General features: G+C 61.5%; 53 protein-coding genes and 1 pseudogene (1 of these 54 cut by a window edge). 16 read left to right on the top strand and 38 right to left on the bottom strand.

Going from position 1 to position 56950, the window contains the following annotated elements; genetic code table 11:
- A protein-coding gene (locus tag F8N96_RS27575) for a methyl-accepting chemotaxis protein (RefSeq protein ID WP_150800478.1) crosses the window boundary here: on the top strand, nt 1–798 show its final stretch. It extends 1368 nt beyond the left edge of the window; only the last 798 of its 2166 coding nucleotides appear in the window; its start codon lies beyond the left edge, outside the window; it ends in the stop codon at nt 796–798.
- Between the two features lie 239 nt (nt 799–1037).
- Here the strand turns inward: F8N96_RS27575 and F8N96_RS27570 are convergent, their stop codons facing one another.
- From F8N96_RS27570 to F8N96_RS27560, 3 genes are all read right to left on the bottom strand, one after another.
- The gene (locus tag F8N96_RS27570) at nt 1038–1964 is read right to left on the bottom strand and encodes a sugar ABC transporter substrate-binding protein (RefSeq protein ID WP_150800477.1); all 927 of its coding nucleotides are present in this window, start codon (nt 1962–1964) and stop codon (nt 1038–1040) included.
- A gap of 101 nt (nt 1965–2065) precedes the next feature.
- Nucleotides 2066–2854 carry a TIM barrel protein gene (locus F8N96_RS27565; protein ID WP_150800476.1) on the bottom strand — a complete coding sequence of 263 codons (789 nt, stop codon included), beginning with the start codon at nt 2852–2854 and terminating at the stop codon, nt 2066–2068.
- Nucleotides 2851–3873 carry a Gfo/Idh/MocA family oxidoreductase gene (locus tag F8N96_RS27560; protein ID WP_150800475.1) on the bottom strand — a complete coding sequence of 341 codons (1023 nt, stop codon included), beginning with the start codon at nt 3871–3873 and terminating at the stop codon, nt 2851–2853. The genes F8N96_RS27565 and F8N96_RS27560 overlap by 4 nt, the downstream gene beginning before the upstream one ends.
- A 195-nt stretch (nt 3874–4068) precedes the next feature.
- On the opposite strand from F8N96_RS27560, the gene F8N96_RS27555 reads away from it, so the two are divergent.
- Nucleotides 4069–6090 carry a sigma-54 interaction domain-containing protein gene (locus tag F8N96_RS27555; protein ID WP_150800474.1) on the top strand — a complete coding sequence of 674 codons (2022 nt, stop codon included), beginning with the start codon at nt 4069–4071 and terminating at the stop codon, nt 6088–6090.
- 10 nt (nt 6091–6100) lie between these two features.
- Here the strand turns inward: F8N96_RS27555 and F8N96_RS27550 are convergent, their stop codons facing one another.
- A complete protein-coding gene (locus F8N96_RS27550; RefSeq protein WP_150800473.1) occupies nt 6101–7150 on the bottom strand; it encodes a substrate-binding domain-containing protein in 1050 nt (349 codons plus the stop codon).
- Between the two features lie 182 nt (nt 7151–7332).
- Between F8N96_RS27550 and F8N96_RS27540 the strand changes: the two genes are divergently transcribed.
- From F8N96_RS27540 to F8N96_RS27525, 4 genes are read left to right on the top strand one after another with little or no spacing between them, the layout of a single operon-like run.
- Entirely contained in the window at nt 7333–8445 is a 1113-nt protein-coding gene (locus F8N96_RS27540; protein WP_150800471.1) for a fatty acid desaturase family protein, read from the top strand.
- Between the two features lie 36 nt (nt 8446–8481).
- Nucleotides 8482–8802: a MocE family 2Fe-2S type ferredoxin gene (locus F8N96_RS27535; protein WP_150800470.1), complete on the top strand. Its 321-nt coding sequence runs from the start codon at nt 8482–8484 to the stop codon at nt 8800–8802.
- Between the two features lie 18 nt (nt 8803–8820).
- Complete coding sequence (locus F8N96_RS27530) at nt 8821–10062, top strand: NAD(P)/FAD-dependent oxidoreductase (RefSeq protein ID WP_150800469.1); 1242 nt, start codon at nt 8821–8823, stop codon at nt 10060–10062.
- A 1-nt stretch (nt 10063) separates the two neighbouring features.
- Nucleotides 10064–10915 (top strand): sugar phosphate isomerase/epimerase family protein, encoded by an 852-nt coding sequence (locus F8N96_RS27525; protein WP_150800468.1) that lies wholly within the window; start codon nt 10064–10066, stop codon nt 10913–10915.
- Between the two features lie 161 nt (nt 10916–11076).
- On the opposite strand, the gene F8N96_RS27520 is transcribed toward F8N96_RS27525, so the two are convergent.
- The gene (locus F8N96_RS27520; protein ID WP_150800467.1) at nt 11077–12792 is read right to left on the bottom strand and encodes an amidase; all 1716 of its coding nucleotides are present in this window, start codon (nt 12790–12792) and stop codon (nt 11077–11079) included.
- A 435-nt stretch (nt 12793–13227) separates the two neighbouring features.
- Here F8N96_RS27520 and F8N96_RS27515 point away from each other — a divergent pair, with 435 nt between their 5' ends.
- Nucleotides 13228–14904 (top strand): MFS transporter, encoded by a 1677-nt coding sequence (locus tag F8N96_RS27515; RefSeq protein WP_150800466.1) that lies wholly within the window; start codon nt 13228–13230, stop codon nt 14902–14904.
- A gap of 43 nt (nt 14905–14947) precedes the next feature.
- Here F8N96_RS27515 and F8N96_RS27510 read toward each other — a convergent pair whose 3' ends face one another.
- The 17 genes from F8N96_RS27510 to F8N96_RS27430 all read right to left on the bottom strand — a co-directional run bounded on the left by F8N96_RS27510 (nt 14948) and on the right by F8N96_RS27430 (nt 30958).
- Nucleotides 14948–16177 carry a hypothetical protein gene (locus tag F8N96_RS27510; protein ID WP_064678607.1) on the bottom strand — a complete coding sequence of 410 codons (1230 nt, stop codon included), beginning with the start codon at nt 16175–16177 and terminating at the stop codon, nt 14948–14950.
- Between the two features lie 819 nt (nt 16178–16996).
- A complete protein-coding gene (locus tag F8N96_RS27505) occupies nt 16997–17956 on the bottom strand; it encodes a PDR/VanB family oxidoreductase (RefSeq protein ID WP_150800465.1) in 960 nt (319 codons plus the stop codon).
- 3 nt (nt 17957–17959) lie between these two features.
- Nucleotides 17960–18112 carry a hypothetical protein gene (locus F8N96_RS27500; protein WP_224789443.1) on the bottom strand — a complete coding sequence of 51 codons (153 nt, stop codon included), beginning with the start codon at nt 18110–18112 and terminating at the stop codon, nt 17960–17962.
- Complete coding sequence (locus tag F8N96_RS27495; protein WP_150800464.1) at nt 18109–19143, bottom strand: aromatic ring-hydroxylating oxygenase subunit alpha; 1035 nt, start codon at nt 19141–19143, stop codon at nt 18109–18111. The genes F8N96_RS27500 and F8N96_RS27495 overlap by 4 nt, the downstream gene beginning before the upstream one ends.
- Before the next feature lie 21 nt (nt 19144–19164).
- Nucleotides 19165–19392: a recombinase-like helix-turn-helix domain-containing protein gene (locus tag F8N96_RS27490; protein ID WP_150800463.1), complete on the bottom strand. Its 228-nt coding sequence runs from the start codon at nt 19390–19392 to the stop codon at nt 19165–19167.
- Nucleotides 19393–19464: 72 nt separating this feature from the next.
- Nucleotides 19465–20430: a VOC family protein gene (locus F8N96_RS27485; RefSeq protein WP_150800462.1), complete on the bottom strand. Its 966-nt coding sequence runs from the start codon at nt 20428–20430 to the stop codon at nt 19465–19467.
- Nucleotides 20427–21923 carry an aldehyde dehydrogenase gene (locus tag F8N96_RS27480; protein WP_150800461.1) on the bottom strand — a complete coding sequence of 499 codons (1497 nt, stop codon included), beginning with the start codon at nt 21921–21923 and terminating at the stop codon, nt 20427–20429. The genes F8N96_RS27485 and F8N96_RS27480 overlap by 4 nt, the downstream gene beginning before the upstream one ends.
- 10 nt (nt 21924–21933) lie before the next feature.
- Nucleotides 21934–22737 carry an aspartate dehydrogenase gene (locus tag F8N96_RS27475; RefSeq protein WP_150764043.1) on the bottom strand — a complete coding sequence of 268 codons (804 nt, stop codon included), beginning with the start codon at nt 22735–22737 and terminating at the stop codon, nt 21934–21936.
- Nucleotides 22738–22747: 10 nt separating this feature from the next.
- Entirely contained in the window at nt 22748–24430 is a 1683-nt protein-coding gene (locus F8N96_RS27470; RefSeq protein ID WP_150800460.1) for a thiamine pyrophosphate-binding protein, read from the bottom strand.
- Nucleotides 24423–25220 carry an SDR family oxidoreductase gene (locus F8N96_RS27465; RefSeq protein ID WP_150800459.1) on the bottom strand — a complete coding sequence of 266 codons (798 nt, stop codon included), beginning with the start codon at nt 25218–25220 and terminating at the stop codon, nt 24423–24425. Before F8N96_RS27465 ends, F8N96_RS27470 begins: the two co-directional genes overlap by 8 nt.
- A gap of 1 nt (nt 25221) precedes the next feature.
- On the bottom strand, nt 25222–26058 hold the full coding sequence (locus F8N96_RS27460; protein WP_082930373.1) for an IclR family transcriptional regulator: 837 nt from the start codon (nt 26056–26058) through the stop codon (nt 25222–25224).
- Entirely contained in the window at nt 26055–26939 is an 885-nt protein-coding gene (locus F8N96_RS27455) for an alpha/beta fold hydrolase (protein WP_150800458.1), read from the bottom strand. The genes F8N96_RS27460 and F8N96_RS27455 overlap by 4 nt, the downstream gene beginning before the upstream one ends.
- A 4-nt stretch (nt 26940–26943) precedes the next feature.
- The gene (locus tag F8N96_RS27450) at nt 26944–27483 is read right to left on the bottom strand and encodes a cupin domain-containing protein (RefSeq protein WP_150800457.1); all 540 of its coding nucleotides are present in this window, start codon (nt 27481–27483) and stop codon (nt 26944–26946) included.
- A gap of 13 nt (nt 27484–27496) precedes the next feature.
- Nucleotides 27497–28264 carry an SDR family oxidoreductase gene (locus F8N96_RS27445; protein ID WP_191630680.1) on the bottom strand — a complete coding sequence of 256 codons (768 nt, stop codon included), beginning with the start codon at nt 28262–28264 and terminating at the stop codon, nt 27497–27499.
- The gene (locus F8N96_RS27440; protein WP_150800456.1) at nt 28261–29037 is read right to left on the bottom strand and encodes an ABC transporter permease; all 777 of its coding nucleotides are present in this window, start codon (nt 29035–29037) and stop codon (nt 28261–28263) included. Before F8N96_RS27440 ends, F8N96_RS27445 begins: the two co-directional genes overlap by 4 nt.
- A 28-nt stretch (nt 29038–29065) precedes the next feature.
- Nucleotides 29066–30067: an ABC transporter substrate-binding protein gene (locus F8N96_RS27435; protein ID WP_150800455.1), complete on the bottom strand. Its 1002-nt coding sequence runs from the start codon at nt 30065–30067 to the stop codon at nt 29066–29068.
- 39 nt (nt 30068–30106) lie between these two features.
- Complete coding sequence (locus tag F8N96_RS27430; protein WP_150764050.1) at nt 30107–30958, bottom strand: ABC transporter ATP-binding protein; 852 nt, start codon at nt 30956–30958, stop codon at nt 30107–30109.
- A 522-nt stretch (nt 30959–31480) separates the two neighbouring features.
- Between F8N96_RS27430 and F8N96_RS27425 the strand changes: the two genes are divergently transcribed.
- The 4 genes from F8N96_RS27425 (at nt 31481) to F8N96_RS27410 (ending at nt 34715) form a co-directional block, all read left to right on the top strand.
- A complete protein-coding gene (locus tag F8N96_RS27425; protein ID WP_150800454.1) occupies nt 31481–32611 on the top strand; it encodes an alkene reductase in 1131 nt (376 codons plus the stop codon).
- Nucleotides 32612–32613: 2 nt separating this feature from the next.
- Entirely contained in the window at nt 32614–33564 is a 951-nt protein-coding gene (locus tag F8N96_RS27420) for a LysR family transcriptional regulator (protein WP_224794129.1), read from the top strand.
- Nucleotides 33565–33618: 54 nt separating this feature from the next.
- Nucleotides 33619–34173 (top strand): YdeI/OmpD-associated family protein, encoded by a 555-nt coding sequence (locus F8N96_RS27415; protein ID WP_150800453.1) that lies wholly within the window; start codon nt 33619–33621, stop codon nt 34171–34173.
- Nucleotides 34174–34310: 137 nt separating this feature from the next.
- On the top strand, nt 34311–34715 hold the full coding sequence (locus tag F8N96_RS27410; protein ID WP_150800452.1) for a DUF6632 domain-containing protein: 405 nt from the start codon (nt 34311–34313) through the stop codon (nt 34713–34715).
- A gap of 163 nt (nt 34716–34878) precedes the next feature.
- Here the strand turns inward: F8N96_RS27410 and F8N96_RS27405 are convergent, their stop codons facing one another.
- The 16 genes from F8N96_RS27405 to F8N96_RS27330 all read right to left on the bottom strand — a co-directional run bounded on the left by F8N96_RS27405 (nt 34879) and on the right by F8N96_RS27330 (nt 52303).
- Entirely contained in the window at nt 34879–36210 is a 1332-nt protein-coding gene (locus F8N96_RS27405) for a serine hydrolase domain-containing protein (protein WP_224794128.1), read from the bottom strand.
- A 606-nt stretch (nt 36211–36816) separates the two neighbouring features.
- A complete protein-coding gene (locus F8N96_RS27400; RefSeq protein ID WP_150800451.1) occupies nt 36817–37503 on the bottom strand; it encodes a nitroreductase in 687 nt (228 codons plus the stop codon).
- Nucleotides 37504–37552: 49 nt separating this feature from the next.
- Nucleotides 37553–38794: an OprD family porin gene (locus tag F8N96_RS27395; protein ID WP_150800450.1), complete on the bottom strand. Its 1242-nt coding sequence runs from the start codon at nt 38792–38794 to the stop codon at nt 37553–37555.
- A gap of 137 nt (nt 38795–38931) precedes the next feature.
- Nucleotides 38932–39705, bottom strand: a complete 774-nt coding sequence (locus F8N96_RS27390; RefSeq protein ID WP_150800449.1) for a MaoC family dehydratase N-terminal domain-containing protein — start codon at nt 39703–39705, stop codon at nt 38932–38934.
- On the bottom strand, nt 39705–40463 hold the full coding sequence (locus tag F8N96_RS27385; protein WP_150800448.1) for a 3-hydroxybutyrate dehydrogenase: 759 nt from the start codon (nt 40461–40463) through the stop codon (nt 39705–39707). The genes F8N96_RS27390 and F8N96_RS27385 overlap by 1 nt, the downstream gene beginning before the upstream one ends.
- A gap of 14 nt (nt 40464–40477) precedes the next feature.
- Entirely contained in the window at nt 40478–42430 is a 1953-nt protein-coding gene (locus F8N96_RS27380) for an AMP-binding protein (RefSeq protein ID WP_150800447.1), read from the bottom strand.
- A gap of 31 nt (nt 42431–42461) precedes the next feature.
- Nucleotides 42462–43445: a branched-chain amino acid ABC transporter permease gene (locus tag F8N96_RS27375; RefSeq protein ID WP_150800446.1), complete on the bottom strand. Its 984-nt coding sequence runs from the start codon at nt 43443–43445 to the stop codon at nt 42462–42464.
- Between the two features lie 3 nt (nt 43446–43448).
- Nucleotides 43449–44336 carry a branched-chain amino acid ABC transporter permease gene (locus tag F8N96_RS27370; RefSeq protein WP_150800445.1) on the bottom strand — a complete coding sequence of 296 codons (888 nt, stop codon included), beginning with the start codon at nt 44334–44336 and terminating at the stop codon, nt 43449–43451.
- Nucleotides 44337–44388: 52 nt separating this feature from the next.
- Nucleotides 44389–45600 (bottom strand): ABC transporter substrate-binding protein, encoded by a 1212-nt coding sequence (locus F8N96_RS27365; protein WP_150800549.1) that lies wholly within the window; start codon nt 45598–45600, stop codon nt 44389–44391.
- An 81-nt stretch (nt 45601–45681) separates the two neighbouring features.
- Entirely contained in the window at nt 45682–46392 is a 711-nt protein-coding gene (locus F8N96_RS27360) for an ABC transporter ATP-binding protein (protein ID WP_064678576.1), read from the bottom strand.
- The gene (locus F8N96_RS27355; RefSeq protein WP_150800444.1) at nt 46389–47153 is read right to left on the bottom strand and encodes an ABC transporter ATP-binding protein; all 765 of its coding nucleotides are present in this window, start codon (nt 47151–47153) and stop codon (nt 46389–46391) included. The genes F8N96_RS27360 and F8N96_RS27355 overlap by 4 nt, the downstream gene beginning before the upstream one ends.
- Nucleotides 47154–47271: 118 nt before the next feature.
- Entirely contained in the window at nt 47272–47751 is a 480-nt protein-coding gene (locus F8N96_RS27350) for a MarR family winged helix-turn-helix transcriptional regulator (RefSeq protein WP_150800443.1), read from the bottom strand.
- A 71-nt stretch (nt 47752–47822) separates the two neighbouring features.
- Complete coding sequence (gene aliB, locus F8N96_RS27345; protein WP_150800442.1) at nt 47823–48962, bottom strand: cyclohexanecarboxyl-CoA dehydrogenase; 1140 nt, start codon at nt 48960–48962, stop codon at nt 47823–47825.
- A 57-nt stretch (nt 48963–49019) separates the two neighbouring features.
- On the bottom strand, nt 49020–49802 hold the full coding sequence (gene badI, locus F8N96_RS27340) for a 2-ketocyclohexanecarboxyl-CoA hydrolase (protein ID WP_150800441.1): 783 nt from the start codon (nt 49800–49802) through the stop codon (nt 49020–49022).
- A gap of 14 nt (nt 49803–49816) precedes the next feature.
- Nucleotides 49817–50590, bottom strand: coding sequence for an SDR family NAD(P)-dependent oxidoreductase (locus F8N96_RS27335; protein ID WP_150800440.1), 774 nt, complete (start codon nt 50588–50590; stop codon nt 49817–49819).
- Between the two features lie 45 nt (nt 50591–50635).
- Nucleotides 50636–52303, bottom strand: a complete 1668-nt coding sequence (locus tag F8N96_RS27330; protein ID WP_150800439.1) for an AMP-binding protein — start codon at nt 52301–52303, stop codon at nt 50636–50638.
- A gap of 211 nt (nt 52304–52514) precedes the next feature.
- Between F8N96_RS27330 and F8N96_RS27325 the strand changes: the two genes are divergently transcribed.
- From F8N96_RS27325 to F8N96_RS27305, 5 genes and pseudogenes are all read left to right on the top strand, one after another.
- Nucleotides 52515–53291: an enoyl-CoA hydratase gene (locus F8N96_RS27325; protein WP_150800438.1), complete on the top strand. Its 777-nt coding sequence runs from the start codon at nt 52515–52517 to the stop codon at nt 53289–53291.
- 63 nt (nt 53292–53354) lie between these two features.
- Nucleotides 53355–54308: an enoyl-CoA hydratase/isomerase family protein gene (locus tag F8N96_RS27320; protein WP_150800437.1), complete on the top strand. Its 954-nt coding sequence runs from the start codon at nt 53355–53357 to the stop codon at nt 54306–54308.
- Between the two features lie 58 nt (nt 54309–54366).
- Nucleotides 54367–55563, top strand: a complete 1197-nt coding sequence (locus F8N96_RS27315) for an acyl-CoA dehydrogenase family protein (protein WP_150800436.1) — start codon at nt 54367–54369, stop codon at nt 55561–55563.
- 12 nt (nt 55564–55575) lie between these two features.
- A complete protein-coding gene (locus tag F8N96_RS27310) occupies nt 55576–56718 on the top strand; it encodes an acyl-CoA dehydrogenase family protein (protein WP_150800435.1) in 1143 nt (380 codons plus the stop codon).
- Between the two features lie 51 nt (nt 56719–56769).
- A pseudogene (locus F8N96_RS27305) lies at nt 56770–56950 on the top strand (electron transfer flavoprotein subunit beta/FixA family protein); the annotation flags it as partial.

Genomic DNA, 56950 nt, shown 5'->3' with positions numbered 1-56950 from the left:
AATCAGATGATGCTGGGCCGCAGCCAGGAAGCCGGCATCACCTCGGCCGAAGTGTCCGAAGCGGTGCACCGCATGATGATCATCGTGGAAGACCAGTTGGGCGAGATCCAGCAAGCCTCGGCCGGCGCCGAGCAGATGAAGCAGGTGATGGACGAAGTCGTCACCCGTGCCCGTGAACAGTTTCTCGCGGTGCAGGCCGGCACCCAGTCGATTCGGGATGTGGTCGAGCGCTCGTCTTCCAGCGTGCAACTGCTCGACAGCCGGATGACGCAAATCGGCAAGATCACCAGCCTGATCAGCGACATCACCAACCAGACCAATCTGCTGGCGCTCAATGCCGCCATCGAGGCGGCGCGCGCGGGCGAGCATGGGCGCGGCTTTGCGGTGGTCGCCGATGAGGTACGCAGTCTCGCCGCGCGCACGTCACGGGCGGCCGACGACATCCGGCAGATGGTCGAAGGCCTGCAGGGTGAAACGCAAAAAGCCGTGAGCTTCATGGAGGCGGGGGTCAAGGACGTCGATAACAGCCTGCGCCTGGCCGAAGATGCCTCCTCGGAAAACGTGCAGTTGCACCAGGCCGTGGAAAGCATGTTTGCGATCATTCAGCAGCTCAACAAGCACAGCCTCGATTATGGCAAGACGATCCGGCAGGTCGACCAGTCTTCCACCGAGATGCGCCAGACGGTGGTGGTGCTGCAGAGCAGTGCCGAAACCGTGAGGCTCAATGCCAACAAGCTGCAAAAACTGGTGGGGCAGTTTGAAGTGACCAACAACAATGAACGGGTGGCGGCCGCTTGAAGAGGGGCGAGGTGGACAGAAGATCGAGTACGGTCCGAATGGATCGGCTGGCTGTCAGAACGCCTTCGCGGGCAAGCCCGCTCCCACAGGTTTTGTGTCGGGCACAATATGCGTGCACGGCATCGATTCCTGTGGGAGCTGGCTTGCCTGCGAAGGCGCACTGACAGCCGGCATCGATGTCGACTGACACGGCCTGTTCGTCGGCAGGCCGGTCTCGCTCCACAAGCAATCTCCTGGACCTATTTATACCGCTGTTCGAACATCGCCACCTGCTCGGGCGTGATCAGCTGAAAGGGCACCCAGACATCCGTCTCGACCGGCTCACCCTTGATCATGCTGATGGCGGCCTGCAGGGCACGGGTCGCCTGGGCCTTGGGGTCCTGGAAGACCGAGGCGACCAGCATCCCGCGCTTGACGGCCGCCAGGCCGTCGGGCAGGCCGTCGATGCCGACGATCGCAATCTCGCCCTTGGCTTTGCCGGCTTGCTGCAGGGCCATGGCCGCGCCGATGGCCATCTCGTCGTTGTTGGCGACGATGGCATCGAAGCGGGTGCCGGCGAGCAACCAGTTGCTGGTCAGGTCCATCCCCTTGTTGCGCTGCCACTCGGCACTTTGTTGTTCGACGACCTTGATCCCCGGAAAGTCCTTGAGCACCTGTTTCACGCCTTCGGTGCGGTCGTGGGTGGAGTTTTGCGCGAGGTCGCCCATGATGATCGCGACACTGCCTTTGCCGCCGAGCTTTTCCGCCAGGTAACGCATCTGCAGTTGCCCGGCCTCGATGTCATTGGACGCCACCGTGACCACGCCCTTGGGCAGCACGCGTTCGTCCGGGTGGCGGTTGACGTAGACCAGGGGGGTCTTCGCCGCGACGGCGGCGCGGGTCATGTTGGCGGTGGCGGCGGTGTCCACCGGCAGGACGATCACCGCATCGACCTTCTGGCTGAGAAAGCCTTCGATCTGATTCAGTTGGCGCACCACATCACCCTGGGCGTCCTCGAACTGGATCTGCACGTTGTCCTTTTTCGCGGCCTCTTCCAGGCCGCTGCGCACATAGGTCATGAAGTTGTCGTCGACCCGGGCGATGCTGACGCCGATGCGATAGTCGGCGGCGGCCCATTGGCTGAAGAGTAATAACAGCGTGGCAAAAAGCAGAGTGCAGCGACGCATGATGATTTTCCTTTTGTTGTTATGAGTCGATATTCATCAAGATCAAGCAGGAGGATTTTATGGCGCTCCCGGCAGCAGGTTCACCGGGAGCGCCAGGGTCCTCAATCCAGGGTAAAGGCCTGTCGAAAGCGTTCCAGCGCCACTTCGCTGTCGCCGCTGGCCCAGCCCTCGAGCCCGACGACACCGGTGTATCCGATGCCGAACAGCGCCTTGGCAATGGCCGGGTAATGGATTTCGCCGGTGCCGGGCTCCTTGCGCCCGGGCACGTCGGCAACCTGGATTTCGCCGATGGCGCCGCCGGCGCGCTGGATCAGTTCGATCAGGTTTCCTTCGCCGATCTGGGCGTGGTAAAGGTCCAGGTTCATCTTCAGGTGCGGGCTGCCCACAGCCTCGATCAACGCCAGGGTATCGTCGGCGCGGGCGAACGGGGTGCCGGGGTGGTCCACTTCGGTATTGAGGTTCTCCAGGAGGAACACCCGGCCTGCGTCTTCGCCCAGGCGGGCGATTTTTTCCAGGGTCTTGCAGGCGCTCAACCACATGCGTCCCGTGGTGAGGGCCACCGGTTTGACCGGCAGCCCCTTGTCGCCCAGGCCCGTGCCATGCAGGTTCAGGCTGGGGCAATTCAGTTGCGCGGCCACGGCCAGGGATTCCCGTGCACTGTCGAGCAGGTGCTGGATGTCCTCGGGGTCGCTCAGGTTGCCTGAGATGTAGCCGGTCATGGAGGTGAAGTCAGCGCCGGTGGCGACCAGGGCGGCGATGTCTTTGCGGGTCCAGTCCCAGATTTCAGCGCTGAAGCCCAGCGCGTGAATCCGTTTGACGCGCTCGGTGAACGGCAAGTCGAGGAACACCATTTCGGCACTGATCGCCAGTTTGAACGGAATGAAACTCATGGACGGCCTCCTTGCACGCGCACGGTTTTGCCTTGCTGGAAGGACTCGATGCAGGCGCGGGCAATGGCCAGTGCCGCCCGGGCATCTTCGCCGCTGGCCAGGGGTTTGGCGCCGGTGCGCAGGCAATCGACAAAGTGATTGAGCTCGGCCACATAGGCATCGCGCAGCAGATCGGTGTCCAGGCGCTGGGTGTCGGCCTGGATGCCGTTGGCCAGGTAGCGAACCAGGTCGCCGTCATTGACGCCGCCCATGGTCAGCATGCCGGCGCTGCCGAACACTTCACCCCGGACATCGTAGCCATAGACCGCCTGGAAGTTGGCCTCGGCGGTGGCGATGGCGCCGTTGTCGAAACGGATCGTGACCACCGCGGTGTCGAGAAATCCTTTGTTCTTGTAGTCCGGTGCGATCAGGGCATCGGCCATCACAGAAACCTCGACCGCTTCGGCGCCGGGGTTCAGGTAGCGCAGGGTATCGAAGTCATGGATCAGGGTTTCGAGGAAAATCACCCACTGCGGCGAGGCGGCCGGATTGTTCAGCGCCGGATCGCGCGTCAGCGAGCGCAGCAGTTGCGGGGTCCCGATACGGCCGGCGACCACGTCCAGGTGGGCCGTGCGGAAGCTTTTGGCAAAGCGCCGGTTGAAACCGACCTGCAGCGGCACCCGCGCATCGGCCGCGGCGGCGATGGCGCGGTCGGCCTCGTCCAGGGTAATGGCCATGGGTTTTTCACAAAACACGCCTTTGCCGGCCCGGGCCGCACTGATCACCAGTTCGGCGTGGCTGCGCGCCGGGGCCGCGATCAGGACCGCGTCGATTTCCGGGTCGTCGAGCAGCTGCTGTGGATCGGTGTAGACCTTCTGCACCCCCAGCTCGGCCGCCAGGCGCGCGGCCTGGCCTGGCGTAGGGTCGGCGATGGCGGCGAGGCAGGCGCCGGGAATGTGTCGGGCGGCGGTCAGGCCGTGAAAGCTGCCCATGCGGCCGGCACCGATGAGACCCAGGCGGATGATCTTGGACGTGCTCATGAAATGACTCCCTTTTTTGTTATTCAATGACGAGACAGCAGGAATGTCCTCGCTGGTACACAGCAGGGAGCAAGGGCTGTGCCAATATTCAAGTAATTGATAATTAAGGGGTTAATCAAGACGGCTTGAAATAAGTGTTCATTCGCGTGACATGTCTATACTGACATGTCAAAAATATGAACATGGATCCCGACGATGGCGAGCCCACAGTTGATGGCTTTCAGCGAGCAAGACCTCGATTACATCACCGCCCTCGGTCCCGCATCGTTGAGCGAAGGGCCGATCGCCGAGCTGGAGCAGGCCTGGCGGGAGTGCCTCGACGGTCGCACCGATCGACCGGCTGCCGTCCGGCAGGTGATCTGGCAGTCCTGGCTGCGCAGCGTGGGTGCCGGGCTCGATCCGGACGATGGCGCCTACCGGTTCGTCGCGCCGGCTGTGCTGTCCGCGACGCTGGCGGCCAATCGCGTGTTGATCGCCGCCGCCGCGGAGGTCATGCGCGGCTTGCTGGCCTACAACCCCAGGGGCCACATCAACCTGACCGACACCGACGGCACAACCCTGTATTTCTGCGGCCTGGACCTTACGCCGGTGGGCAGCCGGCTGCTGGAGTCGGTGCAGGGCACCAATTGCACGGGGCTGGCCCTGGCCGAAGATCGACTGGTGTATGTGCTGGCCGAGGAAAATTTCGGCAGCGGCCTGCGTCGGCGGCGCATGCATTGTGCCGCTGCGCCGATCCGGGATGCCCAGGGCACAACACTCGCCATGCTGACCCTGACGGCGGAACCGGGCTGGTTCCATTTCCACACCCTGGGCACCGTCCAGGCGGCCGCCGAAGCGGTCGCGCGGCAGATGGCGTTGCAGGCCTTGCTCGAAGAACAGCAAACCGTGCTGGAAGTGCTCAACGAGGGCCTGGTGGTGCTGGATGAGCGGGGCTGCATCAAGGCACTCAATCGCTATGCCCGCCAATTGTTCCGTGTCGGCCGCGATCTGCTGGGCAGCCCGTTCCAGCGCCTGGGCCAGAGCGAACTGACCGATGAGATCCTGCGGCACGGCAGGGAAGGGCAGCAGTATGAAGGGATAAGAGACCTGGATTGCACCTTCGAGCTGCATGATCGCAGCCAGCTGGCGTGCCTGGTGTCGGTGTGCGCCCTGGAGCAGGGTGGGCGCATTGTCTCGTTGCGCGAGAACCGGCGTATCCGTGAAATCACCCGGCGAATCATCGGCACGCAAGCCAGCTACACCTTCGAGACCATCCAGGGCAGTTCGCGGGCGATCCAGGACGCGTTGCACCTGGGGCGGATCGCCAGTCGCAGTGATTCGACCACGCTGATCCTCGGTGAAAGCGGTACCGGCAAGGAGCTGTTCGCCCAGGCCATCCATAACGCCAGCGACCGTTGCCGCGGTCCGTTCGTGGCGGTCAATTGCGGGGCCATTCCCCGGGACCTGGTGCAGAGCGAACTGTTCGGACATGTCGAGGGCGCCTTCACCGGGTCGGCCCGCGGCGGCTCTGCCGGCAAGTTCGAACTGGCCGATGGCGGCACCATCTTCCTCGACGAAATCGGTGACATGTCGTTCGATGCCCAGGTCAGCCTGCTGCGGGTTTTGCAGGAAGGCGAGGTGACACGGGTGGGCGCGAAAAAATCCCGGCAGGTGGACGTGCGCATCATCGCCGCGACCCACCGCAACCTGAGCCAGGCGGTGGCCGAGGGTGCCTTCCGCGAAGACCTTTACTACCGGCTCAACGTACTCAACCTGACAGTGCCGCCGTTGCGGATGCGCCGGGAAGATATCCCGTTGCTGGCGCGACATTTTCTCGGCCGTTGTGCCCGGTCGCTGCGCAAATCGGTGCAGGGCATCTCGCCGCAGGCCCTGGAGATTCTTGCGGCCTACGGCTGGCCGGGCAATGTTCGCGAGCTGGAAAACAGCATCGAGCGCGCGACCAATCTGGCGACGTCGGAGCTGATCCAGCCGGAGGATCTGCCGCTGGAAATCAAGCAACGGCTACGGCTGTCGGCGCCGGGAAGCGTGCCTGCACCCCAGGCTGCGCTGGACCTTGGCACCCATGAAATGAATGCGATCATCGCGGCCCTCAAGGATACCCGCGGCAACATCCGCCTGGCCGCCAGGCAGCTCAACGTTTCTCGTGGCGGGCTGTACAACAAGATGACCCGGTTCGGCCTGAGTGCCGACGCGTTCCGTGCCGGCCCCGAGCTCTGATGAAGCACGCTCAGCCTCGGGCGTTCTCCGAGGTCATGATCTGCAACGGCACATGGATTCGATGCCGTAGCGAGTCGAAGTCCGGCGTGGTCTGCAGCTCGACCAGCAAGTCGACCAGCGCTGTCGCCACCAGGCGTGGCTGGGAGTCGATGACCAGGCTGATCAAGCCCTGCGCCAGGGCTTGTCGCGACAGTTCGGTCGACTCCTGCAAGATACAGCACAGCGCAGGTCGCTTGGGCAGCTGCGCCAGGGCACTGATGATGCCGTCGCCGCCACCGCCGACCACGCACAACCCGCGCAAGTCCTGGTGGCGCGCCAGAAGCTCCAGGGTGGCCTCTTCGGTGACGTCACAGTTGTCCATGTTGATCACCGCGTCGAGCAGGCGTAATCCCGGGGCGTGCGCCGTCAGGTAGCCGCGCAGCCCCTCGAGCCGAGCCTGATGGCCGAGAAAGCGGTGGCCGCCGAGCAAGACGCCGATGCTGCCTTTGCGTGCACCGCAGGTGTGAGCCAGCAACCAGCCCATGGTGCGTCCGACCTCATGATTATCCAGGCCGACATAAGGCTCGCTCGCGGCCTCGGCGATGTCGGACAGCAGCGCGATCACCGGCACGCCGGCCTCCCTGATCTGGGCGATGGCGGCATTGATCAGCGGGTGCGCGAAGCTGACCACCGCCAGGCCATCGCACTGCACCGCCAGTTGTTCGATCTGGGCAATGATGGCGCTGGGAGTGCGGTCGAACACATAGTCGAACTGACAGCTCAGGTTGGCGCCGGCCTGGCACTGCGCCGCCTCGGTGATGGCGGCGGCAAGATTGGCATAGAACGCTTGGGCGGTGCCGAGTAGCAGGATGCCGAAACGATAGCTGGGACGACGTTCGCGGATCCGCTGGCCGATCAGCCTGGCGGCGAAATAACCGACGGCTTCGGCGGCCTGGAACACCTGTTCGGCGGTGGCCGGGCTGACCGGTGCCCTGGCGTTGAGTACCCGGTCCACGGTGGCCACGCTCAAGCGTGCGTGCTCGGCGACGGTGGCGATGGTGGGGCGTTTATTGTTGTTCATGGTGGGTCCCGAAAACGCCTTGATAGAAAACTATCAAGCCTTGCTGGGCCTGGATGATAGCTTGATAGGGAATGTATTCAAGGGCTTGAGGGTGATTTGCGCGCTCTCTATATTTTCTCCAGCGATGCCACCCCGCATCCAGGCAAGTGACTCAAACCATCAAGCTTGCGGAGAATAATAAAATGCCTGAACGAAACGCAGCCTTTGAACACCCGGGTAAACCCGGGCCTCGGGATTATCGATTGACCGGCCCCGAAGCCGCCAGGGCGGCGGAAAAAGGCCTGGTATCGGCCAGTTGGTACCAGTCGCCGATTTCCCGAAAACGCATGAAGGAACTGATGCAGCGCCGCGATGGGCCGGCCCTGAGGGATACCGCAATCTGGCTGTCGGCGATGCTGGTGACCGGCTTCGGCGGCTACTGGTTCTGGGGCTCCTGGGCCTGCGTGCCGTTCTTCTTCGTCTACGGGCTGCTCTATGGCACGGCGTCCAATGCCCGCTGGCACGAAACGGGGCACGGTACGGCGTTCAAGACCCGCTGGATGAATGATGCGATCTACCAGCTGTCGAGCTTCATGTTCATGTTCGAACCCCAGGTCTGGCGCTGGAGCCATGCGCGGCACCACACCGACACCATCATCGTCGGCCGCGATCCGGAAATCGTCGAACCCCGTCCGCCGAGCCTGATCAATATGGTGCTGAGCCTGTTCAGAATGCCTTATGCATGGCACACCATGAAGTCGGTCTGCAGGCATGCGCTGGGGCGGATGAGTGAGGAAGAGCAGACGTTCATCCCCGAATCCGAGCGGCCCAAGGTGGTGCGGGACGCACGCGTCTGGCTGGTGATTTACGGGCTGGTCGTGGGCGCTGCGCTGTACCTGCAGAGCTGGTTGCCGTTGATGTTCATCGGTCTGCCGACGCTCTATGGCGGTTGGCTGTCCTACCTGTTCGGCCTGACGCAGCATGTCGGCCTGGCCGAGGACGTGCTCGATCACCGCAGCAACTGCCGCACCATCTACATGAACCCGGTGCTGCGCTTCCTGTACCTCAACATGAATTATCACCTTGAGCATCACATGTATCCGATGGTGCCTTTTCATGCGCTGGCGCAGCTTCACGAGGAGATCCGCCAGGACTGCCCGCCGCCTTACCGCAGTCTGTTCGAGGCCTTCAAGGAAATCATCCCGACCATCTGGAAGCAACGCCAGGACCCCACATATTTCGTCCGTCGGCCTTTGCCCCAGCGCGCAGAGCCTGCCGCAACCGCCCAGGCGCAAGCTGAAGTCACACCGGCCTGACACCGTCCCGTTGTACCCCTGACAAGAGAAAACGCCATGACCGACCAATGGATCGATGTATGTGCCGTGGGCGAGATAAATGAAGAAGACGTCATTCGTTTCGACCATGGCCAGCACACCTATGCCGTGTACCGCTCCGCCGACAGCGAGTTTTTCGCCACGGCAGGGCTGTGCACCCACGAATCCATCCACCTCGCCGATGGCCTGGTGATGGAGCATGTCATCGAGTGCCCCAAGCACAACGGACGATTCGACTACCGCTCCGGCAAAGCCCTCGGCGCGCCGGTGTGCGTCAACCTCAAGACCTATCAGGTCCGAGTCGAGGCGGGTCGTGTGCTGCTCGCCATCAGCGTTTGACTGCACGGAGTCCGAGCCATGAATTCTGCCAACGCTCCACTGGTCATCGTCGGCGCAGGGCATGCGGGTGGCCGCGCGGCCCTGACCTTGCGCGACCAGGGTTATCGCGGTCGCCTGATCCTGATAGGCGACGAGCCCCACGCGCCTTACGAACGTCCGCCGCTGTCCAAAGGCCTGTTGCAGGGCACGGTCGATCTGGCGGGCTACAGTCTGTGCGATAGCGCCCGGCTCGCCGAACTGGACATCGAACACCTGGCGGATAACCCGGTGCACCGCCTCGATCCGCAGCAGCATCGTCTGCAACTGGCCGATGGCCGCTGGCTGGATTACGCCCGCCTGTTGCTGGCGACCGGGGGCAGGGCGCGGCGACTGCCCTCGGTGCCAGAGGATTTACTGAATGTGCTGTACCTGCGCACCCATGACGAGGCCCTGGCATTGCGCGCTTCGCTACGGCCCGGCACCCGATTGGTGGTGGTCGGTGGCGGCTTCATCGGCCTCGAAGTCGCCGCCACTGCCCGTGCCTTGGGCTGCACGGTGACCTTGCTCGAAGCCGGCCCGCGGCTGGCGGGTCGCGTCCTGCCGGAGCGATTGTCCGGCGTCCTGCTGGACCTGCATCGCAGCCAGGGCGTGGATGTGCGGCTGAACGTGGCCATCGAGGCGGTGCAGGGCACCCGGTGTGTTGAATCGGTGCAACTGGTCGACGGCCAGCTGCTGCCCTGCGACCTGGTGGTGGTGGGCATCGGCATGCAACCCAACATCGAGTTGGCCGCAGCCGCGGGACTCGACGTCGGCCAGGGCATCCGCGTCGACGCACACTTGCGCAGCAGTGCGCCGGACATCTTTGCGGCGGGCGATGTCTGTGAGTTCCGGTTGCATCCGCACGGAGTTTTCCAGCGTCAGGAGACCTGGCGCAACGCCGAAGCCCAGGGCCGTCACGCCGCGCTGAATCTGTTGGGCGGCGAGCTGCCCTTCGAGGTCATTCCCGGTTTCTGGTCCGATCAGTACGACTGGGGGCTGCAGACGGTGGGCGTGATTGCAAACACGCAGCCCACGGCGAGCCGGGACACCCCGGGGGGCGGTTTCCTGATGTTTTATCTCGATGCCGAGCAGCGATTGCAAGGTGCTTGCGGTTGGGGGCAGGGCAATAGCATCGCCAGGGACATCAAGCTGTGCGAGCGGCTGATAGCTCACTCCAATCCACTTTCGGTAGGCGCCTTGGCCGACGCCGATGTGCCGCTCAAACAATTGCTAAGGAGCTGACATGCGTGAATTCCTGGTATTCCAGTCGCTGTGGGCCATGCAGGATCACCGCGGCCAATGCGACCTTTCCATAGAAGCGCAGCTGGAACAGATCGCCGCCGCCGGCTTCGACGGCATCACCGATCATTTCTGGGTCGGGCCGCACGCCGCACGCCTGAGCAGTGCCGCCAAGGCGCGGGGCCTGCAGATTGAGGGACAGGTGTTTCCCCGCACCGTGGACGATCTGGCGGCGGCGATCGATGTCGCCTCGCGCCATGGCTGTCATCACCTCACGCTGCAAGCCGACGTCAGGCCGCGCACGCTGGCGCAGGCCATCGAGCTGATCGAAGGCTGGCAGCGCCTGGCCGAGCAGGTGGACTTTCCGATCCTTCTGGAAACCCACCGTTATCGCCTCACCAGCGACCTGTTGTTCACCCTCGACATCCTCGCTGAAATGCCCGATCTGAAGTTGTTGGCCGACTTGTCCCACTACGTCGTGGGCCGCGAACTGCCGGAGCCGGCGACTGCCGAGGATGACCGGCAGATCCAGACCATCCTGCGCCACAGTTGGGGGTTTCATGGCCGTGTCGCCAGCTGCGAACAGGTTCAGGTCGCCTTGGGCTTCGCCCGGCATCGACCCTGGGTGGAGCGTTTTCTTGGCTGGTGGCGCTATGGGATCGAGGATTGGCTGGCGCGACCGAACACGCCTGCCAGCCTGTCCTTCACCTGCGAACTGGGTCCGCCACCCTATGCCATCACGGGTGCCGACGGCGGCGAGATCACCGATCGCTGGGCGGAGGCGCTGATGCTCAAGGATTTGATACGCGGGCTGTGGAAGGATTGCCAGCGCGCCAGCCTTCAAACCCGAACCTGACACCGATCCCTTGTAGGAGCTGGCTTGCCAGCGAAGGCGGTGGGTCAGGCAATATTTTTTCGTCTGGAAGGACGCCTTCGCTGGCAAGCCAGCTCCTACAGGGGATCGGTGTCATGCCTCACCTGAGCTGGCCAACGCCCAGGTTGAAGCTCCGGCCGCTGCTATTTTTCACCACCCGACAATGGCGGAGTCCGAGGCGGAATCAAGCGCTTGGTCCCCGTCGATTCAAACGCCGCAGCCAAACGCAACAACGTCGAATCGTCATACGCACGACCGGCAAATGTCAGCCCGACCGGCATGCCGATGTCGGGCATGATGCCCATCGGCACCGTGACCGTGGGCACGCCCAGGTGGCGGATGGCGAGGTTGCCGTTGGCGACCCAGATGCCGTTGCTCCAGGCGATATCCGCGGACTGCGGGTCGACGTCGGCATTCGCCGGCGCGACGTCGGCTACCGTAGGGAAGATCACCGCATCGAGCCCCAGCCGGTCCATCCAGTCCTCCAGATCGATGCGACGGGTCTGTTCCAGCCCGCGCAGCCCATCCGGCACAGTGACGATCTGGTCCCAGGGGGTGATGCCGCGCTCGGCCATCCGCACATACTCGTCCATGCCCGCGACCAGGTCGCCCTCGCGGTTGGGCAGGGTCCCCGGGTCGTGGGGGAAAATCAGCGGCCCGTCGACATCGACCAGGCGATTGAGCTTCGGATCGCCGTTGGCTTGCAGAAAATCATCGAACGCCCAGGCCGTCAGATCCCACAACTCGTGATTCAGGAACTCCTTGGACACCAGGCCCCGGATAAACACCGTCGGCGCGCCCGGACGATCACCCTCGCAATTGGAGACCATAGGGAAGTCGACCTCGAGCACTTCGGCGCCTGCGGCCTCGAGTGCCTGGCGCGCGTCTTCCCAGAGCCCGATCACCGAGGCCCGGGTTTTGATCCGCTGCCCGGTAGGCCCCCCGATACCCGGCGCCTGCGCCGTGCCTGCCTCGGGATCGGCGTTGATGTACATGCGCGGCACGCCAAAGCGTTTGCCGGCGAGCGCAGCGCCATCCGCCGCGAGCGATGCATAGGAGGCCGGGCGCACCGAGGCGACACTTGGAATCTGCACCCAGGGTTGCATCCGCCACAGATCGCCGCGGGTGTCTGGATCCTCCGCGACCACCACGTCGAGTACCTCGAGCAGGTCGGCCATGGTTCGGGCGAACGGCACCACCACGTCCATGGTCGGGGTCAACGGCCAGTTGCCGCGCACCGAGATCACCCCGCGCGATGGCGTGTAGGCACACAGGCCATTGTTCGATGCAGGCCCGCGTCCGCTCGACCAGGTCTCTTCAGCCAGGCCGAAGGCCGCGAAGCTGGCGGCGGTGGCAGTCCCGGCGCCATTCGACGAGCCAGAGGCGAAGGGGGCCGTGAGGTAGTCGGCGTTGTACGGGCTCTCCGCGCGGCCGTAGACCCCGCGTTGCATGCCGCCGTTGGCCATGGGCGGCATATTGGTCTTGCCCAGGCAGATCGCACCCGCGGCGCGCAGCCGTTCGATGGTGAACGCATCGCGATAGGCGACCAGGTTGGCGAATGCCGGACTGCCCGAGGCGGCGGTCAGCCCCTTGACCAGGTAACTGTCCTTGGCCGTATAAGGGATGCCATCGAGCGGTCCCAGGGTCTCGCCCTTGGCCCTACGGGCATCGGACGCCCGGGCCTCCTCGAGGGCATCGGGGTTGCGCACCACGACCGCATTGAGGGCGGTGGCGGTGTCGGGACCGTCGTAGGCATCGACCCGGGCAAGATAGGCCTGGACCAGCTCGACCGCGGTGGTGCGGCCTGATTCGAGCGCCGCACGCAGTTCGGCAATGGAGACTTCGGTGACGTCGATCATGGGACTACCGCCAGCTGCGCAGGGGCGACGCGGTGAGTGTTTGCATCAGGCGCGGTCCAGGAGGCAAGGACAGCGCGGGTCTTGAAATGGGGGTTCATAACGGTTCTCGTGGCAGTGCATTTCGCGACAGGGCCGGGCTGACACCCTGAGCGTCCTATTTAACACCAAGCACGGGGATCGGTGAAACGCTTCGACCGTCCGTGTGGGTGTCTGGCCGCAAAGGGTCGAGGTCGCGCAAGTAACTGTCGCCGGCGAGTGGATATCTGCGCGAAGCCGATTATGCTTCAGGAAACCTTGCAGCAATGCGAGGCCGTCAACCTGTGTGCATGCTTTGCGCAATCCGTAATCCGATGACATCAGCCCCAGGGCCAGGGTGCGGCAAGAAGGTAGTGGGGTACTCCGGCCTGTAAATAACAACAAAGACGGAGAAGACTTATGCCCGCAATCGACAATGCAACGGCGCGCAGCGCGCCCCACCACGGGCTTACCAAGGAGGAGCGCAAAGTCATCTTTGCCTCGTCCCTGGGCACCGTGTTCGAGTGGTACGACTTTTACCTTTACGGCTCGCTTGCCGCGATCATCGCCAAGCATTTCTTCGCCGGGGTCAACGAGACAACCTCGTTCATCTTCGCGCTCCTCGCGTTCGCCGCGGGCTTCGCCGTACGCCCCTTTGGCGCCATCGTGTTCGGTCGCCTGGGGGACATGATCGGGCGCAAGCACACCTTCCTCATCACCATTGTGATCATGGGTATCTCCACGGCCATCGTCGGCTTCCTGCCCGGCTATGCGACCATCGGCGTCGCCGCGCCGATCATCCTGATCACCCTGCGCCTGTTGCAAGGCCTGGCCCTGGGCGGTGAATACGGCGGTGCGGCGACCTACGTGGCGGAACATGCGCCCAAGGGCAAGCGCGGCTACTTCACTTCGTGGATTCAAACCACAGCGACCCTCGGCCTGTTCCTGTCACTGCTGGTGATCCTCGCCTGTCGCACCATCCTCGGCACCGAAGCCTTCGAGGCCTGGGGCTGGCGGATTCCGTTCCTGCTGTCGATCCTGTTGCTGATCGTCTCGGTGTACATCCGTCTGCAACTCAGCGAGTCGCCGGTGTTCCTGAAAATGAAGGCTGAAGGCAAGGCTTCCAAGGCACCGCTGACCGAATCCTTCGCCCGCTGGGACAACCTCAAGATCGTGATCATGGCCCTGCTCGGCGGCACTGCCGGCCAGGCCGTGGTCTGGTACACCGGGCAGTTCTATGCGCTGTTCTTCCTGCTGCAGACGCTGAAGATCGACCCGCAGACCGCCAACCTGCTGATCGCCGGCTCGTTGCTGATCGGGACGCCGTTCTTCGTCATCTTCGGCAGCCTGTCCGACCGCATCGGCCGCAAGGGCATCATCATGGCCGGCTGCATCCTCGCGGCGCTGACCTACTTCCCGATCTTCCATGCGCTGACCCAGTACGGTAACCCCGACGTGTTCGCCGCGCAGGCGAAGAACCCGGTCACGGTGATCGCCGATCCCGACCATTGCTCGTTCCAGTTCGACCCGGTGGGCAAGGCCAAATTCACCAGTTCCTGCGACCTGGCGAAGACGGTGCTGGCCAAACGGGCCATCCCCTATGAGAACGTGAAGGCCGAACCTGGCACCGTGGCGCAGGTGCGCATCGGCGAGAAAGTCATCCAGAGCTTTGAGGGCACCGGCATGCCGGCCGCCGACTTCAAGGCCAGGAACGACGCCTTCGTCGCGACCCTGGGTTCGTCGCTCAAGGAAGCCGGCTACCCCGAGAAGGCCGACCCGACCAAGACCAACTACCCGATGGTCCTGCTGCTCCTGACCATCCTGGTGATCTACGTGACCATGGTCTACGGCCCGATCGCCGCCTGGCTGGTGGAACTGTTCCCGGCGCGCATCCGCTACACCTCGATGTCGCTGCCGTACCACATCGGCAACGGCTGGTTCGGTGGCTTCCTGCCCACGGTGGCCTTCGCCATGGTCGCGGCCACGGGTGATATCTACTACGGGCTGTGGTACCCGATCATCATCGCGGTGATGACCGCCATCCTGGGTATTTTCTTCCTGCCGGAAACCAAGGATCGGGACATTCATCACACCTGAGCCTGGCGTTTGCCCTCTCCCGCGGGGGAGAGGGCAACACCCATCAGAAGTAGTAGCCGATGTTGATGTTGGTCCGGTAGTACCACTCGTTGCTGCCGATCGAGCTTGTGTTAGTGAAGCCGGTACCGTTTTCCGCACCGCCGTAGGGGTTGGCGTTTTTCGCCCAAGTCAGGTCGACCCACGCCATGATCGGCATCGCCAGGAACTGTGCGCCGACGGTGTACATCTGCGAATCGTCCCAACCGCTCTGGTCTTTCATCATGCGGCTGTAGTCGTTGTACAGTTTGATCTTCTTCAATTGCCCCAGCTTCGGCGTCGGAATGTCATAGCCGACGTTCAGCGAAGCGATGGTTGCCTTGGAGGCGATCAGGTACGCGGGCGTCAGGCCGTTGCCGCCCATCAGCACCGAGTCGTTGCTGACGCCGGCGGGATTTTTCGGGTCGTACTCGTAGCGGATGCCCTGGGTGCTGACGGTCCACTGGCCGGCATTGATCACGGCGTGAATGCCGCCGGCCCAGTAATCACCGTCATCGCGGGTGGTGGCGTTGTACAGCTGGGCAGCGGCCACCGAAGCCCCGACCTCGGCTTTCCAGCCGTCGTTGACAAAGGTCCGCGTGACGCGGGCGTTGATCTGGTTGTGCTTCTCGTTGTCCTGGCGCGACTGGGTGAAGGGGATCGCGTTGTCCTTGAGGTCGGCGTAGCGGCCGACTTCAGGCGAGTAGCGGATGTCCGAGGGCAACATGCGCGGGAAATACCCCAGTTGCAGATCCCAGTCCTTGTCCTTGTAGCTGTATTTCAGGCCCGAACCGGCGCTGACGCCATACCCCATGAAGAACGGCAGGTGATAGCTCCAGCCGAATTGCGGGTAGGGTTCCAGGCCGAACGGCTTGAACGGCGCGCCCAGTTGCAGGTTTGAGTTGCTGTTGATGCGGTAACCGACGAAGCCGCGATCGATGGAGCGTTTGCCGTCGTCCTGGAACCAGTAACCGACGTCGCTGTACAGGTTTTTGTAAGTCGCCTGCACGTCGATGCGGAAGGTGTCGAACAGAAAGCGGCCATTGTTTTCGGTGGTGTCCCAATGCTCGTCGCGGTAGTTGGTGCGCAAGGCGCCGCCGATGTCCAGGCTGCTCTGGCCATCGTCGCTGCGCCAGGCGATGTGCGGGAAGGGCTTTTTACCGGTAGTCGAGGTCACGGGCGCGGCAGGGCCGGGTTCGCCGGCGAAACTGACGCAGCTGGTCATCATCAGCCCGAGACATATCACGTAATTCTTCATGCTCACTTCCCCTGCAATAGTGGGCGCTACAAAGTGACCGGCAACACTTTTCCGCTTGCCTTGAAAGTGGCAATGGGCGGATGACTTCGAGTGTTGCGGTATTGGAGTGCGTTGTTGTTTTTGCTGTTTCGTAGGTGATACGGCGTTTGGCCTATGAACTTGAGAGGGATAGAGCAGAAACCATGCCACTGTTGGATGGTGTTTTTTACCGAATAAAATGCATTAAAAACAATTGTTTATATGGGAAACACATTTCCTTGTATTGCCCGTGAAACGTGGGCCTCAAGGAGTAACGAAACTGCACGTTATGTGTGCGCCCTTGCCAGCGATCGTTCCCACGCTCTGCGTGGGAATGCAGCCAGGGACGCTCTGCGTCCCAAAAGCCGAACGCGGAGCGTCCGTTGAAGCATTCCCACGCGGAGCGTGGGAACGATCAACAATTGTTTATATGGGAAACACATTTCCTTGTATTGCCCGTGAAACGTGGGCCTCAAGGAGTAACGAAACTGCACGTTATGTGTGCGCCCTTGCCAGCGATCGTTCCCACGCTCTGCGTGGGAATGCAGCCAGGGACGCTCTGCGTCCCAAGAGCCGAACGCGGAGCGTTCGTTGAAGCATTCCCACGCGGAGCGTGGGAACGATCAATACCTGTAGGAGCCAGGCTTGCCGGCGAAGAACGATAACGCGGTCTAACAGATGCACCGCATCGCCTGCTTCGCGGGCAAGCCTCGCTCCTACAGGGTGGTCTCCAAGCCAGTAATGCAAAAAAAAAGGCCGACAAAAGTGTCGGCCCGTTTAATGGATGGAATAGAACAGCGGCTATAAGTCGAGTACCAACCGCCGACTCTTGCAACCCGACACACACACCATCATCGACTTGTTCGCCGCACGCTCGGCCTTGGTCAGCACACCGTCGCGATGATCGACGTCACCTTCCAGGACCCGTGTTTCGCACGAACCACACACCCCTTCGCGACAGCTGTATTCAATGTCGCAACCCGCCTCGAGCAACACATCGAGCAAACTCAGGCCCGGCTCGATCGACAGGGTCTTGCCGGTTTTTTTCAGCTCGACGCTGTAACTGCTCTGCGCATCTTCCGACGGCGGCAACTCCGCCGCCGCGAAACGCTCGATATGGGCATGGGGATAACCGAGGCCTTCGCAGGTGCTTTCGAAAGCATCGAGCATCGGTGTCGGCCCGCAGCAATAGAAGTGCGTATCAGCCGGCTGGCCCGCCAGATAGGCGCTCAAGTCCGGCGGCATGCCTTTTTCATCGTTGAAGTGATAAACCACCTTGGCACTCAGGCCGCTGAGCTCTTCCACCAACGCGGCTTCCTGCCGGGAACGGGCGCAATAGATCAGCTCGGCGGATTTCCCCAGGGCCAGCAGTTGGCGGAACATGCAGTAGATCGGCGTGATGCCGATGCCACCGGCCACCAGCACGCTGTGTCTGGCATTGAGGTCGAGCTGGAAGTTATTGCGCGGCGACGAAATCGGCAGCTGCATGCCGACCCGCAATTGGCCGTGCACATATTCCGAACCGCCACGGCTGTTGCGATCACGCAGGATGCCAACCACATAGCGGCCACGGTCGCTTGGCGAGTTAAGCAGGGAGTAGCTGCGCACCAGCCCGTTGGGCAGGTGCAGATCAATGTGCGAGCCGGCTTCGAACGGAGGGAAGACGGTGTCGCCATACGGCCGCAACTCGACGCTGATGATGCCTTCGGCTTCGTAGCGCAGGGTATGCACGAACGCGGTGAGGGGGGAGGAATTGGACATCGGTCACCTCTTTTCAACAGTTCGCAAATCGAGATCGAGGCGCGCGCCGGCCTCGATCTCCACCCGCAGTTCAGGAAACGCCAGCGCGCTCACTGCAATCAGCGTCGAGGTCGGGAACAGCGCTTGCCCGGCGAAGAAGTCACGCCGTGCGTTCATGGCAACTGCTTCGCGTCGATCAGCTCAAGCTGGGCCTTGGCCGCATTTTTCAGGTAGCGGCGCAGGCGCACCACGCCGAGGTCATGCTGGTACAAATTCTCCCGCTGATTAGCGTCCGGCTCCATGAATTCGAGCAGCACCCGATCCTGTTCCAGCACGGCCCAGTGCCGCGCTTCCAGACGATTCTTGTAGAGGAAGCGCCAGGTGTCACGCTGCCAGCCGGTCAATGGACGGCAACGCCAGTGGAACACCGCCGACAAGGCACGGCTGCTCGGCGTGTAGCTGCCGATGATGGTGAAGTTGCCGCCGGGGCCACCGGTTTTCGGGTACGGGATTTCCAGGCGCAACCAGTGGCAGGTATTGTCCATGAATTCGGTCCAGTCGAAGTTCACCCCGCGCTGGCCTTCCTTCTCGAAGAAGAAACCGTGGTCGGTGTCGCGGGTGACGAATTTGGCCGTGGCTTCGCCTTCACTCATGGAGTGCGACATCTTGTGCAGGTAGGTGCCGTGCATCGGGTCCATGACGTTGTCGATGACGTAGCGGTAATCGCCTTTCCACTCGGCGTAGCACAGGAAGCTGCTCCATTCGGGGGAGGTCAGCTGCTCCGGCAGGACCAATTCCGGCGGGCTGTCCTCGTGCGGGTCGGCGGCGTTGTAGAGGAAGATCGCGCCAGCGGCTTCACGGGTGTGGAACATCCGCGTCGGGCGGCTGCCTTCGAGTTTGCAACCCGGGCTGCCGGGGACTTTGGTCACGGTGCCATCGCAGCGCACTTCGACGCCGTGATAAGGGCATTGCAGGCGGTCACCCAGCACCGGGCCCTGGGACAAGGGTGCGCCACGATGGGGGCAGTGATCTTCCAGGGCATGCACGCTGCCGTCATTGTCGCGCCACAGGGCAATCTTGTAGCCCAGGCGACGGATCGACAGCGGCTTTTCACCCAGCTGATCGGAAGGCAGCACCGGGAACCACAGGTTCTTCAAGCCGTTGGCCAAGAGGTTTTCAACAGGATCGACGGTTGTATTCATGTTCATTTCTAATTGTCCTCCGGCGGGTCATTCGCCCAGCCGAGCCATCAGGGTTTTATAGGCATCCACAGTCCACTCGCCGGTGGTCAGCGGGCAGGGCGGCCCGGCCAGGTTCAGGTGCGCGAGCAGGTCGGGCAGCTCGGTCACGCCATTGCCGAAAGCGCGTTCGATGGAGTCGCCCAGCAACTCTTCGAACTGGGTGTTGGGCCGTTTGCGAGCCTGATGGGGCTCCAGGTAGGGTTCGGTAATGCTCATTTCATTGACCTCCATTGCGTACCCGTTCGCGGATCGTTTCGCCCACGGGAATAAGTCGTACGTCGTGTTCGCTCAAGGTTTCGGCTTGTCGGTAAGGAACTTGCCCTGGGGCGCTTCGACATGTTGCTGGCGCCGGGTATTGCCATCGATGCCGCCGGCGATCGCCCATTCGGCGAACACCGTCGGGCCGGGTTCGAAGGTGCGTGGCTCCCATTCACCGGTCAGTTGGTCTTCGTCGGCGTAGTACTCCACCAGCGCGCCGGCCGGGTTCTTGAAGTACCAGAAGAACGCGGACGACACCGGGTGCCGGCCCGGGCCGATTTCCGTGGCCCAGCCGCGGCGGGAAATGTGCATGCCGCCACCGAACACTTCGTGCACATCGCGCACGGTGAAGGCGACGTGGTTGAGGCCGGCGCGTGGGGCGGGCAGTTGCAGCATGAACAGATCGTGGTGGCCGCCTTCCTCGGCGGTGCGCAGGAACGCGCCGCGATCCGGATAGCGGTCCGAGGCCTGGAAGCCGAATCGCTCGTGATAGAAGGCTTCGCACGCGTTGACGTCCTTGACGAAGAACACCACGTGCCCGACTTCGATCGGCGTAGCGTGGTCGTAGATCGGCGCGGCCTTGTTGATCCGGCCTTTGGTTTGCCAGGTGTTGTGGCCGCTGCACTCGATCTGCAGTTCCCGCTTGCGCGTCACTTGCAGGCGGATCGCCAGGCCGTTGGGGTCGGTGCAACCGATGCGCCCGTCAGTTTCGATAAAGCCTGGATCGTTGGCGATGCGCTCGCTGTACAGCTTCAGGTCAGCTTCGCTTTCGACGCCCCAGACCACTTCGCGCACGGTCGAACCGGCTTCGATCGCCGGCGGCAGGCCAGCCTTGTCGATGTCGGCGAGCACCACGCGGCAGCCGTTGAGGGTTTCGAAGATCACCTCGTCAGGCTGCTCGCTGACCTTGCTCAAGCCCCAGTCGCTGAAAAACCGCACGCTGGTCTCGAGGTCCTCGACGCCGTAGGTGACTTCATCAATGCCTAGAACGCTCATAACCCTACCTCTCGTTGCACACCGGCCCAGGCCAGTGGCTGTTCATTCATGCCCCAATAAAGGCTTTTCTGTTCCATGTACTGCAGGATGCCGAGGCGACCTTTTTCCCGGCCCAGGCCGCTGTCGCGCCAGCCACCGAACGGGGTGGAGATCGAGAACTGTTTGTAGGTGTTGATCCACACCGTACCGGCCTGAATTTTTCGACCCAGGGCCCAGGCGCGCTTGTAATCGCGGGTCCAGATGCCGGCGGCGAGGGCGTACAGGCTGTCGTTGGCCTGCTCGAGCAATTGCGCTTCGTCATCGAAGGGCAGGGCCACCAGCACCGGGCCGAAGATCTCTTCCTGGCACACCTGCTGACTGTTGTTCAAGCCTTCGAGGATGGTCGGCGGGTAGTAGTAACCCTGGTCGTACACGCCGCCGCTCGGGCGCTCGCCACCGAGCAGCAGCCGTCCACCTTCGGCTCTCCCAAGCGCAACATAACGCTCCACCGACTCGCGGTGGCCGGCGCTGATCAACGGGCCCATCTGGGTACGTTCATCGGCCGGGTCACCGACGCGCAGTTCGGCCGCAGCGGCCACCAGGCGCGCCATGAACGGTTCGTACAACGCACGGGCGACAAACAACCGCGAGCCGGCGATGCAGGCTTCGCCCGAAGAGCTGAAGATGCCGTACAGCACGCCGGCCACTGCATGGTCGAGGTCGGCGTCGTCGAGGACGATGGTCGGCGATTTGCCGCCCAGTTCCAGCGACACCGGCATCATCTTGTCGGCGGCGACGTGGGCAATGTGCTTGCCGGTTTTGGTGCCGCCGGTGAACGACACGCGCTTGACCAGCGGGTGGCGGGTCAAGGCATCACCGAGCAGAGAACCCTTGCCCGGCAGCACGCTGAGCAAACCTTTCGGCAACCCGGCCTCTTCGCAGATCTGCGCCAGTTGCAAGGCCATCAGCGGGGTGATTTCCGCCGGTTTGATCACCACCGCGTTGCCCGCCGCCAGGGCCGGCGCGACCTTCTGCGCTTCGCTGGCAATCGGCGAGTTCCACGGGGTGATCGCGGCGATCACGCCCATCGGCTCGTAGACGCTCATGCTGACGAAGTCACCACGGGACGGGGTGATGGTTTCCTCGAGGGTCTCACAGGCCGCGGCGAAGAACTGGAAGGTGCCGGCCGCGCTGGCGACCAGGGCCCGGGTTTCGTTGATCGGTTTGCCGTTGTCCTGGCGTTGCAACTGCGCCAGTTCTTCACTGCGTGAGCGGATCAGTTCGGCGATGCGGTACAGCACGCTGGCCCGCTCGTGGGGTTTGCGCTGCGCCCAGCCGCTGTGCAGAAACGCCTGGTGCGCGCCTTGCACCGCGTCTTCCACGTCGTCGACACTGGCGGCGTTGAGCCAGGCCACGGCCTCGCCGGTGGCGGGGTAGCAGGTGGCATAGCGCTCGCCGCGCCCCAGGCGCCAGTCGCCGGCAATGCAGATCGGTAAAGTCTGTTCGAGAGTCATGGACTGTCCCTTAAATCGAAATCGCGTGGGCGTGGTTACCCAAGGCGCGGACGACGCTGTAAACGGTCAGCGCCGAGGTCTTCGGGTTGGCCACCAGCGGCTTGCCACGCAAGCTCAGTTCAAAACCGCCAAAGGCACCGCGGGCTTCGAAGTGATGCACGTTCTCCTCGCTCAGCGGGTCGGCGATCAGCGTCACATGGGTGCGATCCAGGCCGAGCCCGGCCAGCGACAGGGTCGCGGCGACGTTGGCGTTTTTCGGGTAGAGGCGGGCCGCTTCCCGGGCGCTGCCCTGGAAAATCACCGTGGCTTCGGTAAGGCTGTCCAGGTCAAAGGCCTGATCAGCCGGGGTGTTTTTCCAGGCGCGCGCCGGTTTGCGTCCGGTGTAATTCACCGAATCGAGACCGCCGACCTTGGCCGCCGACAGCGCATCGATGCCGCCAATGGCGCCGGGCAGCAATTCGATGCGGGTCTGGCCGCGTTCGGCCGCCGCTTCCAGGCGTTCGACCAGGCCGACTTCGGACAGCGCGCCGACCGAGACGATCAGGCAGGCGATGCCACGTTCCAGTGCCGGCAACACATGTTCTTCGATGGCGCGATGGCCGGCGCACTCGACCAACAGGTCGGGGCGCGCATCGGCCGGCAACGCCGTCAGCACCTGCGGCGGTTGTTTGAAACTGGCAAGCCGCTGGCGAACCAGCTCTTCCGAGCCGGCCGAGGCGATCACGTAGTCGACGCACAGCTGCGGGTCTTTCTCCAGCAGTTCGAGCACGCCGACGCCAATGGCGCCGCAGCCGATCATGGTGATGTGCAACATGACGAAGTCCTCAAGCCGTGGCTTTCTGCGCTTTGGTTTCGCTGTTGGGCGGGCCGGCGAACTGGGTGGCGAAGCTGCCGACGGCGAGCATGTCGACTTCCAGCAGGAACGGACCGGGTTGCGCCAGCGCGCCGTCGACGACCTTGCCGAAATCCTTCAGGTCGGTGACCAGGCCGTGGCGCAGGTTCAGGGATTCGGCGAGCTTGGAATAATCCGGGGTGTGCAGGTCGACGTAGCAGTGACGGCTGCCGTAGACCGCGTCCTGAATGTTGCGGATCACGCCATAGCGCTGGTCGTTCATCAGCAGGATCACCACGTTGGCGTTCTCTTGCACCAGGGTCGCCAGCTCACCGAGGTTGAGAATGAAACCGCCGTCACCGGCCAGGGCGAAGACCTTGCGTTCAGGCGCGGTTTCCGCCGCGGCCACGGCGGCACCGATGCCCATCGACAGGCCTTGGCCAATGCCGCCGCCGAGGGCATGCACGCCGGCGCGCGGGTGGTACAACGTCAGCAGGCGGTTGCCCCAGATGCTGTTGGACAGCGTGACATCGCGTACCCAGGAGAAATTGCGCCCGGTGAGGGCTTGCAACTGTTCGACCATGGCCGAGTACGGGCCGAGGTCGGCGATCAGTTGCGTGCGGGATTTTTCGCGGACGGCCTTGAGTTCGGCGAGGAACGTCGGGTCGATCTGCAAGCGACCTTCGAGACGATCCGCCAGGCCTTCAAGGGCCAGTGCCGCGTCACCGCAGATGAACAGCTCGCTGTTGTAGCTGCGCCCTTCGATGGCCGGGTTGGCGTCGATGCGCAAGGTGTTGCGCGGCAGTTTCAGCGCGTACTTGAAGGTCTCGTTGCTGCGCAGGCGGGAGCCGGCGATCAGCAGGGCGTCGCAGCTTTGCAGGAACTGCTCGACCATTTTGTTCTGCGAGAACGCGCCGAGGCAGCGTTCATCGTCTTCGTTGACCACGCCGCGACCTTGAGTCGAAGTGATCACACCGACGCCCATGTCCAGCAGGCGTTTGACTTGCGGGCCGGCATGCCGTGCGCCGCCGCCCAGCCACAACAGCGGACGGGTGGCACTGGCCAGGCGCTCGGCGACCAGGTCCAGCGCTTCGGGCGCGGGCACGGCCACCGGAATCGGCAGCGGCGACAGGTCGGTCGGCATCGGGATAAAGGTCGACTGGATGTCGATCGGGATTTCCACGCTGACCGGCCCGGTAGGCGCGGTCAGTGCGGTCTGCACGGCCAGCTTCATGGTGCTGATCGCGGTTTCGACGCTGCGCACCCGGAACGCGGCTTTCGACACGGCCTTGAGCATGGTCAGTTGATCGCGGGCTTCGTGGATGTAGGCGAACTCCTGATCCAGGTACGGCGTTTCGATCTGCCCGGTGATGTGCAGCAGCGGCGTGCCGGCGGTCAGTGCTTCGACCATTGCCCCGGCGGCGTTACCGGCCGCGGTGCCGGTGGACGTCAGGCACACGCCCAGGCCACCGGTGGTGCGGGCATAGGCATCGGCCATGTTGGTGGCGCCGGCTTCGCCCCGGGCCATGACGAAGCGGATGTTGCCGCGCACGGCGAAGGCATCGAGGATCGGCATGTTGTGGATCGAGATCACGCCGAACGCGGCCTTGACGTCGCACTGCTCGAGGAACGCGGTGATGGCAGCGCCAACGGTGACAGTATTTTCATTACGCATGGCGGGACAGGCCTCCGGATACATCGATATGGCTGCCTGTGGTGTAAGCCGACAGAGGCGAGGCCAGAAACAGGATCGCGCGGGCCGCTTCAATCGGCAGGCCCAGGCGCCCCAAGGGAATGTGTTTTTGTTGAGCCAGGCGGGCGGTCCATTGGCTCCAGTCCAGCTCCCGCTCTTCGCGGGCTTCGAAGCGTCGGCGCCATTGCCCGGACTCGACCAGGCCGATCAGGATGCCGTTGACCCGAATGCCATCGACAGCGAATTCGGTGGCCATCGAGCGCACCAGGTTCATCACCCCGGCGCGGGCGGCCGAGGTGGCGACCATGTGCGGCTCCGGCTGGCTGGCCAGCAGCGAATTGACGCAGACGATGGCCGCGTTCGGTTCACCTTGCAGCTGCGCCTTGAAGGCACGGACCGGGTTGATCACCGAGAAGAATTTCAGGTTCAGCTCTTCGGTCCAGGCGCTGTCGCTGGTGTCGGCGAAGGTCGAGACCCGACCTTGTCCGGCGTTGTTGATCAGCACGCTGGCCGGCCCCAGTGCGGCCAGGCTGGCGGCGGCAAAGGCGTTGACCGAGTCGGCATCGAGCACGTTGCACACCCGGGCCAGCAACCGCGCCTCGGGGAAGCGTTGGCGCAGTTCGGCTTCGGCGCTGCGCAGGCGATCCGCGTCGCGCCCGCAGAAGGCCACGGCGGCGCCGGCTTCGAGCAGCAACTCGACACAGGCCAGGCCAATCCCCGAGGAACCGCCGGTCACGATGGCGGTGCTGTCTTGCAGTTGATAGAGACTCATCTCAATCCCTCATCAGGGCGGTCACGCGGTGCTGGCCGTCGTGGCCGGCCGCGCTGTTGTAGTCGAGCAACCGCGACAGCTCGTCGGCGCTGCGACGTACCTGCAGGAGCAATTCGTTGAAGTTGACGTGGGCGATCTGCGTGGTCGGAATGGTCACGCCCAGGGCCGCGACGATCTGCCCGGATTGATCGCGCACCGGTGCGGCGACGGTGGAAATGGCTGACTCGAAGAAGCCTTCACCGCTGACAAACCCGCGCTGGCGGTCGGCCTGGACCATGTCGAACAGCTCCATCACGGTTTTCGGCGTGCAGGGCGAGAACTGCTCCAGGTGATCTTCCGGGTACAGCTCGCGCAGCTCGGCCAGCGACAGGTCTTCGAGCAGGATGCGCCCCAGGACCGTGGCGTGGGCGGGCAGGCGGGTGCCGACATTCACCGCGCTGGAGAACACCGACGGCGGCGAGACCTTGGCCACGTAGACGATCGAGCGGCCGTCGCGCACCACCAGGTTGCTCGGGTAGTTGAGGCGGTCGCACAGGCGGGCCAGCAGCGGCTGGCCGAGTTCGGTCAGTTCCAACGAGGCCAGGTATTCGAAGCCCAGGCGCAGCACCGACATGCCGAGGCGATATTCATTGCCGCTGCGGGTGACGAAGCCCATGGTTTCCAGGGTCGTGAGCAAGCGGAAAATCGTCGAGCGCGGCAGCGCCAGGCGCCGGGCCAGCTCCGGCGCGGTCAGCGTGCGGTTGCGCCGGCTGAACTCGCAGAGCAGCAGCAGGCCGCGCTCCAGGCCCGGCACGATGTATTTGTCCTGAGCGTCCTTCAGCAGATCTGAATCGTTCATAGCGATGCACCTGTCAGGGATTCTTTGATGGCACAGGCCAGTCGGCCCGCCACCACACAAGGTTGTTCGATGGGGCTGGCGTGCCCGGCATCGGCGATAAGGTTGAACGTGCCGCCCAGGGCCTTGGCCAGGGTCAGGCAACTTTCGGGCGCGGTGATGCCGTCGGCTTCGCCGCAATGCACTTCGCACGGCATCGACAGCGGGGCGTGGCGCAGCAGGTCATCGCCGCACAACAGTTCGATGGCCTGGCGATAACCCTCGGGATTGAGCCGGGCCATGTTCCACTGCACCCAGGCGTGCGCCTTGGGGCTGGCGCTGGGCGACAGCATGTAGGCACTGCGCTGCTCGGCCATGCCCTGGACGCCCAGTTGTTCCAGGGCACGCAGGCGTTTGTTGCGCACTTCCTGGCGCTGCAGGGCGCGCGATGGATGGCCGTAGCCCTGGGCCGGGCTGATCAAGACCAGCCGGCTGATGCGCTGCTGGTGCACGCCGCTGGCGAACGCCGTGGCGGTGATCGCGCCCAGGGAGTGACCCACCAGCACACAGCGCTGGATGTCCAGGGCGTCGAGCATCTGCAGCAGCCGTTCGGCGTAGTCCGACGCGTCCGGGGCCAACGCCCTCAAAGGCGTGGAGTCGCCATAGCCGGGAGCGTCCCAGGCGATCACCCGGGCGCTCTGGCCAAGCTCTTGCGCCACCTGCAGCCACGACGCCGAGCCCGAGCCGATCCCGTGCAGCAACACGATGACCGGCCCGGCCCCGCATTCGCGCACGGCCTGGCGGGCGCCTGCGAGCTCCAGGATGCGCTGGGGAAAGTGCAAAGCCAGCTGGGCCTGGAGGTCGGCCGTGAGCGGCGGGACGAGGGTGTCGATGGCATGCAACATGGGCTTATCCGCGCTTGATCGAGGCCAGGGGGTGTTCTGGCGGGTAGGTCGGGGTGACGGGTTTTTTCGCGCCGAGCATCACGCACATCAACGCGTCTTCATCGCCGATGTTGATCTCTTCGCGGTACACGCCGGGCGGGACGGAAATCACGTCGCGGTCGGTGAGGATGGTTTCGAAGCGTTCGCCGTCCTTTTCGATCACCACCTTGAGTTTGCCGCGCAGCACGAAGAACACTTCTTCGACGTCGGTGTGCAGGTGCGGCGGGCCTTCGTGACCGGCCGGGATCACCATGGTGGAGAAGGTGAAGTTCTCCGATGGAATGGTGTTCATGTCCGTGCTCACGCCAGTGCCGCCGGTGCCGATGTAGCGCATTTGCGCGCGGCGGAATTTCGGGTCGTAGTCGGCCTGGAACTTCAGGGCGTTCCAGTCGTACTTGCGCGTCTCGTAGCGGGCGATGCGGGTCTGCATCCAGCTTTCAAGGTCGCTGCCGGCGGGTTGTTCCCAGCTTTTGGGGGTGTTTTGCTGCGCGGATAAATCGGTCATGGCTATCTCCTGATCAAGGCATGACGAACCCGCCGTTGACCGGCAGGGTTTGTCCAGTGATGAAGCGGGCGAGGTCGGACAGCGCGAACAGCACGGCGCCGCTGACGTCTTCGGGAAGTTGTGGGCGCTGAATCGCCCGCTGGTCGTTGTACAAGCGGTGACGCGCTTCGGGCACGTAGGCGGTGGCTTCGACCAGCACCAGGCCGGGCGCGATGGCATTGACCGTGATGTTGTCGCCGCCCAGTTCGCGGGCCAGGCTGCGGGTCATCGCGATGATCGCGCCCTTGCTGGCGACATAGGCCAGCAGGTTCGGCGCGCCCCACAGCGGGGTGTCGGACGCCAGGTTGACGATGGCGCCATGGCCACTGGCGCGCAGGGCCGGCAGGCAGGCCCTGGTCATCAGCCAGGTGCCGCGCACGTTGACCTGCATCACCTGGTCCCAGGTATCGAGGCTCAGCTCTTCGCAGGTCTTGCCGCCGGAATTGGTGATCGACGCGTTGTTGACCAGGCCGTCCAGCCCCCCGAGCAAACGGGTGGTTTCAGCGACGCAGGCGTCGATCGAATCCGGTTGTGCCAGATCCACGGTCACGCCATGAACGGTCAGGCCTTCAGCGACCAGTTCGGCGGCCGATTGCTGGACGCGCTCGGCGAGAATGTCGGCGATCACTACGTGGGCACCGGCGCGGCCGATGGCCTGGGCGAAGGCGTAACCCAGGCCGCGGGCGCCCCCGGTGACCAGTACGCGACGGCCTTCGAGCAAACGATTGAGGGTCGTCATCATTGAGTACTCAGCATGGCTTTGGGCATGTAGTGCAGGATGCGTTTCTCGGCCCAGACCACCGCGCCGTAAGCGAGCACACCGATCAGCGTCAGCATGACGATGGCGACGAACACGCCCGCGGTATTGCCCTGGCCTTCGGCATCCACCAGCAGGAAGCCCAGGCCCTGGTTGCCGCCGACCAGTTCACCGACGGTGACGCCGATCACGGCCAGGGTCGAGGCGATGCGCAAGCCGGAGAACAACGCAGCCATGGCCGACGGAAATTCCACCAGGCGGAAGATCTGCCAGCGGCTGGCGTTCATGGTCCGCACGAGGTTGATCATGTCCGGGTCCACGGTGCGGATCGCCGACAGCACGTTGATCATCACCGGGAAGAACACGATCAGGATGGCGATCAGGATCTTCGGGTAAATGGTGTAGCCCAGCCACATCACGAACAGCGGGGCGAAGGCGACTTTCGGCGCGATCTGCAGCGCCAGGATGTACGGCGACAGCATGGCTTCAGCGGCGGGCGAGAGGCCCAGCGATACGCCGATCGCCACGCCGAGCAGGGCGCCCAGGCCGAAGCCGACGATGATCTCGAACGCGGTGATCAAGGTGTGCTGCAGCAGGCCGCCGGTCTGCCACATCACTACGCTTTCCTGGGCCACGCGGCTCAGTTGCGGCATGACGAATTCGGGCATGCCGAGCAGTCCCGGGCCCCACTGCCAGAGCACCAGGAACAGGATCAGCAGGGCGATGCTGCCGAGCATGGAGTTATTGAGGTTTTTCATCGTGTCGTTACCTTGTTGTCACTGACCGTCATTGCGCGGCGGTTTGGGTGTCGATGAACTGGTTGGTGTACAGGTCGTCGAGCTTCGGCTCCTGGGTGACGATGCCTTCGCTGACATAAAACTGGCGGACCGCTTCCAGTCGGGCCGGATCGATGCGGCCCAGTACGGTCTGGTTGGCATAGACATGCTCGACATAGAGCTTGAAGATTTTCTCCAGCGAATCTTCCTTGCCGGCATAGGCGGGAACAGCCTTGGCGAAAGTCACGGCGGCGGCGCGTGGGTCCGCAATGATGTCGCGCATGCCCTGCAGCGTTGCCTGGACCGTGCCGCGAACAATGTCCGGGTGATGCTTGATGGCATCGTCGGAGGCGATGATCGACTGGGCCATGCTTTCGAAAATCTGCGATTGCGGGATCAGCTTGATCTTCAACCCGGCTTCTTCGGCGTTGACCACCCAATCCGGCACACCGGCCATCGCCTCGGCTTTGTCGGCCGAGAACAATTGCCAGACACCTGCCGGGCCGGCAGCCTGGATATTCACATCGTTTTTGCTCAGGCCGGCTTTACGCAGGGAGGCAAGCAGGGCGTAGTAGGTGGTGTCCGAGTAAGACATCACCGTCATGGTCTTGCCCTTGAGGTCGGTGATCGAGTTAATGTTTGCGCCGGCATTGGTGGCAATCATGGTCACGCCGCCAGCGCCCAGCACCGCGACCGCGCGTACCGGTATTCCATTGGCCCGCACCACAATCGGCGTATCACCGAGGGCGCCACCGAGCATGGCGTTACCGGCCCCGATCTGTTTCGCCACATCCACACCGCCTTTGGCCGCGATGAACTTCATGTTCAGGTTCTGGGCGGCGTAGTAACCCTTTTGCTGGGCGATGATCCACGGAGCGAACGCCGGCAGGTTCGGCGGTGCCGGCAACAAATAGGTCACGTCGGTCGACTGCGCCTGGGCAGCGAAGGCCAGGCCCAGGCCGAGCGCAACGGCGCTGGCCTGGCTGAAACATTGAAACAGAGACTTGAGCATGCGTACTCCTGAAAAGGTTGATGGCCACAAGGGCGTTGATCAATGCAGTTCGGTGTCTTCGCCGACTTTCAGCAGTTCCATCAGGCGACCGGCCAGCGGACCGATCTCCGGCAGCTTGCGGCGCTCCAGCGGGTTGTCGCGATACGGCAGGTCGACGGTGATTTCTTCGATGATGGTGCCGGGGCGGGCGCTCATGACCAGCAAGCGGTCGGACATGGCGATGGCTTCGATCAGGTCATGGGTGATGAACAGGGCGGTTTTCTTTTCATCGAACAGCATCCGCGCCATGTCCTGCTGCAGGATCATCTTCGTCTGCGCATCCAGGGCCGAAAACGGTTCGTCGAGGAACAGCACCTGCGGGTCGATGGCCAGGGTGCGAGCCAGTGCGGCGCGCTGGCGCATGCCACCCGACAGCTGGAAGGGGTAGTGGTCGGCAAAACCTTGCAGGTGGCAGCGATCGAGCAGATCTTTGGCCACCGCCTGCCGCTTGGCGGCCGGTACACCCTGGATTTCCAGGCCCAGTTCGACGTTGCGGCGAATACTGCGCCACGGCATCAGCAGGTCTTTTTGCAGCATGAACGCGACCTGGCGGACCGGCCCGGTGACGGCTTCACCGCCGACGAAGACTTCGCCTTCGGTAGGGCGATACAGCCCGGAACCCATGTTCAGGATAGTGCTCTTGCCACAACCGGAAGGGCCGATGATCGACACCACTTCACCGCGGCGGATCTTGAAATTCACCTCGCGGATGGCAAACGGCGCTTCGGACTTTCCCTTGGCCGGAAAGCATTTGCCGACATTGCGGAATTCAATTTCGGTGGGCTCCGGATTGTCCTTGGGAGCGGGCTTATTCCATTGAGGGGCGACGGCGTACATCTCGTTCACAGCCATTGGGAAGGGTCTCTGGTCTGTTTTATAGGTGATACGCCGTTTAGTGCATGAACAATGCCAGACCTGTGAGAGTTTTGTTTTTTGTCAAAAACTCCTTTGTTATTAGATGTTTAGGAAGATTTCAGATTATTTCTGACGTTTCATATATGAAACGTGGTTTCTTATCTGGCACGAAATTGCCCATCGCTCGTGCAACGCCCGGAAAAATGCGCGCGCGCAATGCCTTTTTAGGTAACGTCGTATGTCGGGAAATAGCGGATTTGTTTCGTGTATGAAACGGCGGTGGGCAGATGACAGGGGGGCATGATGTTGCAGGGTGGTTTTGAGTATCAATCGTCCATGCGTTGCTAAAACAGCAAAAGTCATTTGCGATTTGAGTGGATTGTTGCATCACGCGTCCGAAGTTAGCATCGATCCATCGTTGCAACTCATCAGACGTTTGGCGTGAGTTCAAGACAGCCTGCAGTGTTTACCTGTCGCTCAGCTGATCGTCCTCCCACTCGATCAAATATGGAAACTCCAATGTCGAAACTCTTCGAAGAATTCCGCATGGGCAACACCACGCTCAAAAATCGTATCGTGATGGCGCCTTTAACCCGCTCTCGCGCACCCCATGATGCCGCCGATGAGCGAGTGGCGTTGTACTACGCGCAGCGCGCCACCGCAGGCTTGATCGTCAGTGAGGGCACGCCGATATCCCGTGAAGGTCAAGGCTACCTCTTCAATCCCGGCATCTTCACCCCCGAGCAAATCGCTGGATGGCGCCTCACCACCCACTCGGTTCATTCCGTGGGTGGCAAGATGTTTGCGCAAATCTGGCACGTGGGTCGTGTTTCGCATCCGTCGATCCAGGATGGCGGGAAACTGCCGGTGAGCGCCACGTCGAAGCAAGCGGTTGGCGCCACAGCTTTCGGCTACGACGCTGACGGCAAGCCGGCGCTGGTAGAGCCACCTGCGCCGCGCCAGCTCACAACGGCCGAGGTCTCGCGGATCGTCGGTGAGTTCGCGCAGGCGGCCGAAAATGCGATCGAGGCAGGTTTTGATGGCGTAGAAATTCATGGCGCCAATGGCTATCTGTTCGAGCAGTTCATGAATCCGCTGGTCAATGATCGCACCGATCAGTACTGCGCCAATCAGTTGGAAAATCGTCTGCGCTTCACCCTGGAAGTCATCGACGCCGTGGTTGCGCGGATTGGCGCGAGCCGTGTGGGCATCCGTATTTCGCCCTATGGTCAACTGTTCGATATGCCGTTGTACGAGCAGATCGATGAAACCTACACTGCGCTTGCTACAGAGATTGGCGCTCGGCAACTGGCCTATGTTCATGTCATGGATCAGTCCGGATTTCCTGCCCCGGGTACCGAGGGTGGCGGTGGCGGCCCGACAGCGACCTTTATCAATTTGCTGTCGACCATGAAATCGAAATTGCCTGACACAGCGCTCATTTTGGCTGGCGGCATGTCGCGCCAACGTGCGCAAGACCTGATCAATGACGGCATCATCGACCTCGCCGCGTTTGGCACCGCTTACATCAGCAACCCTGATCTGGTGGCGCGCCTGCAGAACGACTGGCCTCTGACCGACGCCAGGCGCGAAACCTTCTACGGCGGCGGGGCCGAAGGTTATGTCGATTACGCGCCCCATCGAGGGTAAGCATGCTGGAGACTTCCCCTATGCACCTCAAAGCGCACCGGTACTTTGCCATGGTCGCCGTGACCGGCAGCTTCTCGGCGACGGCTCGACATTTTCGCGTCCCTGCGTCCTCCGTTTCACGCTTCATCGCGGCGCTGGAGCGGGAGGTGGGCCAGCAGCTACTGTATCGCAATACTCGCGCAGTAAAGCTGACGGATGCGGGCGAGCGCTATTACGTGCAGATCCGCGAAGTGCTGGAGTTGCTGGATGCCGCAGATGAGGAAGTCACCGGCAAGGGTGGCGAGATTCGTGGCCTTGTGCGGATCAACGCGCCGGTTGCGTTCGGCAGTCTGCATATCGCGAAGCTGTTGAATGGCCTGTATGACCAGTATCCGCAATTGACGGTTGAACTGACGGTCACCGATGCCTTTATCGACCCGGTGCAGGAGGGCGCAGACATCATATTTCGGGTGGGGCACCTGGAAGATTCCGGATTGATTGGCCGGAAAATTTGCGACCAGCAATACGTGCTATGCGCTAGCGCAGAGTACCTGGCGAAGCATGGGAAACCCGCTTCGCCAGAGGACCTGCAGAACCATGCGTGTCTGGTCTACAAGGGAACAGGCGGGGCGCAGCGCTGGTATTTTCGAAAGCCCGCCAGCGCCAAGGTGAAAATCATCAAGGTGCATGGGCCGCTCAGAAGCAACAATGGGCAGGTACTGGTAGAGGCGGCGCTCGCAGGGCGGGGGATTGTGTTTTTTCCTTCCTGGCTCTTCAGTAGAGAGAGCTTCATCAACAAGCAGCTCATTCAGCTTTTGCCCGATTGGGAGGGCTCGGTTGAGCAGACGCCAAGCCAGATACATTTGATTTCCCCCGAGAATCGACTTCGCTCCCAGAAGGTTCGCGTGGTGTGGGACTACTTCATCAATGCGATTGGTGTTCCTCCCTATTGGGAGGATCTCAGTGGGTCTTGAACTGACAGTGATGTCGTCAGATAGTAGTCAGGCGCATTAGTTGGAGGAGTTGCAATGACAACAATCGATGTGAAATCCCGATTCGAAGCAAAGCTTCTTCGTCCGGCAAAGCCTGGTAATGATACGTCGTGGGCGTTCGTGGTACTGCCAAGAGACGCGAGTGAACAGCTTCCGAGGCGAGGAAGGACGACAGTTGAAGGCACAATCAATGGGCACCACTTCCAGGCAACCCTTGAGCCGGACGGTCAGCTGAGCCATTGGCTGCAAGTAAGTAGAGCGTTACTCGAAGCCGCAGGCGCGGCCGTTGGGGACATCGTTACACTAGAGCTTGCCCCTGTGAAGAAGGAACCCGAGCCTGACATCCCAGCAGATTTTCTGGAGGCACTGGCAGCCACTCCCGAGGCTCGTAAAGTCTGGAACAATACGACGACCCTTGCACGAGTAGACTGGATACACTGGATTACTTCAGCCAAGCAACTTAAGACGCGCGCAAAACGAATGGGTGATGCCTGCGATATGCTTGCATCCGGCAAGAAGCAGGTTTGCTGTTTCGACCCGTCCGGCTACTACAGTAAGGCCTTCCGTGCGCCCGAGGCGGAAAATTCTTAAATGGAGCATTGCGTTGAAAACGCCCCCGACTGTCACAATGCCCGGCCTAGTCAGGGATAGACGACAGAACAAGGAATGTTATCCACCAAGCCCGTGAAGGCGCTATCACCCCACTTGGGGTCAATTAGGAGTCCGCCATGACCGTAGTCGATCGCCTCAGGTATTTGCGCGTCGTTCTAGTTTTGGCTGGCCTCGCGTGCCTTGCTCTCTACCCACTTATGTTGTTCTGGCCGTCCGGCTGGGCCTGGCACGTCGGTCACTCGGACTACCCGATGATGATCGTTGGCATCTACGCCACACTTGGCGTGTTCTTGATCCTGGCCGCACGTGATCCATTAGCCAATCTGAGCCTGATCTGGTTCACCGTGTGGTCTAGCGCCGTACACGGAGCAATCATGGCCGTCCAGACGGTCACCCAGCCGGGGCAAATGGGGCACTTGGCAGGTGACGTGCCGGCGCTCTTGATCGTGACGGTTGCCTTGGCCATCTTGACGCCCCGCTCGCAACTGGCCGCTCGGCCCCGGACACACAACGGGGCCTGAGAGCAGGTTTGACTGTCAGGATCGGGACGAATGCAGCCGTTGGATTATCTTTGCGAAGCATACGTGGGGATAGGGATTCGACCCCCTTCTCGTATCCACGAGGAATGCTCCAGACCAGTAAAAGGACTGAAAGAGGGGACTGGAGTCCCCTCTTTTTACTGCATTAATGCAACGCTTGAATCAGGGAGTTAAAGAAAACACCCTGCTCGCTATACAACACATCAGGTCCTTCAGCGTGCTCCCAAGTGGACCACTGGACCATAATCAACTTTTCCTTCTGATTGATTGCGATCGCTTGGCCGAAAATGCCATACGCCCAAAAGGATTCGTCTGAATTAAAGGTACTTGTAGGTGCATAGAAAGCCTCGTCACCGGACGCAAAGCCCATATACCACCACTGATAACCATGCTGACCCTTCGGAGCCCATGGCTTTACGGATCCGTCTGCTTTAGTCCAATCCGTAGAACGCTTTATCCAGTCGCCAGGCAGGACGTGTTCGCCGTTAGAAAGTACGCCATTATTGGCCACCAACAGACCGAAGCGCCCCCAATCTCGTAATGTTGCATTGAAGCCATAGCCGCCCATATCAACTTTTCCAGGTTTAAGCGCATACCAGACACCGTCTCGCTCCATTCCAGCTGGCTGCCACACTTTTTTCTCCAAGTATTTGGCGATGGTCATCCCGGTTGCACGTTCCAACACCAAACCTACCAACCAAGCCCCACCAGTGTTGTAACTCCAGCGCTCTCCTGGTTTTACACCGGGATTTCGGGCGAGGCCGCTAACGAGCGAGAGGATACAGCTGTAAGAATCTTTAGTAGTCTCGCATAAAATCATCTTGGCGAAATCGGAATTGGGATCAGTATAGTCCTCACTCCATTGTATGCCGGAAGTATGTTGCATGAGTTGGTGCAGCGTTACGCCTTCCCATGCCGTACCTCCTAGCTCGGGAATATATTTCGTGATCAGCGTATCTACAGATTCGATGGCATGGTCTTTTATGGCCGCACCAATGAGTACAGATACAATGGATTTAGCAACTGATCTGGATGTCCAAAGCGTCGTCTCATTAATGCTGTCACCGTAATGCTCCAGGACAATTTTGCCGTTCTTTATTACCAACAATCCCGCAATGTTTTGATTTTTCAGGTAGTCGCCAAGGCCAAGTTTTTTGTTGTCTAACTTATATTCCACATTTGAAATAGTTTGGCCGGCCGGTAGTTTTTGTATGTTGTTTTCGGAGCTTAAAAAAACATCACCAGCAAAAAGGTGGTACATATTTTTAGAACCAATAACCCTTTCACTCTGACTCCAGGTAAACCTTTTTTCAGGGTCAGGAATAATTCTATCGACCGGTTCTGGGCAAGAGTGCATCATATAACCATAGCACGCCACCAGAGGGCTGGCATAAGCTTCCTGCAAAAGTAAACTGCCGACAAGCAAGCTGAAAATTTTTAATGACTTGATCGCGTTGTTGGGCATTATTGTTTTCATGGCGAGCCTCAATGAACTATTAAGCGCATCCACTCATAGCCTCATCTGTTGGTTGTTGCGGGATTCCGCTTGATCAATATAGTCATCGGATCAAATAATCCAAGTTAAATCATCAAAAACATTTAATTTTGAAATACCAATTTGAGGCAAAAAACCATTGTATATTCCGATTGGCTATTCCTGTAAATAATTTGAGACAACCAGGGGTGAATATCGACCTTCGCTTATTGTTAGCGTTGCAGGGGGGAATCATGGGCCATTGATCGATCACGCTACTACGCATCATAAAAAGCCCTGGCTCTTCAACGTCAGGCCCAAATGGCATCACGGCTACCGAGTGGTTGAGATCGTAGTTAATGACTGGTGATTAAATATTGAATCACCTCTGGCTTTATAGACACATCCGAATGACAGCTTTTGGCTGTGGATTCAACCGGTCGATGCAACACTGAACGAAACCACTCATCGATACAGCGCATCCTGGCGGAGACAGGGGGATCAGACCCGCTGTACGCCGCAGGTCCAAATTGGGAGAATTGAACGGTGGCGCAAATTGTTGCAGACAAGCTTCAATTGCAGTGGTCACCGGAACAAGTTGCCGATTGGCTATGGCTCGTCAGTGATGAAACCATGGAACGAGGCAAAACGTTCAACCGGTTCCCGTGGCGTTTCAAGGCTGTTCTCGGGTGCGTCACGGTCCTCGTGGCCCAGAGCGATGCCGCAAACCAGAATGTCATTGTCCGCGAGCGGCAGATGCTCGCGTATCACCTGGTGATACCAGGCGAATGCAGCCTGGGCGCAAGTGTGCAAGCCCTGGCCCCTGGCGGCGAGCAGGATGTTCTGGATGAACATGCCTAAATCCATATAGCTGCCCGTGTTGAGTCTGCGGTCAAGGCTGATCAGCAGACCGACCGGGGCGTCGAAGAACTGGTAGTTGCGCAGCATTTGCTGGTCGCGAGCCGTTGTATCGTCGCGCTTGATGCCGAGCTTCTCGTACAGGCTGAAGCCCACCTCGCGGCGACGTTGCTGATAGGGCTCGAACCAGGCAGTCGGGTAGTATTCATATTCGGCAGCATGCTGCCCGGCTTCGTTGGTCGCCGATGCGATTATATCGTCGCACAAGCGTTGCTTGGCCTGGCCGGTCAATACATGGACATGCCAGGGCTGTACGTTGTTGCCGCTGGGTGCCCGTGAGGCGACCTTCAGAATATGTTCGATCACCGGTTTGGGGACGCTCCACGGCATGAAGCTTCGAACGGACTTACGCGAGCGGATGGCGGCATCTATGTGCATTTGAGAAACTCCTTATGCGGTCATTGGCTGAAATGTCGGCGAGCAATACTCACCAAAACTTGAAGGTGTAGCCTACGATGATGCGGTTTTCGTCAATATCCGTCGTGCGGTTCCCGCGATAGGCGACGTTGCGCAACCGCAGGTTGACGTTTTTCAGCGGTCCGCCCTGAACCACATAAGCGATATCGACATTGCGTTCCCATTCCTTGGCGTGGGTGCCGGCGATTTCAAAGTTGTCGCCTGACACATAGCGCGTCATGAACGTCAGCCCGGGCAAACCGACGGTGGCGAGGTCATAGTCGTAGCGAAGCTGCCAGGAGTCTTCCCTGGCGCGCAGGAAATGGTGGTAGGTGACGGTGTTGAATGCCCATGGATCGGTGCCGCCGCCGATGAAGGGCATGCCGGTGTCGCCGCTCTGGTTCTGGTAGCTGGCGCCGAGGGCGTGACCCTTGTAGGACAGGGTGAACATCGTTCCCAGGTTGCGGTTGTCGACGTTGGTGCGCCCCTCTTTTTCACTCTGGAAATAACGGACTTCCGACCTCAGGTTCAATCCCTCGGCCAATGGCTGGGTGTGAATGAGATTGCCGTAGTGCTGGCTGTAGTTGTCTTGCAACTCGGCGAAGAAGTAGGTGGTGGTCAAGTTCGGCAGCAACGCATAAGTAGCGCCCGCATAGTTGAAACGGTCAGCCGCGACGCCCCCTCTGGAACCGTCGGCAAACATGGTCATGTCTTCGTAGTTGGTTGAGTTGCGCAGGCGGGTGGCGCGAAACTGGCCGCCGGTCAGGGTGAGCTTGTCGATGTCACTGGAGACGATCTGCGCGCCTTCAAACGTCTGCGGCAGCAAGCGGGTGTCATTGCGAAATGCGATCGGCAGGGTCGGTGCGTGAGTGCCGACAGTCAGCAGGCTCTTGGCCATTTTGACTTTAGCGGTAGGGCCGATAAAACCAAAGCTGTCCGGGACCTCGCCATTACTCTGCATGGGCAGGGCGCCCGCACCGGTCGTGCCGCGGCCGGCATCCAGTTTTACGCCAAGCAGCCCGAGCGCATCCACGCCAAAGCCCACCGTGCCCTCGGTGAAGCCAGAGCTGTAACGCAACATGAAGCCCTGGCCCCATTCTTCAGCCTTGTGACGGGCCGTGTTGGGGTTGTCCCGAAAATCACGGTTGATGTAGAAGTTACGGGCCTCGAGCGTCAAGTGACTATCGTCGTTGAATTCGGCAATCGCCTGTTGAGCGACGATGCTGGTACTGATTGCGAGGGTGATGGACAAGGTTTTTGACGGGTAATGCATGGTTCGACCTCTTGTTTTTATTGTGGTGAACAGCCAGCTATCGGGTTTAAACGACGATCCTTTTTTTCGGGACGAGTCATCCCGTAGAACGAACTTTGAAATTCGTTTTTTTTCGCTGATCAGTCGTTGAAGGTTATTCAGTCGAGCTCGGCGTAACCCCTGATTCGGATGTTTCCTTTTTCATTGGTGAGTACAAGTTGCCGTGACCGGGTGCCTGTTTGATACAGCCGAGGCTGATCGCCCAGCGCGATGGGCGACAGGAATCGCACACCGAACCGTCGCAGGCTAGTGGCACTCAACAGTGTGCCGAGCATGCCCATGCCCAGCATTCCCTGGGCGAAAACATCGGCATGCCCGGCCCGGCAAGCGATGGCCGGCTCCAGATGCACGGGGTTCCGATCACCCGAGGCGCGGGCGAAGGCGCTGATTTGCTCCCGGCTGATCGGCCTGGCGGTGGTTACCGGCCGAGCGTTTTGCTCCGCCATTTCAGGACCCACCTTGGGCGGGCCAGGTACCGGCACCGCGACATAGATGCTGAGCATTTCACACGCCAGGCTGCCGTCGGCGGTGAGCAGGCGCGTTTTCTTGTGCAGCAGGTTGAAACGCGGCTTTTTGATCACCTCGGTCAGTTCAGCGCGGCTGCTATAACGCAAGCCGGGTTGCAGTGGATGGTGGTAGTGGAAGTGCTGCTCCCCGTGCAGTAGTTGATGGGACCCCAGGCCTGTCAGGGCGAGCAGTTGATCGACGACCTGGTGATCCATGTCGGCGCTGAACGCCAGTGTCGGTGGCAGCCCGGCGCAATCCGGGGTGACGCCGATGGCCAGGTTCAACGCGCTGATGCGCTTGGGCGTGAACGACCAATCGCAGTCAGCAAAGCGATGGCCCTTGAGGTGACTGAGGTTCGCCGGCATTACCAGCCCCCCGAGACGCTGAGCGACTCGCCGGTGATGGCGCGCGCTGCGTGGGATGCGAGAAATACCGCACTGTCACCGATTTCACCGGGCTCCAGCAGGCGCTTCATCGGCTGGCGAGCGAGAATGTGCCGGTGCAATGCCTCTTCCTCGCTGATGCCATCCTGGGCTGCAAGCAGGGGCAGTTGGTTTTCCACCAGGGAGGTACGCACCGCGCCGGGAAGCAGGGCGTTGGCAGTGATCCCCTGGTTGGCGGTCTCGAGCGCCAGGGCGCGGGTGAAACCGATCAATCCGTGTTTGGCGGCGATGTAAGCGCTTTTATACGGCGAAGCCAGTTTGCCGTGGACCGAAGCGATGTTGATGATGCGTCCGCTCTGCTGCGCAAGCATGCTCGGCAGGGCGTGTTTACTCATCAGGAACGGGCCGGTCAGCATCACCGCCAGCAGGGTGTTCCACTTGTCGAGCGGGAAGTCCTGAACCGGCGAAATGTGCTGCAGGCCTGCGTTGTTGACCAGTACATCGAGGGTCGGCCGTTCTGCCAGAAGGTGCTCGAAGAACGCCGCGATTTGCGCCTCGCTGGTGACATCGACAGCGTACGCCTTGGCATTGGGCAAGTGGCTTGCCGCCTGCTCTGCGGCGGCCAGGTTGATGTCACATAAGGCCACGAAATCACCTTGGGCAGCGAACGCCTGGGCAATCGCCAGACCGATCCCCTGGGCGGCACCTGTGACGACAACGGTGCGGGCAATCTGAGTCATGTGAGCCTCCCGAATCATGCGGCCAGAAGGCGGCAGTTGCTGATGACCACGAGCGCATCGGTGTTGTCCATCGATGTCAGATCGCCGGCGTCCTGCCCCAGGTAGGCCGCGCGGATCACTCGGCGCATGACTTTGCCATTGCGGGTCTTGGGCAGTTCGCTGACGTAATGCAGTTGTTTGGGGCGCATGGCCTTGCCCAGCTTTCTGCCGATCAGATCGAGCAGTTCGGCGTCCAGTGCCGCATCCGGTACGATACCGGGGTGCAGCACCACGAAGCACACGGGTGTCTCGCCCTTGATCTCGTCCGGAACGCCGATGGCGCCGGCCTCCAGCACCTGGGCATGGCTGACCAGGATGGATTCCATTTCTGCCGGGCCGATGCGCTTGCCGGCGACGTTCAGGGTGTCGTCGGAGCGACCGGTGATGGTCCAGAAACCTTCTCCATCGATGATTGCCCAGTCCCCGTGGACCCAGGTGTTGGGGAATCGGTCGAAATACGATTGTTCGTACCGTTCGGGTTCCTGCCAGAAGCTGTGGGTCATACCGATCCAGGGCTTGGCCAGCACCAGCTCACCGAGCGTTTGCCTTACCGGTTGGCCCTGGTTGTCACAGACCTCGGCGGCCATGCCCGGCATGCGCGTGTTGAAGGTCACCGGGGAAATCGGTTTGATCAGCACGTTAGTCAGGATGCCACCGCCGATCTCGGTGCCGCCGGCATAGTTGATGATGGGGTAACGCCCCCCGCCAACGGTATCGAACAGCCACAGCCACGGCTCCCGATTCCAGGGCTCGCCGGTCGAGGTGAAGGTGCGCAGGGCGCTCAGGTCGTGGCCTTGGGCAATAGCGTCGCCATGCTGCATCAGCGAGCGTACCAGCGTCGGTGAAACGCCGATGTGGGTAGCCTGATGGCGTGCGCCCAACTGCCAGACCCGATCCGCTTGCGGATAGTCCGGCGAGCCTTCATAGAGCACCGCGCAGGCGCCATTGATCAGGCTGCCGAAGACCACGACCGGGCCGGTCAGCCACCCCATGTCGGTGATCCAGAACAGACGATCGTTTTGCCCTACATCCATGCACAAGCCGACATCCAGTGCGGCCTTGAGCGGGAACCCGCCATGGGTATGCACCGCGCCCTTTGGCTTGCCGGTGGTGCCGGAGGTGTAGATGATCATCAGCGGGGACTGGCTGTCGACCACGGCGGTCGGGCACTGGCTGCCGTCACAGGCCAGCAGCGTGGCAAAGTCCAGGTCGCGGCTGGGGTGCCAGGGGATTTCACGTCCCAGGCGGCGCACCACAATGACCTTTTCCAGCGATGGACTCAGGTCGGCAGCCTTGTCGGCTTCCTCTTTCATGGCGACCACTTTGCCGCGCCGCAGAAAACCGTCGGCGGTGATCAGCAATTTGGCGCCACAAGCCTCTATGCGTGTGGCCAGGGCTTCGGCGCCGTAGCCAGAGAAGGCCGGGGTAAAGATGGCCCCCAGCTTGACCACGGCCAATACCGCGACCACGGTCTCAATCAACATCGGCATGTAGATGGCGACGCGGTCGCCGCTCACTACGCCCAACTCGCTCAGCCCCTGAGCGACGTCGTTCACCCGCCGTGCCAGCTCGCCGTAGCTCACTTCCAGGCACTGGCCGTCTTCGCTTTCCCAGATCAGCGCATTTTTTTGCGCTTGTACCGGATCGGCGGCCCAACGCTCCAGGGTCGAGCGGATGATGTTCAGTCGGCCACCTTCATACCAGCGGGGATGCTTGATGCCTCCAGTGTCGTTGAGGGCGGTGTGGTAGGGCGTATCCCAAACGATGCCCAGCGCTTGCTCCAGGGAGGTGGCGAACCAGGGTGCATCATCGGTCGAGCGATCGAGAAAGTGCTCATAGTCGCTTTCACCCAATGTGTGCATCCATTGATGCAGGCGGGTGCCCTGAATGAATTCCTGGCCGGGTGTCCAAACGACGGAACTGTTCATGCCTATCTCCTGATCGTTATTCATCTGCGCGTTATTTGAAGTTTTTGTTGATGAGCAGCTTGATCCAGCCAACGACGCCTGAGCGGAAGCACAGCACGCAGAGCACGAAGATGCAGCCCAGAATCGGCGAGCCCCACGTGCCCAGGGGGGATTGGGCCAGAAGGTGTTGCAGCGAGACGACGATGGCGGCACCGACGAAGGGCCCGAGCAAGGTACCGACCCCGCCCAGCAAGGTCATCAGCACCACCTCGCCCGACATATGCCAGTGCGCATCGGTCAGGGTTGCCAGTTGGAACACCACGGCTTTGGTCGAGCCGGCAAGGCCCGCGATAGCCGAAGAAATGACGAAGGCCAGCCATTTGTAGCGGTTGACGTTGTAGCCCAGTGAGGTGGCGCGGTCCTCGTTCTCGCGGATCGCCTTGAGGATCTGGCCGAAGGGCGAGTGCACCACGCGACTGACCAAGGCAAACCCGAGCACGGTGATCGCCAGCACGAAGTAGTACATGGCGTGGTTGTTGCCCAGGTCGATAACGCCCAGCAGCTTGCCGCGACTGATGCCGTGCAGCCCGTCTTCGCCGCCGGTGAACGGCGCCTTGAGAAACAGGAAGTACAGCAGCTGCGCCAGCGCCAGCGTGATCATCGCGAAGTAGATGCCCTGGCGGCGGATGGCCAGGGCGCCGAAAACGGCGCCGACCAAAGCCGCCGCCACGGTGCCGCCGATGATCGCCAGCTCCGGTCCGATCCCCGGATGCTGGCTCAACAGGTAGCCGGTGCTGTAGCCGCCGGCCGCGAGGAAAGCCGCATGCCCGAACGAGAGCAGGCCGGTGTAGCCAAGCAACAGGTTGAACGAACAGGCGAACAGGCCGAAGCACAGCAGCTTCATCAGGAACACCGGATAAGCCACCCAGGGCGCCACCAGGCCGATGACGATCAAGGCCAGGTACAAGGTGTTCAGCTGGCGTTGTTCGCGGGCTTCGTGTTGCTGAGGGAGATAAATCTTGGTCTTGGCATTCATGGCTTACGCCTCCTTACCGAACAGGCCATTGGGGCGGATCAGCAGCACCAGAATCATCACGAAGAAGATCACGGTACCGGCCGACTCGGGCCAGAACACCTTGGTCAAACCTTCGATCACGCCCATGGCCACACCCGTGAGGATGGCGCCCATGATGGAGCCCATGCCGCCGATCACCACCACGGCGAAGACCACAATCAGCAGGTTCGAACCCATGGTGGGCGACACCGAATAAATCGGCGCCGCCAGCACGCCGGCGAAGGCCGCGAGTGCCACCCCAAAGCCGTAGGTCAGGGTGGTCAGCAGCGGCACGTTGACCCCGAAGGCCTGCATCAGCCCGGGCTTTTCAGTGCCGGCGCGCAAATAGGCGCCGAGACGGGTTTTTTCGATCATGCACCAGGTGAACAGGCACATGCCCAGGCCCGCCGCCAGCACCCAGGCGCGGTAGGTTGGCAGGAACATGAAGTCCAGCTTGAATCCGCCCTGCAAGGCTTGCGGGATCGGATAGCTGCTGCCGGACACGCCGAAGAAGTTGATGAAGCTGCCTTCGATGATCATGGCCAGGCCGAAGGTCAGCAGCAGCCCGTACAGGTGATCCAGATGAGCGATGCGCCGCAGCAGGAAACGCTCGATCACAATGCCCAGAGCACCGACAGTGAGCGGCACCAGAAACAGCGCCGCCCAGTAGTTGATACCGAAGTATTTGAGAAACAGCAGTGCGGCGAAGGCGCCCACCATGTACTGCGCACCATGGGCAAAATTGATGATGCGCAGCAAACCGAAGATGACCGCCAGGCCCAGGCTCAATAACGCGTAGAACGCGCCGTTGATCAGGCCCAGCAATAGCTGGCCAAACATGGCCGCCAGGGGCACACCGAGTATTGTTGTCATTGCCAGTCGTCCTTTAGCGGATTCAAGGGGCTACATGCTCGTGACTTGAAGATCAGTTTTTAACGAGCTTGCATTTGCTTTCGGAGAGCGGCAGATAGGCTTCGTCGGCCGGGATGGTGCCGAGGATCTTGAACAGGTCCCAATCGCTCTTCGACTCTTGCGGCGTCTTCACCTGGGCCAGGTACATGTCGTGGACCATCCGGCCATCCACGCGCACGCGACCGTTATGGGCGAACATGTCGTTGATCGGCGTTTTCAGCAGGTACTCGCGCACAGCCGCAGGATCATCGGAGCCGGTGGCGGCGACGGCTTTGAGGTACTGGGTGGTACTGGAATAGAGACCGGCCTGGACCATGGTCGGCATGCGTTTGACACGCTCGTAATAACGGTTGGCCCAGGCACGGGATTCGTCGTTCATGTCCCAGTACCAGCCCGACACGAACTGGGTCCCCTGGGCGGTCGGCAGGCCGATGGCCTTGATGTCCGTGATGAACACCATGAGGCTGGCGATGGTCTGTCCACCTTCCATCAAGCCGAATTGTTTAGCGGTGGAGATGGCGTTGACCAGGTCCGAACCCGCGCTGGCCAGGCCGATGATCTTCGCCCCCGAGGCCTGCGCCTGGAGGATGTAGGACGAGAAATCACTGCTCTGGAACGGGTGGCGAGCCTTGCCGACTACCGTCCCGCCACTGGCGGCCACGGCTTTGGACACCTGCTCTTCCATGGCATGGCCGAAGGCGTAGTCGGCGCTCAGCAGGTACCAGCTGTCACCGCCTTTGGCGACGATCGCCTTGGCCGCACCGTTGGAGACCGAGTAGGTGTCGTAAACGTAGTGAATGTGATTGGGCGTGCAGTATTCGTTGGTCAGGCTGGCCGCCGCCGCTGTCGATACAATGGCGAAGCGGTTTTTTTCTTCCACCAGGCGGGTCACGGCGATGGCCACCGGCGAAGCGTTCAAGCCGGCGATCAGGTCGACGCCGCGCTGGTCGATCCACTCGCGGGCGGTGTTTGCGCCCAGGTCGGCGTTGTTCTTGTGGTCGGCCTCGAACAGCACGATTTTCTTGTCGCCCACCTTGGCGTTGAAGTCTTCGACGGCCATGCGCACAGCCTCCAGCCCACCGGGGCCGGCCAGGTCGCTGTAGGGGCCGCTCAAGTCATCGAGGTAGCCGATGCGGATCTGATCATCGCTGATGCTGGCGTAAGCGGTGCTGGCCATCAGGCAGAAAACCAGCCCGCTGGCGACAGCTTTGGCAACACCGGACATGCAAAATTTGAAAGCTGCTGACATGTGACACTCCAAGGCTCAGGGTGAGCTTGTTATTTTTATGGTCTGGATACACAAGGTTTAAACGCCGAGCATGGCGTTGAGGTGTTCTCGTTTTCCGTCCAGCTCTGCGGCGTTGAACTGGTCGACCACCTGACCGTGTTCGATCAAGTAGTGCCGGTCGGCCAGGGGCGCGGCAAAACGGAAATTCTGTTCCACCAGTACGATGGTCATGCCACGGCCCTTGAGCTGCGCCAGCACCTCGCCGAGTCGCTCGACGATCACCGGTGCCAGGCCTTCGGTGATCTCGTCGAGCAGCAACAGGCGGGCGCCGGTGCGCAGGATGCGAGCCAGGGCGAGCATTTGCTGTTCGCCTCCGGACAAGCGTGTGCCCTGGCTTTTGCGACGCTCTTTGAGGTTGGGGAACATGCTGTAGATCTCGTCCACCGACAGGCCGCCACTGGCCACGGTCGGTGGCAGCATCAGGTTCTCCTCGACGCTGAGACTGGCGAAGATGCCGCGCTCTTCCGGGCAGAAACCCACGCCGAGGCGGGCAATTTTGTGGGCGGCGATGGTCAGGGTTTCACGGCCATTGATCACGATCGACCCGGTGCGGTGACCCACCATGTTCATGATCGCGCGCAGGGTCGAGCTGCGGCCGGAGCCATTGCGTCCGAGCAGCGTCACCAGTTCGCCCGGATAAACCTCGAGGTCGACGCCGTGCAGCACGTGGGACTCGCCGTAGAAGGCGTGCAGGTTGCTGACGGTCAATTGGGCGCCAGGGCGGTTCATGCGTGCACCTCATCGGCTTCTTTGCCCATGTAGGCTTCGCGTACCAGGGCGTTGGCCGAGACGCTGGCGTAATCGCCTTCAGCCAACACCGCGCCTCGCGCCAGTACGGTGATGCGGTCGCACAGGCGACTGACCACGCTCAGGTTGTGTTCGACCATCAGCACCGTGCGCCCGGCCGAGACGCGCCGGATCAACTCGACGACGACGTCCACGTCCTCGCTGCCCATGCCCTGCGTCGGCTCGTCGAGCAGCATCAACGTCGGCTCCAGCGCCAGTGTGGTCGCCAGTTCGAGGGCACGTTTGCGCCCGTACGGCATCTCCACGGCCAGTACGCTGGCATAGGTCTCCAGGCCGACTTCGCATAACAGCTGCAGAGCGCGCTGGTTGAGGTGGTTCAGGCGCCGTTGCGGGACCCAGAAGTGATAGGAGTTGCCTTCGCCACGCTGCAGGGCGACGCGCACGTTTTCCAGGGCGGTCATGTGGCCGAATACCGCGGAAATCTGGAAGGAGCGAACCAACCCCTGGCGGGCGATCTGGTTGGATTTGAGGGGCGTGATTTCCTGCCCCTGATAAAAAATCCGGCCCTTGGTAGGGGCGTGAAACTTGGTCAGCAAATTGAAAAAGGTGGTCTTGCCCGCACCGTTAGGACCGATCAGGGCATGGATGTGCCCTGTATGCACTTGCAGATCGACCGAGTTGACGGCGGTGAAGCCGTTGAACTCCTTGGTCAACCCTCTTGTTTCGAGGATGACATTGCTCATCTGTTGTTCCTGCCAGGTAGTGATTGTTTTTATTAACCGGCACCACGCCCGTGGGCATGGGGAAAAACCAATCTGCGTCGCGACGCATGGCAGGAAGAGCGGCCTGTCCGGTGTGGGCCTAGTCCTCGAGCCTTGCCTGCTTCTCCTCGCCGAATGAAATACTGGCCAGGTCGTTTTTGAACTTGTTCAGGTAGTGCAGGAAATTGACGGTGTCGTCGAAGCTGAAGCCCTGCAAACCTTGCTGATAAAACTGGTAGATCCGATCTTGCAGCGCGTCCCAGTATTCCCGGCCCTGATCGGTCAGCCTGACCAGGCGGGCGCGCCCGTCATCCGGATGAGGCACGCGAAGCACGTGGTTATCCCGCTCCATGCGCTTGAGCACGCCATCCAGGCTTTGCCGGCTGACAAACAGGTACTCCGTCAACTGGTTGAAGGAGATACCCTCCTCGAAACCGGCTCGGGACAGGGCGCCCAGTACCGCCCATTGCACGGTGCTGATGCCCATCTCGTTCTGTACCTGGCGTTGCAGTACGTTGCCGGTTTGAAACAGCCGGAAAAATAAGGTGTTCGGTATGCTGCGGTTTTCGTTGGCGTCCATTACATGTCCTTGTTGCCCGGTGGGCGTCGGTAGGCCGAAAAGGTCACCTGCCTGCCGGTGCAGACAAGGTGTTATTTGGGGATGTACTCGCGAGCGATGATATTTTTCATGATTTGCGCAGTACCGTCACCGATCTGCAGGCCAAGTACATCACGAAGGCGCTGGGCAAATGGCAGATCTTCACCCCAGCCGGTGTGGCCATGGGCGAGCAGGCACTGCTTGACCACGTCAAACGCCAGCTTGGGCCCCCACCACTTGTTCATCGCCGCTTCGGCGTTGTGGGGTTGTCCGGCGTCTTTGAGCCATAGCGCGTAGTAACACTGCAGGCGCGCAGCTTGCACGTAGGTCTGGAATTCCGCCAGAGGGTGAGTCAAACCCTGGAATGCCGCCAGTTGCTGGCCGAATGCTTCGCGCTCGGTCAGCCATTTCCAGGTTTCGTCCAACGATTGCTGGGCTATCGCCAGGCACTGCAGGCCGATCAGCGCGCGGCTGTAATCGAAACCCTGCATCACTTGCTTGAAGCCTTTGCCTTCATCGCCCAGGCGATGGCTGGCATGCACCTGCACGTTGTCGAAGAAGATCGAACCACGCCCTATGGCGCGCTGGCCCGCGTCTTCAAAGCGGGTGGTGCTGATGCCTGGCAACGTCATCGGCACCAGGAAGGCACTGATGCCGTTGGCGCGGGATTCCTGGGTGCCGGTGCGGGCAAAGACCACCGCAACGTCGGCCTGATCGGCCATCGAAATGGACGTCTTCTCGCCATTGAGCACATAGGTATCGCCTTTGCGCTCGGCCTTCATGCGCAGGCTCGCGGCATCGGAACCGCCACTGGGTTCGGTCAGGGCGATGCAGACGATTTTCTGCCCGCCGGTAATTGCACCCAGCCATTCCTTGGCCAGTTCAGGCGAAGCGTGTTGCGCGATGATCTGGCCGTTCAGCGAAGCCAGCAGCGGTATGTAGCCCACGTTGAAATCACCGCGCGAGATTTCCTCGATGATGATGCCGGCGGTTACGCAGTCCAGGCCACTGCCACCGTATTCCTCCGGCAGTTCGCCACCGAGCAGGCCCATTTCACCCATCTGCCGGATCACTGAGCGTTCAATCTTGCCGCTGAGATCGCGCTTGCGATAACCCGGCGCAAGTACCTCGGCGCTAAAGCGGGCAACGCTTTCACGAATAGCGTTTTGTTGTTCGTCGAATGCGAAATTCATGATTCTCTCCAAGCCAGGGCCGGGGGACCGGCAGCGGATCAGCTGCCGGTAATAGGGTCACTTGTAGAATTTGCGGAACTCTGGCTTACGTTTTTCCTTGAAGGCGGCGACGCCTTCCTTGGACTCTTCGGTGTCGTAGTACAGGCTCAGGGCCTGCATGCCGAGGGCGCCGATGCCGGCAATATTGGCGCTGTCGGCGTTGAATGAGCGCTTGGCGATGGAGAGGGCGGTCGGACTCTTCTCGAGAATCTCGTCACACCATTTCTGCACTTCGGCATCCAGTTCTTCATGGGGTACGACCGCGTTGACCAGGCCCCAGTCGTAAGCTTGCCGGGCACTGTATTTGCGGCACAGGTACCAAATCTCGCGGGCGCGTTTTTCGCCGATGATGCGCCCCAGATAGGCCGTGCCGAAGCCGGGATCAACCGAGCCGACTTTCGGGCCGACCTGGCCGAAGACGGCTTTTTCGGAGGCGATGGTCAGGTCGCAGACCACGTGCAGGACGTGACCGCCGCCGATGGCAAAGCCGTTGACACGTGCGATCACCGGCTTGGGCACTTCACGGATCAGGCCCTGCAGTTCTTCTACCGGCAGACCGATCAGGCCACGGCCATCGTACTGGCCTTCATGGGCCCCCTGGTCGCCGCCGGTGCAGAACGCCTTGTCGCCGGCACCGGTGAACACGATGACGCCCACTTCCTTGTTCCAGCCAGCACGGTTGAAGGCGTGGATCAGCTCCATGCAGGTCTGGCCGCGGAACGCGTTGTAGCGATCCGGACGGTTGATGGTGATGGTCGCAACACCTTCGACTTCGGTGTACAGAATGTCTTCGTAATGCATGGGAACTCTCCTGGTTAACCGGCCATGGTCAGGCCGCCGGACACGGAAATAACCTGTCCGGTGATGAAGTTGGCGTCGTCGCTGGCAAGCAGGGCGATGATCCCCGGGTAGTCTTCCGGCTGACCGAGGCGGCGCATCGGCACGGCATTCTTGAAGGCTTCCATCAGCTTTTCCGGGTTGCTCGACGTCGCCGCTACGCTTTTGAGCAGGGCGGTATCGGTCGGGCCGGGGCAGACCACATTGAAGTTGATGTTTTTGGTCGCCAGTTCCCGTGCCAGGGTTTTCGACAGACCCACCAGCCCCGCCTTGCAGGCGGCGTAAACGGCTTCGCCGGAGGAGCCGACACGGGCTGCATCGGAAGCCACATTGATGACCTTGCCACCCCCCGCTTCAAGCATCTTCGGCAGGACCACGTGGTGCATGTTCAGCGCCCCGGTCAGGTTGATCGAGATCAACTGTTGCCACATGGCCGGCTCGGTTTTGAGGAATGGCATGAAACGGTCGAAGCCCGCGTTGTTGACCAGTACGGTCGGCACACCCAGGTCTTTTTCAATGGCCGCGACGGTGTCGACGATGGCGGCGTAATCGGTGATGTCGGCGGCGTAGGCCTTGGCCTTGGCCTTGCTGTCCGCTTCGTTGATCAGGTCGACGGTGGTTTGTGCGGCAGCGGCATCGCGATCGAGTACGGCGACCAGGCAACCTTCGGCAGCGAAGCGCAGGCTGACGGCGCGACCGATGCCGCCACCGCCGCCGGTGATGATTACGGTTCTTCCAATAAGACCTTTCATGCAGCAGTCCTCATCTTGTTTTGATTGATTTGCGGGCATTGCCAATCATTGGCGCGTGGCTGAACCCAGCCGGATATCCATGGCCAGTTCGCGCAATTTGAATTTCTGAATTTTTCCCGAAGGGGTGCGCGGCAAGGCCGGCAGCACTTCCAGGTATTCAGGCAGGTAGTTCCTGGTCAGGCGCTGTTGCAGGAGGAAGCTCACCACTTCTGCCAGCGTCAGGCTGGTGTGGCCGTTGTGCAGCGTCACATAGGCGCACAGGCGCTCACCCAGGCGTGGGTCCGGGCAGCCGACCAGCGCCACGGCGGCAATGGCCGGGTGCTTGTAGAGCAGGTTCTCGATCTCCACCACGGGAATGTTTTCGCCGCCGCGAATCACCACATCCTTGGTGCGACCCGTGATGCGGATGTAACCCTGTTCGTTCATGCGTGCCAGGTCGCCGGTAGCGAACCAGCCTTGGTCATCCACGCCGTAAAGCTCGGGGCGCTTGAGATAGCCGACGAACAGACTGCCGCCGCGCACCAGCAAGTTGCCTTCCGTATCGCGGGGGACTTCCCGGCCATCCTCATCGACGATGTTCACCTCCATGAACGGCAGGGACAGGCCATCGGTAAGAATGGCGCACCGGGCATCGTCGTGCGGGCGGGTCATGGTCACCGCGCCACTCTCGGTCATTCCCCAGGCGGAAATCACCTTGGCATTGACCGCCGTACCGGCCTTTTCTACCAGGGCGCCGGGGATAGGGGCTCCCGCGGCAACGAAGGTCCGCAGCGATGACAGCGCTTCGCCGTGATCGGGGGCAATATCGATCAGATCGGTCAGGAAGGGTGTCGACGCCATGGTGAAGGTCGGCCGCTCGGCTTTGATGACTTTTACCGCGAAGCGGGCATCCCAGATGTCCTGCAGCACCGCGGTGCTCTTCAGGTAAATCGGCATCATCAGCCCGTAGAGGAAGCCGGTCTGGTGCGCGATGGGCGAGGCCATGAAAACGATATCTTCAGACCCCAGCTGCAAGCGTTCGGCATAGGGGCGAACGTTACTGAACAGGGTGTTGGAGGTGTGCAATACGCCCTTGGGCTCGCCCGTCGTGCCCGAGGTGTACAGCAGCTGCACGACATCGTCACCGCCCAGGCGGCGTTCGGCAAACAACGCCGCAGTGTCTGTTTCTTCCTCCCAGGCACGTTGCAACAAGACCTGCTCGAAACCATTAGCGCTGTGGTCGCCACCGATCACCAGCACATGCTCGAGGGCGGGCAACTCGCCGCGCATTCCCTGGACCATGGCGGCGTAATCGAACCCTCTGAAGTGATGCGGGATCACCAGCACCCGGCTCTGTGCGTGGCCGAGCATGAAGGCGAGCTCGCGCTCACGAAAAATCGGCATCAGAGGATTGAGAATCGCGCCGATACGCACGCAGGCCAGGTGCAGCGCCGTGATCTGCCACCCGTTCGGCAACTGGCAGGACACCACGTCTGACTTGGCGACACCCAGACCCGCCAGGCCCGCCGCCATGCGAGTCACCAGGCGATCCAGTTCGCGGTAGCTGAAAGCCTGACGTTCATCCTCGTTCACCCGGTAGGCAATCACCGCCACCGAGTCTGGAGCGTCGAGTACCGCCTGATCCAGATAGTCTGTAATGATATTGTCATTCCATGCGCCCGACTTAAGCATGGCGGAACGTCGTTCTGGCTGCATGTTTGTCTTTGTAGTCATTCTCAGCACCAGTGAATAGGCGGTTTGTTGTTGTTTGTCTGCGAGAGCTTTCGCTTTCTGATGGAAGCGAAGATACGCGCTCTATTTTTAATATGTCAACATGTTGTCTTTATTTTTTGATGTCGATAGACTCGGCTGCAAGCGTCCGAAGCCGTGCAACGGATCTTCGGCTCATGCGGCTTGCCGCAGTCAGGAAGGAGTGGTGAACGTCATGCCCTACGACAATATTTTGGTGGAGCGTCATGAGAACGTCGGTCTGATCCGGCTCAATCGACCCGCGATGCACAACGCGTTGAGTGACGCGCTGATGACTGAGTTGGGCGAGGCGCTGCGGACCTTCGAACGGGATGACGGCATCCGCGCCATAGTGATTACCGGTAACGACAAGGCCTTCGCCGCCGGTGCCGATATCGTCGAGTTGCAGTTCAAGGGGTTCGCTGACGTCTACCTGGATAACTTTGTGACGGCGAACTGGGAGGAGGTGACTCGCTGCCGCAAACCGGTGATCGCCGCGGTCGGCGGCCTGGCGTTGGGCGGCGGTTGCGAGCTGGCGATGATGTGCGACCTGATCATTGCCGCCGACAGTGCGCGTTTCGGTCAGCCGGAAGTGAAGGTCGGCACGCTGCCGGGTGCCGGCGGTACCCAGCGTTTGGCCCGCGCGATAGGCAAGGCCAAGACCATGGACCTGTGCCTGACCGGGCGCACGATGGATGCGGCCGAAGCCGAGCGCAGCGGGTTGGTCAGCCGCGTCGTGCCGGCGGCGAGCCTTTTAGACGAAGCACTGCAGGTCGCCCGGCAGATCGCCGAATTTTCGGCGATGGCCGTCATGCTCAATAAAGAAGCGGTCGATCGCGCCTTTGAAACCACCCTGGCCGAGGGGGTGCATTTTGAGCGGCGCCTGCTGCACGCCTGCTTTGCCAGCGAAGATCAGAAGGAAGGCATGCAGGCGTTCGTGCAGAAGCGAAAACCACTGTGGAAACACCGCTGAACCCATTTTCTTCTCGGTCAGAACAACAATAAAAGCAGGCGAAACGCTTGCAGGAGTTACCCGATGTCATCTCCCGTGCAATGGTCCCGCGAAGGGGCGATAGCTGTTGTGTGCATCAATAATCCGCCGGTCAATGCCCTTGGCCACAGCGTACGCGCAGGCTTGCTGGCCGCGTTCAACGCCGTCGAGCGGGATCCCGGGATCAAGCTGGTGCTGCTGTATTGCGCGGGCAGGACCTTCATTGCCGGTGCCGATATCCGCGAGTTTGGCAAACCACCGCAAGCGCCGATCCTGCCGGACGTCACCCTGGCCCTGGAAAACTTCACCAAGCCCTCACTGGCCGTGCTGCATGGCTCGGTGTTGGGCGGCGGTCTTGAGGTGGCCCTGGCCTGTCATTACCGCATCATCGAGGTCAACGCCAAAGTCGGACTGCCGGAGGTCAAGCTGGGGCTGTTGCCGGGTGCCGGCGGGACCCAGCGGTTGCCACGCCTGGCCGGTGTCGCCAAGGCCCTGGAGATGATTGTGGGCGGAGAGCCGATCAGCGCGGTGGAGGCCAAGCGTCACGCCATTGTCGATGAGGTGTATGAGGGTGAGCCGTTGGCCGCCGGCCTGGCGTATGCCGCGCGGTTGTTGGCGCAAGGCGTTCAGCCGCGCCGCAGTGGCCATGCCTCGATACCGGCGGGTGTCGGCAGCACCGCCGAGTTGCTCATGGCCAAGCGCGATGAAGTGCAACGCAGCCAGCCAGCGTCGTTCTCGCCGGTACGCTGCATTGCCGCCATCGAAGCGGCGATCGCACTGCCCCTGAGCGAGGGCCTGCAGCGTGAGCGCACGCTGTTCCTCGAGTGCATGGCGTCGCCCCAACGCGAAGCGTTGATCCAGGCCTTTTTCGCGCAGCGTCAAGCGGCTAAAGCGGTGGTGCCCGATGCAGCGGTTACCCCCTGCAAACCACCGGCGCTACTGCCGGACCGTCTGGCCGCCGAAGGCAAGACAGTTGCCGAGCTGGATCAGCAAGGCTGAACAGGTCGCTTGCGGCCGGCCAGCCTGACGCTGGCCCCATCCCTATCGAGGACTTTGCATGGACATCAACTACACCCCCGCCGAACTTGAGTTTCGCGATGAGGTACGCGCCTTCCTCAGCGCTGCCGTACCTGAAGACATTGCTGCAAAAGTTCGCCTCGGCAAACATCTCGACAAGGAAGACCACCTGCGCTGGCAACGGGTGCTGGCCAGGCGCGGCTGGTACGCCGCCAACTGGCCGGTAGAGCAGGGTGGTACTGGCTGGAGCGTGGTGCAGCGACACATCTTCGAGGAGGAGTGCGCCGCGTTCGGTGCGCCGCGGTTGATCTCGTTCGGGGTCAACATGGTCGCCCCGGTGATCATGAAATTCGGCACTGAGGCGCAAAAGGCCCATTACCTGCCGCGCATCCTGTCCGGGGAAGACTGGTGGTGCCAGGGTTACTCCGAACCGGGAGCCGGTTCCGACCTGGCCAGCCTGAAGACCCGCGCCGTGCTGGATGGCGACCACTACGTGGTCAATGGCCAGAAAACCTGGACCACCCTCGGTCAGCACGCCAACATGATTTTCTGCCTGGTGCGCACTGACCCGCAAGCCCAGCAACAGCGCGGCATCTCCTTTCTGTTGATCGATATGGCGACGCCAGGCGTCACCGTGCGGCCCATCATCACCCTGGAGGGTGACCACGAAGTCAACGAAGTGTTCTTCGACAACGTGCGCGTGCCCGTCGCCAACCTGGTGGGTGAAGAAAACAAGGGCTGGACCTGCGCCAAGTTCCTGTTGACCCACGAGCGCACCGGCCAGGCGGGCATTGCCCAGTCCAAGGCGGCACTGGCGCAACTCAAGTCGGTCGCTTCCCGGGAATTGCGTAACGGCCTGCCGCTGCTGGATGACCCGCTGTTTCGCCTGCAAATTGCCGAAGTGGAAATGCAATTGATGGCCATCGAGATGAGCACGCTGCGCATCCTCGCGGCCGTGCAGGGCGGTGGTGTGCCAGGGGCGCAAAGCTCGATCCTGAAGATCAAGGGCTCCGAGATTCGCCAGGCGATCAGCCACCTGATGCGCAAAGTGCTGGGCGTGCATGCCTTGCCTTTCGCCGAGGAAGAGTTGGACTACGCCTTTGCCGGTGAGCTGTTGCACACCGACTACAGTGCCGCGCCAGCCGGCCAGTATTTCAACCTGCGCAAGCTGTCCATCTATGGCGGCTCCAACGAAATCCAGAAGAACATCATTGCCAAGATGATTCTTGAGCTCTAAGGAGGCACCCCCATGGACTTCAATCTCAGCGAAGAGCAGCAGATGCTGCAAGACACCGTCGCCCGTGTAGCGCGCGACCGTTACAGCTTTGAACAGCGTGAACAGTTTTACCGCAGCGAGACGGGTTTCAGCCGTGAATTCTGGAACCAGCTCGGTGAGTTGGGCCTGAGCGCCGTGCCCCTTCGCGAGGAATACGGAGGCTTCGGCGGCAGTGGCGTGGAAAGCATGCTGGTGATGACTGAGCTGGGCCGCAACCTGTGCCTGGAACCTTATCTTCAGTCGCAAATACACGGCGCCGGATTGCTGCAGCAACTGGGCAGCGCGGACCAGCGTGGCCAATGGTTGCCGCAAGTGGCGACCGGTGAGCTGCAGCTCGCGGTGGCACTGGAAGAACGCCAGAGCCACTATCACCTGCACGATGTGCAGAGCCGTGCCGAAGCCGTCGAGGGCGGATGGCGCCTGACCGGGCATAAATGCGCGGTGGTCGGCGGCCACAGCGCCGGACTGATCCTGGTCTCGGCGCGAACCGCTGGCGGTGCCCTGGACGAGTCCGGCATCAGCCTGTTTCTGCTGGACCCGCAAGCAGCGGGTGTGCGCCGCCGCGATTACCCGTGCATCGACGGCCCACGAGCCTGCGACCTGTACCTGGATGGCGTCGTGCTCGATCAGAATCACCTGCTGGGTCCCGCCGGCCAAGCGCTTGCGGCACTGCGTTACCAGCAAGGGCGGGCGGTGGCGGCGCAATGCGCCGAGGCGATCGGCAATATGCAGGAAGCCTTCAGCCTGACGCTGGACTATCTGAAAACCCGTCAGCAGTTCAACGCACCGATCGGCAAGTTGCAGGTGTTGCAACATCGCATGGCCGACATGCGTGGCGAACTGGAATTGGCGATTTCCATGGCCACGCTGGCCGCCTGTATCGCTGACGAACCCGACACTGACGAACGCAGTCGCGGTTTGGCCGCCGCCAAGTTCATCGTTACTCGCGCCGCCCGTTTCATCGCCGAGCAAGCGATTCAATTGCACGGCGGCATCGGCATGACCTGGGAGTACAACCTTGCCCACCATGCCAAGCGTCTGGTCATGCTCAGCCATCAGTTGGGCGACGACGACCATCATTTGCAGGCCTATGCCGATTTGCTGCGCAACGCCTGAACACCCTCTACGGCCGGACACTGCGCTGGCGGTCTACTACAGGAACAGATCATGAAAGTATTGGTCGCGGTAAAACGTGTGGTCGATTACAACGTCAAGGTTCGCGTCAAGGCGGACCATTCCGGCGTCGACCTCGCCAACGTCAAGATGTCGATGAACCCGTTCTGCGAAATCGCCGTGGAAGAAGCGGTACGCTTGAAAGAGCAGGGCATTGCCAGTGAGATCGTTGTCG

The organism is Pseudomonas fluorescens (assembly GCF_902497855.1).
Classification (GTDB): Bacteria; Pseudomonadota; Gammaproteobacteria; order Pseudomonadales; family Pseudomonadaceae; genus Aquipseudomonas; species Aquipseudomonas fluorescens_BI.
The sequence above is the reverse complement of the archived record's forward strand: the minus strand, read 5'-3'. Positions and strand labels throughout refer to the sequence as shown.

Bases quoted from the DNA above. Each gene is read 5' to 3' on its own strand.
- F8N96_RS27570 (WP_150800477.1), bottom strand. From the start codon at position 1,964: ATGCGTCGCTGCACTCTGCTTTTTGCCACGCTGTTATTACTCTTCAGC.
- F8N96_RS27565 (WP_150800476.1), bottom strand. From the start codon at position 2,854: ATGAGTTTCATTCCGTTCAAACTGGCGATCAGTGCCGAAATGGTGTTC.
- F8N96_RS27560 (WP_150800475.1), bottom strand. From the start codon at position 3,873: ATGAGCACGTCCAAGATCATCCGCCTGGGTCTCATCGGTGCCGGCCGC.
- F8N96_RS27555 (WP_150800474.1), top strand. From the start codon at position 4,069: ATGGCGAGCCCACAGTTGATGGCTTTCAGCGAGCAAGACCTCGATTAC.
- F8N96_RS27550 (WP_150800473.1), bottom strand. From the start codon at position 7,150: ATGAACAACAATAAACGCCCCACCATCGCCACCGTCGCCGAGCACGCA.
- F8N96_RS27540 (WP_150800471.1), top strand. From the start codon at position 7,333: ATGCCTGAACGAAACGCAGCCTTTGAACACCCGGGTAAACCCGGGCCT.
- F8N96_RS27535 (WP_150800470.1), top strand. From the start codon at position 8,482: ATGACCGACCAATGGATCGATGTATGTGCCGTGGGCGAGATAAATGAA.
- F8N96_RS27530 (WP_150800469.1), top strand. From the start codon at position 8,821: ATGAATTCTGCCAACGCTCCACTGGTCATCGTCGGCGCAGGGCATGCG.
- F8N96_RS27525 (WP_150800468.1), top strand. From the start codon at position 10,064: ATGCGTGAATTCCTGGTATTCCAGTCGCTGTGGGCCATGCAGGATCAC.
- F8N96_RS27520 (WP_150800467.1), bottom strand. From the start codon at position 12,792: ATGATCGACGTCACCGAAGTCTCCATTGCCGAACTGCGTGCGGCGCTC.
- F8N96_RS27515 (WP_150800466.1), top strand. From the start codon at position 13,228: ATGCCCGCAATCGACAATGCAACGGCGCGCAGCGCGCCCCACCACGGG.
- F8N96_RS27510 (WP_064678607.1), bottom strand. From the start codon at position 16,177: ATGAAGAATTACGTGATATGTCTCGGGCTGATGATGACCAGCTGCGTC.
- F8N96_RS27505 (WP_150800465.1), bottom strand. From the start codon at position 17,956: ATGTCCAATTCCTCCCCCCTCACCGCGTTCGTGCATACCCTGCGCTAC.
- F8N96_RS27500 (WP_224789443.1), bottom strand. From the start codon at position 18,112: ATGAACGCACGGCGTGACTTCTTCGCCGGGCAAGCGCTGTTCCCGACC.
- F8N96_RS27495 (WP_150800464.1), bottom strand. From the start codon at position 19,143: ATGAACATGAATACAACCGTCGATCCTGTTGAAAACCTCTTGGCCAAC.
- F8N96_RS27490 (WP_150800463.1), bottom strand. From the start codon at position 19,392: ATGAGCATTACCGAACCCTACCTGGAGCCCCATCAGGCTCGCAAACGG.
- F8N96_RS27485 (WP_150800462.1), bottom strand. From the start codon at position 20,430: ATGAGCGTTCTAGGCATTGATGAAGTCACCTACGGCGTCGAGGACCTC.
- F8N96_RS27480 (WP_150800461.1), bottom strand. From the start codon at position 21,923: ATGACTCTCGAACAGACTTTACCGATCTGCATTGCCGGCGACTGGCGC.
- F8N96_RS27475 (WP_150764043.1), bottom strand. From the start codon at position 22,737: ATGTTGCACATCACCATGATCGGCTGCGGCGCCATTGGCGTCGGCGTG.
- F8N96_RS27470 (WP_150800460.1), bottom strand. From the start codon at position 24,430: ATGCGTAATGAAAATACTGTCACCGTTGGCGCTGCCATCACCGCGTTC.
- F8N96_RS27465 (WP_150800459.1), bottom strand. From the start codon at position 25,220: ATGAGTCTCTATCAACTGCAAGACAGCACCGCCATCGTGACCGGCGGT.
- F8N96_RS27460 (WP_082930373.1), bottom strand. From the start codon at position 26,058: ATGAACGATTCAGATCTGCTGAAGGACGCTCAGGACAAATACATCGTG.
- F8N96_RS27455 (WP_150800458.1), bottom strand. From the start codon at position 26,939: ATGTTGCATGCCATCGACACCCTCGTCCCGCCGCTCACGGCCGACCTC.
- F8N96_RS27450 (WP_150800457.1), bottom strand. From the start codon at position 27,483: ATGACCGATTTATCCGCGCAGCAAAACACCCCCAAAAGCTGGGAACAA.
- F8N96_RS27445 (WP_191630680.1), bottom strand. From the start codon at position 28,264: ATGATGACGACCCTCAATCGTTTGCTCGAAGGCCGTCGCGTACTGGTC.
- F8N96_RS27440 (WP_150800456.1), bottom strand. From the start codon at position 29,037: ATGAAAAACCTCAATAACTCCATGCTCGGCAGCATCGCCCTGCTGATC.
- F8N96_RS27435 (WP_150800455.1), bottom strand. From the start codon at position 30,067: ATGCTCAAGTCTCTGTTTCAATGTTTCAGCCAGGCCAGCGCCGTTGCG.
- F8N96_RS27430 (WP_150764050.1), bottom strand. From the start codon at position 30,958: ATGGCTGTGAACGAGATGTACGCCGTCGCCCCTCAATGGAATAAGCCC.
- F8N96_RS27425 (WP_150800454.1), top strand. From the start codon at position 31,481: ATGTCGAAACTCTTCGAAGAATTCCGCATGGGCAACACCACGCTCAAA.
- F8N96_RS27420 (WP_224794129.1), top strand. From the start codon at position 32,614: ATGCTGGAGACTTCCCCTATGCACCTCAAAGCGCACCGGTACTTTGCC.
- F8N96_RS27415 (WP_150800453.1), top strand. From the start codon at position 33,619: ATGACAACAATCGATGTGAAATCCCGATTCGAAGCAAAGCTTCTTCGT.
- F8N96_RS27410 (WP_150800452.1), top strand. From the start codon at position 34,311: ATGACCGTAGTCGATCGCCTCAGGTATTTGCGCGTCGTTCTAGTTTTG.
- F8N96_RS27405 (WP_224794128.1), bottom strand. From the start codon at position 36,210: ATGAAAACAATAATGCCCAACAACGCGATCAAGTCATTAAAAATTTTC.
- F8N96_RS27400 (WP_150800451.1), bottom strand. From the start codon at position 37,503: ATGCACATAGATGCCGCCATCCGCTCGCGTAAGTCCGTTCGAAGCTTC.
- F8N96_RS27395 (WP_150800450.1), bottom strand. From the start codon at position 38,794: ATGCATTACCCGTCAAAAACCTTGTCCATCACCCTCGCAATCAGTACC.
- F8N96_RS27390 (WP_150800449.1), bottom strand. From the start codon at position 39,705: ATGCCGGCGAACCTCAGTCACCTCAAGGGCCATCGCTTTGCTGACTGC.
- F8N96_RS27385 (WP_150800448.1), bottom strand. From the start codon at position 40,463: ATGACTCAGATTGCCCGCACCGTTGTCGTCACAGGTGCCGCCCAGGGG.
- F8N96_RS27380 (WP_150800447.1), bottom strand. From the start codon at position 42,430: ATGAACAGTTCCGTCGTTTGGACACCCGGCCAGGAATTCATTCAGGGC.
- F8N96_RS27375 (WP_150800446.1), bottom strand. From the start codon at position 43,445: ATGAATGCCAAGACCAAGATTTATCTCCCTCAGCAACACGAAGCCCGC.
- F8N96_RS27370 (WP_150800445.1), bottom strand. From the start codon at position 44,336: ATGACAACAATACTCGGTGTGCCCCTGGCGGCCATGTTTGGCCAGCTA.
- F8N96_RS27365 (WP_150800549.1), bottom strand. From the start codon at position 45,600: ATGTCCGGTGTTGCCAAAGCTGTCGCCAGCGGGCTGGTTTTCTGCCTG.
- F8N96_RS27360 (WP_064678576.1), bottom strand. From the start codon at position 46,392: ATGAACCGCCCTGGCGCCCAATTGACCGTCAGCAACCTGCACGCCTTC.
- F8N96_RS27355 (WP_150800444.1), bottom strand. From the start codon at position 47,153: ATGAGCAATGTCATCCTCGAAACAAGAGGGTTGACCAAGGAGTTCAAC.
- F8N96_RS27350 (WP_150800443.1), bottom strand. From the start codon at position 47,751: ATGGACGCCAACGAAAACCGCAGCATACCGAACACCTTATTTTTCCGG.
- aliB (WP_150800442.1), bottom strand. From the start codon at position 48,962: ATGAATTTCGCATTCGACGAACAACAAAACGCTATTCGTGAAAGCGTT.
- badI (WP_150800441.1), bottom strand. From the start codon at position 49,802: ATGCATTACGAAGACATTCTGTACACCGAAGTCGAAGGTGTTGCGACC.
- F8N96_RS27335 (WP_150800440.1), bottom strand. From the start codon at position 50,590: ATGAAAGGTCTTATTGGAAGAACCGTAATCATCACCGGCGGCGGTGGC.
- F8N96_RS27330 (WP_150800439.1), bottom strand. From the start codon at position 52,303: ATGACTACAAAGACAAACATGCAGCCAGAACGACGTTCCGCCATGCTT.
- F8N96_RS27325 (WP_150800438.1), top strand. From the start codon at position 52,515: ATGCCCTACGACAATATTTTGGTGGAGCGTCATGAGAACGTCGGTCTG.
- F8N96_RS27320 (WP_150800437.1), top strand. From the start codon at position 53,355: ATGTCATCTCCCGTGCAATGGTCCCGCGAAGGGGCGATAGCTGTTGTG.
- F8N96_RS27315 (WP_150800436.1), top strand. From the start codon at position 54,367: ATGGACATCAACTACACCCCCGCCGAACTTGAGTTTCGCGATGAGGTA.
- F8N96_RS27310 (WP_150800435.1), top strand. From the start codon at position 55,576: ATGGACTTCAATCTCAGCGAAGAGCAGCAGATGCTGCAAGACACCGTC.